Annotated in this window: 52 protein-coding genes (2 of these 52 only partly in view); 19 read left to right on the top strand and 33 right to left on the bottom strand. The window is 54.2% G+C overall.

The window, feature by feature from the left end; genetic code table 11:
- On the bottom strand, positions 1 to 423 hold the 5' portion of the coding sequence (gene kdgR / locus APU02_RS06535; protein WP_042287810.1) for a DNA-binding transcriptional regulator KdgR. 369 nt of this gene lie to the left of the window's left edge; only the first 423 of its 792 coding nucleotides appear in the window; it begins with the start codon at positions 421 to 423; its stop codon lies off the left edge, out of view.
- A gap of 176 nt (positions 424 to 599) precedes the next feature.
- On the opposite strand from kdgR, the gene APU02_RS06530 reads away from it, so the two are divergent.
- On the top strand, positions 600 to 1,973 hold the full coding sequence (locus APU02_RS06530; protein ID WP_060569598.1) for an MFS transporter: 1,374 nt from the start codon (positions 600 to 602) through the stop codon (positions 1,971 to 1,973).
- A 77-nt stretch (positions 1,974 to 2,050) separates the two neighbouring features.
- Here APU02_RS06530 and htpX read toward each other — a convergent pair whose 3' ends face one another.
- The 4 genes from htpX to APU02_RS06510 all read right to left on the bottom strand — a co-directional run bounded on the left by htpX (position 2,051) and on the right by APU02_RS06510 (position 6,474).
- Positions 2,051 to 2,932: a protease HtpX gene (htpX, locus tag APU02_RS06525; protein ID WP_042287815.1), complete on the bottom strand. Its 882-nt coding sequence runs from the start codon at positions 2,930 to 2,932 to the stop codon at positions 2,051 to 2,053.
- Between the two features lie 192 nt (positions 2,933 to 3,124).
- Positions 3,125 to 5,173 (bottom strand): carboxy terminal-processing peptidase, encoded by a 2,049-nt coding sequence (gene prc / locus APU02_RS06520; protein WP_060569597.1) that lies wholly within the window; start codon positions 5,171 to 5,173, stop codon positions 3,125 to 3,127.
- A gap of 19 nt (positions 5,174 to 5,192) precedes the next feature.
- Positions 5,193 to 5,879, bottom strand: coding sequence for an RNA chaperone ProQ (gene proQ / locus APU02_RS06515; protein WP_060569596.1), 687 nt, complete (start codon positions 5,877 to 5,879; stop codon positions 5,193 to 5,195).
- 97 nt (positions 5,880 to 5,976) lie between these two features.
- A complete protein-coding gene (locus tag APU02_RS06510; protein WP_060569595.1) occupies positions 5,977 to 6,474 on the bottom strand; it encodes a GAF domain-containing protein in 498 nt (165 codons plus the stop codon).
- Positions 6,475 to 6,602: 128 nt separating this feature from the next.
- Between APU02_RS06510 and yebS the strand changes: the two genes are divergently transcribed.
- From yebS to APU02_RS06485, 5 genes are all read left to right on the top strand, one after another.
- Positions 6,603 to 7,886: a membrane integrity lipid transport subunit YebS gene (gene yebS / locus APU02_RS06505; protein ID WP_042287824.1), complete on the top strand. Its 1,284-nt coding sequence runs from the start codon at positions 6,603 to 6,605 to the stop codon at positions 7,884 to 7,886.
- Positions 7,855 to 10,488, top strand: coding sequence for a PqiB family protein (locus APU02_RS06500; RefSeq protein WP_060569594.1), 2,634 nt, complete (start codon positions 7,855 to 7,857; stop codon positions 10,486 to 10,488). The genes yebS and APU02_RS06500 overlap by 32 nt, the downstream gene beginning before the upstream one ends.
- Before the next feature lie 78 nt (positions 10,489 to 10,566).
- Positions 10,567 to 12,015 (top strand): 16S rRNA (cytosine(1407)-C(5))-methyltransferase RsmF, encoded by a 1,449-nt coding sequence (gene rsmF / locus APU02_RS06495; RefSeq protein WP_060569593.1) that lies wholly within the window; start codon positions 10,567 to 10,569, stop codon positions 12,013 to 12,015.
- Between the two features lie 105 nt (positions 12,016 to 12,120).
- Positions 12,121 to 12,357: a YebV family protein gene (locus APU02_RS06490; RefSeq protein ID WP_167333858.1), complete on the top strand. Its 237-nt coding sequence runs from the start codon at positions 12,121 to 12,123 to the stop codon at positions 12,355 to 12,357.
- A 102-nt stretch (positions 12,358 to 12,459) separates the two neighbouring features.
- Entirely contained in the window at positions 12,460 to 12,651 is a 192-nt protein-coding gene (locus APU02_RS06485; protein ID WP_042287832.1) for a YebW family protein, read from the top strand.
- A 71-nt stretch (positions 12,652 to 12,722) separates the two neighbouring features.
- Here the strand turns inward: APU02_RS06485 and APU02_RS06480 are convergent, their stop codons facing one another.
- The 4 genes from APU02_RS06480 to APU02_RS06465 form a co-directional block, all read right to left on the bottom strand.
- Complete coding sequence (locus APU02_RS06480; RefSeq protein WP_060569592.1) at positions 12,723 to 13,991, bottom strand: fimbrial protein; 1,269 nt, start codon at positions 13,989 to 13,991, stop codon at positions 12,723 to 12,725.
- 37 nt (positions 13,992 to 14,028) lie between these two features.
- Positions 14,029 to 16,578, bottom strand: a complete 2,550-nt coding sequence (locus APU02_RS06475) for a fimbria/pilus outer membrane usher protein (protein WP_060569591.1) — start codon at positions 16,576 to 16,578, stop codon at positions 14,029 to 14,031.
- A gap of 42 nt (positions 16,579 to 16,620) precedes the next feature.
- The gene (locus APU02_RS06470) at positions 16,621 to 17,322 is read right to left on the bottom strand and encodes a molecular chaperone (RefSeq protein WP_229264050.1); all 702 of its coding nucleotides are present in this window, start codon (positions 17,320 to 17,322) and stop codon (positions 16,621 to 16,623) included.
- A 71-nt stretch (positions 17,323 to 17,393) separates the two neighbouring features.
- Positions 17,394 to 17,951, bottom strand: coding sequence for a fimbrial protein (locus APU02_RS06465; protein ID WP_082636783.1), 558 nt, complete (start codon positions 17,949 to 17,951; stop codon positions 17,394 to 17,396).
- Positions 17,952 to 18,952: 1,001 nt separating this feature from the next.
- Between APU02_RS06465 and APU02_RS06460 the strand changes: the two genes are divergently transcribed.
- Positions 18,953 to 19,606 (top strand): LuxR C-terminal-related transcriptional regulator, encoded by a 654-nt coding sequence (locus APU02_RS06460; protein WP_060569590.1) that lies wholly within the window; start codon positions 18,953 to 18,955, stop codon positions 19,604 to 19,606.
- 453 nt (positions 19,607 to 20,059) lie between these two features.
- Here APU02_RS06460 and APU02_RS06450 read toward each other — a convergent pair whose 3' ends face one another.
- From APU02_RS06450 to yobA, 3 genes are read right to left on the bottom strand one after another with little or no spacing between them, the layout of a single operon-like run.
- Positions 20,060 to 20,398, bottom strand: coding sequence for a YebY family protein (locus APU02_RS06450; protein ID WP_060569589.1), 339 nt, complete (start codon positions 20,396 to 20,398; stop codon positions 20,060 to 20,062).
- A gap of 16 nt (positions 20,399 to 20,414) precedes the next feature.
- The gene (copD, locus tag APU02_RS06445) at positions 20,415 to 21,287 is read right to left on the bottom strand and encodes a copper homeostasis membrane protein CopD (RefSeq protein ID WP_060569588.1); all 873 of its coding nucleotides are present in this window, start codon (positions 21,285 to 21,287) and stop codon (positions 20,415 to 20,417) included.
- A 2-nt stretch (positions 21,288 to 21,289) separates the two neighbouring features.
- A complete protein-coding gene (gene yobA / locus APU02_RS06440; RefSeq protein ID WP_042287846.1) occupies positions 21,290 to 21,652 on the bottom strand; it encodes a CopC domain-containing protein YobA in 363 nt (120 codons plus the stop codon).
- Positions 21,653 to 21,789: 137 nt separating this feature from the next.
- Between yobA and APU02_RS06435 the strand changes: the two genes are divergently transcribed.
- The 3 genes from APU02_RS06435 (at position 21,790) to exoX (ending at position 23,471) form a co-directional block, all read left to right on the top strand.
- Positions 21,790 to 22,020: a DNA polymerase III subunit theta gene (locus APU02_RS06435; protein WP_042287849.1), complete on the top strand. Its 231-nt coding sequence runs from the start codon at positions 21,790 to 21,792 to the stop codon at positions 22,018 to 22,020.
- A gap of 108 nt (positions 22,021 to 22,128) precedes the next feature.
- On the top strand, positions 22,129 to 22,785 hold the full coding sequence (locus APU02_RS06430; protein WP_042287851.1) for a carbon-nitrogen hydrolase family protein: 657 nt from the start codon (positions 22,129 to 22,131) through the stop codon (positions 22,783 to 22,785).
- A gap of 23 nt (positions 22,786 to 22,808) precedes the next feature.
- The gene (exoX, locus tag APU02_RS06425) at positions 22,809 to 23,471 is read left to right on the top strand and encodes an exodeoxyribonuclease X (protein WP_042287853.1); all 663 of its coding nucleotides are present in this window, start codon (positions 22,809 to 22,811) and stop codon (positions 23,469 to 23,471) included.
- On the opposite strand, the gene ptrB is transcribed toward exoX, so the two are convergent.
- The 4 genes from ptrB to yebG form a co-directional block, all read right to left on the bottom strand.
- On the bottom strand, positions 23,468 to 25,528 hold the full coding sequence (ptrB, locus tag APU02_RS06420; protein WP_060569587.1) for an oligopeptidase B: 2,061 nt from the start codon (positions 25,526 to 25,528) through the stop codon (positions 23,468 to 23,470). The genes exoX and ptrB overlap by 4 nt on opposite strands.
- Positions 25,529 to 25,611: 83 nt before the next feature.
- Positions 25,612 to 26,277, bottom strand: a complete 666-nt coding sequence (locus APU02_RS06415) for a tellurite resistance TerB family protein (protein ID WP_042287858.1) — start codon at positions 26,275 to 26,277, stop codon at positions 25,612 to 25,614.
- A gap of 95 nt (positions 26,278 to 26,372) precedes the next feature.
- Positions 26,373 to 26,723, bottom strand: coding sequence for a protein YebF (gene yebF, locus APU02_RS06410; RefSeq protein WP_042287860.1), 351 nt, complete (start codon positions 26,721 to 26,723; stop codon positions 26,373 to 26,375).
- A 71-nt stretch (positions 26,724 to 26,794) separates the two neighbouring features.
- Positions 26,795 to 27,076, bottom strand: coding sequence for a DNA damage-inducible protein YebG (yebG, locus tag APU02_RS06405; RefSeq protein WP_060569586.1), 282 nt, complete (start codon positions 27,074 to 27,076; stop codon positions 26,795 to 26,797).
- A gap of 131 nt (positions 27,077 to 27,207) precedes the next feature.
- On the opposite strand from yebG, the gene purT reads away from it, so the two are divergent.
- Entirely contained in the window at positions 27,208 to 28,386 is a 1,179-nt protein-coding gene (gene purT / locus APU02_RS06400; protein ID WP_060569585.1) for a formate-dependent phosphoribosylglycinamide formyltransferase, read from the top strand.
- A 54-nt stretch (positions 28,387 to 28,440) separates the two neighbouring features.
- Here purT and kdgA read toward each other — a convergent pair whose 3' ends face one another.
- The 3 genes from kdgA to zwf form a co-directional block, all read right to left on the bottom strand.
- Positions 28,441 to 29,082 carry a bifunctional 4-hydroxy-2-oxoglutarate aldolase/2-dehydro-3-deoxy-phosphogluconate aldolase gene (gene kdgA, locus APU02_RS06395; RefSeq protein ID WP_042287867.1) on the bottom strand — a complete coding sequence of 214 codons (642 nt, stop codon included), beginning with the start codon at positions 29,080 to 29,082 and terminating at the stop codon, positions 28,441 to 28,443.
- Positions 29,083 to 29,117: 35 nt separating this feature from the next.
- Positions 29,118 to 30,929 carry a phosphogluconate dehydratase gene (gene edd, locus APU02_RS06390; RefSeq protein WP_042287869.1) on the bottom strand — a complete coding sequence of 604 codons (1,812 nt, stop codon included), beginning with the start codon at positions 30,927 to 30,929 and terminating at the stop codon, positions 29,118 to 29,120.
- 234 nt (positions 30,930 to 31,163) lie between these two features.
- Positions 31,164 to 32,639 carry a glucose-6-phosphate dehydrogenase gene (zwf, locus tag APU02_RS06385; protein ID WP_060569584.1) on the bottom strand — a complete coding sequence of 492 codons (1,476 nt, stop codon included), beginning with the start codon at positions 32,637 to 32,639 and terminating at the stop codon, positions 31,164 to 31,166.
- 350 nt (positions 32,640 to 32,989) lie between these two features.
- Here zwf and APU02_RS06380 point away from each other — a divergent pair, with 350 nt between their 5' ends.
- Positions 32,990 to 33,859 carry a MurR/RpiR family transcriptional regulator gene (locus APU02_RS06380; RefSeq protein ID WP_042287873.1) on the top strand — a complete coding sequence of 290 codons (870 nt, stop codon included), beginning with the start codon at positions 32,990 to 32,992 and terminating at the stop codon, positions 33,857 to 33,859.
- A gap of 124 nt (positions 33,860 to 33,983) precedes the next feature.
- Positions 33,984 to 35,426, top strand: a complete 1,443-nt coding sequence (gene pyk, locus APU02_RS06375) for a pyruvate kinase (protein WP_042287875.1) — start codon at positions 33,984 to 33,986, stop codon at positions 35,424 to 35,426.
- 107 nt (positions 35,427 to 35,533) lie between these two features.
- Here pyk and lpxM read toward each other — a convergent pair whose 3' ends face one another.
- The 3 genes from lpxM to znuA form a co-directional block, all read right to left on the bottom strand.
- A complete protein-coding gene (lpxM, locus tag APU02_RS06370) occupies positions 35,534 to 36,505 on the bottom strand; it encodes a lauroyl-Kdo(2)-lipid IV(A) myristoyltransferase (RefSeq protein ID WP_060569583.1) in 972 nt (323 codons plus the stop codon).
- Between the two features lie 120 nt (positions 36,506 to 36,625).
- Positions 36,626 to 37,948 carry a murein DD-endopeptidase MepM gene (gene mepM / locus APU02_RS06365; RefSeq protein WP_042287880.1) on the bottom strand — a complete coding sequence of 441 codons (1,323 nt, stop codon included), beginning with the start codon at positions 37,946 to 37,948 and terminating at the stop codon, positions 36,626 to 36,628.
- Between the two features lie 15 nt (positions 37,949 to 37,963).
- Entirely contained in the window at positions 37,964 to 38,908 is a 945-nt protein-coding gene (gene znuA / locus APU02_RS06360) for a zinc ABC transporter substrate-binding protein ZnuA (protein ID WP_060569795.1), read from the bottom strand.
- A 78-nt stretch (positions 38,909 to 38,986) separates the two neighbouring features.
- On the opposite strand from znuA, the gene znuC reads away from it, so the two are divergent.
- Positions 38,987 to 39,742: a zinc ABC transporter ATP-binding protein ZnuC gene (gene znuC, locus APU02_RS06355; protein WP_042287883.1), complete on the top strand. Its 756-nt coding sequence runs from the start codon at positions 38,987 to 38,989 to the stop codon at positions 39,740 to 39,742.
- Positions 39,739 to 40,524, top strand: a complete 786-nt coding sequence (gene znuB / locus APU02_RS06350; RefSeq protein WP_042287886.1) for a zinc ABC transporter permease subunit ZnuB — start codon at positions 39,739 to 39,741, stop codon at positions 40,522 to 40,524. The genes znuC and znuB overlap by 4 nt, the downstream gene beginning before the upstream one ends.
- A gap of 68 nt (positions 40,525 to 40,592) precedes the next feature.
- On the opposite strand, the gene phoH is transcribed toward znuB, so the two are convergent.
- The 5 genes from phoH to putP form a co-directional block, all read right to left on the bottom strand.
- A complete protein-coding gene (gene phoH / locus APU02_RS06345; RefSeq protein ID WP_042287889.1) occupies positions 40,593 to 41,381 on the bottom strand; it encodes a phosphate starvation-inducible protein PhoH in 789 nt (262 codons plus the stop codon).
- Between the two features lie 513 nt (positions 41,382 to 41,894).
- The gene (efeB, locus tag APU02_RS06340; RefSeq protein ID WP_060569582.1) at positions 41,895 to 43,178 is read right to left on the bottom strand and encodes an iron uptake transporter deferrochelatase/peroxidase subunit; all 1,284 of its coding nucleotides are present in this window, start codon (positions 43,176 to 43,178) and stop codon (positions 41,895 to 41,897) included.
- Between the two features lie 5 nt (positions 43,179 to 43,183).
- Entirely contained in the window at positions 43,184 to 44,311 is a 1,128-nt protein-coding gene (efeO, locus tag APU02_RS06335; RefSeq protein WP_060569581.1) for an iron uptake system protein EfeO, read from the bottom strand.
- Positions 44,312 to 44,364: 53 nt separating this feature from the next.
- Complete coding sequence (gene efeU, locus APU02_RS06330) at positions 44,365 to 45,198, bottom strand: iron uptake transporter permease EfeU (RefSeq protein ID WP_060569580.1); 834 nt, start codon at positions 45,196 to 45,198, stop codon at positions 44,365 to 44,367.
- A 254-nt stretch (positions 45,199 to 45,452) separates the two neighbouring features.
- A complete protein-coding gene (gene putP / locus APU02_RS06325) occupies positions 45,453 to 46,961 on the bottom strand; it encodes a sodium/proline symporter PutP (protein ID WP_042287900.1) in 1,509 nt (502 codons plus the stop codon).
- A 397-nt stretch (positions 46,962 to 47,358) separates the two neighbouring features.
- Between putP and putA the strand changes: the two genes are divergently transcribed.
- Positions 47,359 to 51,321 (top strand): trifunctional transcriptional regulator/proline dehydrogenase/L-glutamate gamma-semialdehyde dehydrogenase, encoded by a 3,963-nt coding sequence (gene putA / locus APU02_RS06320; protein ID WP_060569579.1) that lies wholly within the window; start codon positions 47,359 to 47,361, stop codon positions 51,319 to 51,321.
- Positions 51,322 to 51,422: 101 nt separating this feature from the next.
- A complete protein-coding gene (locus APU02_RS06315; RefSeq protein WP_060569578.1) occupies positions 51,423 to 51,818 on the top strand; it encodes a lysozyme inhibitor LprI family protein in 396 nt (131 codons plus the stop codon).
- Here the strand turns inward: APU02_RS06315 and rutR are convergent.
- A complete protein-coding gene (rutR, locus tag APU02_RS06310) occupies positions 51,815 to 52,453 on the bottom strand; it encodes an HTH-type transcriptional regulator RutR (protein WP_042287908.1) in 639 nt (212 codons plus the stop codon). The two genes, APU02_RS06315 and rutR, sit on opposite strands and share 4 nt — an antisense overlap.
- Positions 52,454 to 52,655: 202 nt before the next feature.
- Positions 52,656 to 52,829, bottom strand: coding sequence for a general stress protein (locus tag APU02_RS06305; RefSeq protein WP_042287910.1), 174 nt, complete (start codon positions 52,827 to 52,829; stop codon positions 52,656 to 52,658).
- A 382-nt stretch (positions 52,830 to 53,211) separates the two neighbouring features.
- Here APU02_RS06305 and wrbA point away from each other — a divergent pair, with 382 nt between their 5' ends.
- Both wrbA and APU02_RS06295 read left to right on the top strand, forming a co-directional pair.
- A complete protein-coding gene (gene wrbA, locus APU02_RS06300) occupies positions 53,212 to 53,808 on the top strand; it encodes an NAD(P)H:quinone oxidoreductase (protein WP_042287913.1) in 597 nt (198 codons plus the stop codon).
- Positions 53,809 to 53,828: 20 nt separating this feature from the next.
- Entirely contained in the window at positions 53,829 to 54,056 is a 228-nt protein-coding gene (locus APU02_RS06295) for a YccJ family protein (RefSeq protein ID WP_042287915.1), read from the top strand.
- Positions 54,057 to 54,090: 34 nt separating this feature from the next.
- Here the strand turns inward: APU02_RS06295 and agp are convergent, their stop codons facing one another.
- From agp to APU02_RS06275, 4 genes are all read right to left on the bottom strand, one after another.
- Positions 54,091 to 55,332 (bottom strand): bifunctional glucose-1-phosphatase/inositol phosphatase, encoded by a 1,242-nt coding sequence (agp, locus tag APU02_RS06290; protein WP_060569577.1) that lies wholly within the window; start codon positions 55,330 to 55,332, stop codon positions 54,091 to 54,093.
- Between the two features lie 326 nt (positions 55,333 to 55,658).
- Positions 55,659 to 56,168, bottom strand: a complete 510-nt coding sequence (locus tag APU02_RS06285) for a protein disulfide oxidoreductase (protein ID WP_060569576.1) — start codon at positions 56,166 to 56,168, stop codon at positions 55,659 to 55,661.
- A complete protein-coding gene (locus APU02_RS06280) occupies positions 56,158 to 56,781 on the bottom strand; it encodes a DsbA family protein (RefSeq protein ID WP_060569575.1) in 624 nt (207 codons plus the stop codon). Before APU02_RS06280 ends, APU02_RS06285 begins: the two co-directional genes overlap by 11 nt.
- Positions 56,778 to 57,509, bottom strand: partial view of a protein-disulfide reductase DsbD domain-containing protein gene (locus tag APU02_RS06275; protein ID WP_060569574.1) — the final stretch only. 1,149 nt of this gene lie beyond the right edge of the window; 732 of the gene's 1,881 nt are visible here — the last part of the coding sequence; its start codon lies off the right edge, out of view; the stop codon is at positions 56,778 to 56,780. Before APU02_RS06275 ends, APU02_RS06280 begins: the two co-directional genes overlap by 4 nt.

The following is a 57,509-nucleotide window of genomic DNA, read 5'->3' as shown; positions in this document are numbered from 1 at the left end:
CGGGTTACGGCGGCCAATTCGGGAGTACATGCGCAGATTGTACATGGAGTCGATTTTATGGATGTAAACGATGCTGTCTTCATCCAGCGCCCCCAGGTGCACCGTCTCTTTGGTCAGACGGGAAAGTTCTCGCATCTGGATATCGGCGCTGCGGATAAGATCGACGTTTTGCAACGCACGCGCGCCCAGTTCAAACAGTTTGAGCGTCAGAGAATACTTCTCTGATTCGCCTTCCTGCGCCACATAGCCCAGGGTTTTCATGGTCTGCAAAAAGCGATAAACGGTGCTCTTTGACATCATGACGCGCTGAGACAGCTCGGTAATCCCTATTTCACGCTCTTCTCCCAGCGCCTGCAAAATGCCAAAAACCTTTAGCACGGAAGATACAGAATCGGGCTGTTTATCCAGATCTGCGTTAGCCATTTATCACCTCATTACGAGTGTTTTATAAAAATCAGAACGAGTTTTTATTATAATTTCAGCGCCAGGCGGCCGCAATCCATCTTTGCTTACTTCGTTACAAATCTGCGACATAAGGCCTGAATATCAGTGCTAAAATCGCTACCCTGATCATACTCCTCGCAAAAACTATCAACCATATGAATAAATCACAGGCCGACGGTCTGCCGCTTCCGCAGCGCTACGGTGCTATTTTTACCATCGTCATCGGGATCTCAATGGCCGTGCTTGATGGCGCGATCGCTAATGTGGCGTTGCCCACCATCGCCACCGATCTCCAGGCTTCTGCCGCCAGCTCTATCTGGGTGGTTAACGCTTACCAAATCGCGATTGTCGTTTCGTTACTGTCACTGTCTTTTCTTGGCGATATGTTTGGCTATCGCCGTATTTACAAATGCGGACTGGTGGTCTTTCTGCTGGCTTCGCTTTTCTGCGCGCTTTCCGACTCGTTACAGATGCTCACCGTGGCGCGTGTGGCGCAGGGTTTCGGTGGCGCGGCGTTAATGAGCGTCAATACGGCGCTCATCCGTCTGATCTACCCCCAGCGCCATCTGGGACGCGGAATGGGGATTAACTCGTTTATTGTCGCCGTCTCGTCTGCCGCTGGCCCCACCATTGCCGCCGCCATCCTCTCCATCTCATCATGGAAGTGGCTGTTTTTAATTAATGTCCCGCTGGGCATTATCGCCCTGCTGCTGGCAATCCGCTATCTGCCGCCCAACGCGCCGCGGGAGAATAAACCACGCTTCGATCTCCCGAGCGCGATCATGAATGCCTTGACGTTTGGACTGTTAATCACGGCCCTCAGTGGTTTTGCACAAGGACAATCGCTGACGTTAATTACCGCGGAGCTGGTGGCGCTGATGATGGTAGGTTACTTATTTATCCGCCGACAGTTGGCCCTTCCTGTGCCGCTGTTGCCGGTCGATCTGCTGCGTATTCCGCTTTTTTCCCTGTCGATTGGCACATCCATCTGCTCTTTCTGCGCTCAAATGCTGGCAATGGTCTCCCTGCCTTTTTATCTGCAAACGGTTCTGGGACGTAGTGAAGTGGAAACCGGCTTGCTGTTGACCCCCTGGCCGCTGGCCACAATGGTGATGGCCCCGCTGGCGGGGTATCTGATCGAGCGTGTTCACGCCGGATTACTTGGCGCGATGGGCATGGTGGTGATGGCATGCGGCCTGTTCGCGCTGGTGTTGCTGCCTTCTGCGCCGTCCGACTTTAATATCATCTGGCCGATGATTTTATGCGGGGCGGGTTTTGGACTGTTCCAGTCGCCAAACAATCACACCATTATCACGTCAGCCCCGCGCGAACGCAGCGGCGGCGCGAGCGGTATGCTGGGAACAGCACGTCTGCTGGGACAAAGTACGGGCGCGGCATTGGTTGCCCTTATGCTCAACCATTTCGGTGATAACGGCACGCACGTTTCCCTGCTGGCAGCCGGTATTCTGGCGTCGGTGGCGGCCGTGGTGAGTGGATTACGCATCACTCAACCTCGTTCGCAGGCGTAAAAAATGCGCGTCAAAAGACGCGCATTCAGATTCAACCATGATGTCCGGGAAGCGTCAGCGCCACCGGACATCATGTCTTACTTCAGGTATGCGCCACTGCGCAGCGCTTCGATACGTTTATCCAGCGGCGGGTGCGTCATAAACAGTTCGCTCAGGGACTTGCCCTTACCGTTAATGCAAAACGCCATCATGCTGGATGCTTCCTGCGGTTCATAGCTGGTTTTCAGACGCTGTAATGCGGCAATCATTTTTTCACGCCCGACCAGCTTCGCAGAGCCCGCGTCGGCATGGAATTCACGGTGACGGGAGAACCACATGGTGATAATGCTTGCCAGAATGCCGAAGACCAGCTCCAGAACCATCGCCACCACGAAGTAGATCATCGGGTTGCCGTTGCTGCCCTCACCCTCGTCGCGGTTGCCGCCAAGAAAACCTGCGGCGATCTGCGCCAGAATACGCGAAATAAAGATAACAAAGGTGTTCACGACCCCCTGAATCAGGGTCATTGTCACCATGTCACCATTGGCGATATGGCTAATTTCGTGCGCAATGACCGCTTCGGCTTCGTCCGGACTCATGTTTTGCAGCAGGCCAGTACTGACCGCCACCAGCGACGCGTCACGGCGCGCACCGGTCGCAAAGGCGTTAATATCCGGCGCATGGTAAATAGCCACCTGCGGCATAGCGATACCCGCCTGACGCGCCTGCGTTTCGACGGTATTTAACAGCCAGCGTTCTCTTTCATTGCGCGGTTGCTCAATCACTTCTCCGCCCACGGAACGCAACGCCATCCATTTGGACATCAGCAGAGAGATGAAGGAACCACCAAAACCGAACAGCAGCGCCATGATCATCAGGCCCTGTACGCTGCTCGACTGAATTCCTGTCAGACTTAACACCAGACCGAACACAACCATGACGGCCAGGTTCGTTAACAGGAAGAGCGCGATTCGCATCATAATTTTCTTTTAACCTCAACTTAACAAAACGCACTATGCGATTACCCACATCGTATGGGTCGTATGGTTATTTTCAAGCATCAGCGGGCGGTAAGTCACCAGAAAGACACAACTTTACATTTTGTTGCCGTTGGCTGACGTCCTGCTGCGAGTGTTAAAAAAACAGGCACAATTTCTTGTGCCTGTGTGGGGTTATTTGGCGGGAGCGGGCTGTTCTGCGGGCTTCTCTTTTTCGAGCCGCGCCAGATCCAGCGCGATTTTCACGGTTTCATCAAGATACGGATCCGGCTCCTGGTAATCTTTCGGCAGATCGTCCAGTTTCTTCAACACCGGTTTGCCTTCACGCGTAAACCGATCGTTGATCCGCGCCAGACGCAACGCATCATCTTCATTATTCTCTTTTTCACGCTGAGCATAATTAAGAGAAACGATGTTGCGTTTATCCTTCATAGCATTGAAACGGGCAATGTCCTTCATGATGTACTGGAACTCAGGATCGCTGGCGATACGGGCATTGTGCGCTTTCAGCAACGCGGGTCCGAACGGTTTGAGATCGCCTGACTTCACATAAGTTGCCGCATCAATGCTATCCCACGGCAGTGCGTTATCTTCGAATTTCTCACCGGTTTCCGTCTCTTCATTACCTGTCGGCATGATGATATCCGGCGTTACCCCTTTGCGCTGGGTACTGCCGCCGTTCACGCGGTAGAATTTCTGGATCGTATACTGCACCGAGCCCAGCGCGGGCCATTCCGGACGCAGCATTTGATCGTAAATACGGTTCAGGGAACGATATTGCTGAACGGTACCTTTGCCGAAGGTCGGTTCGCCAACGATTAACGCACGACCGTAGTCCTGCATCGCCGCGGCGAAGATTTCCGACGCCGATGCGCTAAAGCGATCGACCATTACCACCAGCGGCCCTTTATAGTACACAACGCCATCGGTGTCGCTGTCTTCACGGACTTTACCGTTATTGTCGCGCACCTGGACCACCGGACCAGAAGGGATAAACAGACCAGAGAGCGAAACAGCCTCGGTCAATGCCCCGCCGCCGTTGGTACGCAGATCGATAATGACGCTGCTGACGTTCTGTTTTTCCAGCTTCTGCAACTGGACTTTCACATCGTCAGTCAGACCGACGTAGAAGCCCGGAATGTCCAACACGCCGACCTTCTCTTTGCCGACGGTTTTAACGGTCATTTTAACCGCGCGATCTTCAAGACGAATACGTTCACGGGTCAGCGTCACAATGCGGGTTTTTGTCCCCTTACCGGCAGGCAAAATTTCCAGGCGAACCTTACTGCCCTTTGGACCTTTGATAAGCGCAACCACGTCATCAAGACGCCAGCCAATCACATCCACCATGCTCTTGCCGGTCTGTCCTACGCCGACAATGCGATCGCCAACGCTAATCGCTTTACTTTTCGCCGCCGGACCGCCCGCGACCATGGAGTTAATAACCGTATAGTCGTCATCCATCTGCAACACCGCGCCAATGCCTTCCAGAGACAGGCTCATTTCAGTATTAAACTGCTCGGTGTTGCGCGGCGAGAGGTAGTTGGTATGGGGGTCGATTTCGCGGGCGAATGCCGTCATCGCCAGGGAAAAAACGTCTTCACTGTTGGTCTGAGTCAAACGGCGAATCGCTGATTTATAGCGGCGCGTCAGCGTTTCGCGAATTTCTTTGTCGGTTTTGCCGGTCAGCTTGAGGCTAAGCTCATCAAATTTCACTTTGCTGTCCCACAGCACATTCAGCTCAGCCTCATTTTTCGGCCAGGGCGCTTTGCTGCGGTCCAGGTTGAAATTATCGTTGCCGGTAAAATCCATCGGACGTTCCAGCACCGTTAACGCGTACTGATACCGTTCGAAGCGGCGCTTTTGCGCCAGATTGTAGAGGTCGTAGAAAACGTCAAGCTTTCCCGAACGTAGCTCGTCACCTATTTGGCCTTTCTTCTTCGCGTACTGTTCTACGTCGCCAGCCAGCAATACGTTATGGCTATAGTCGAGAAGATTTAAATAACGGTCGAAAATTTTGGCGGAAAAAGCCTCGTCAAGATCGAACTGACGATAATGCGAACGCGTGAAGCGCGACGTAACGCGCTCACTGACGGTCGCATGTTGCGTTTCTTCCTTAAGGACGGGAATTTGATCGGCACGCGTAATGTCGTCTACAGCGAAGGTCTGGCCTGCTAGTGCAAGCAGGCCAGCTAACGCGGTAAGCCTAAAAAATCTGTTCATGCCAGGCCTGGCCTCCGTTTCAGAACACCAGGTGTTCTGCGCGTACAATCAAAGACATACCCGAATTCAGCTGTACACGGACACCATCTTTGGTGATTTCTAATACCGTGGCATCCATCGCATCGTTACCCGCTTTCACCTTCAGAGACTGGCCTACGCTCAGGACGGAAATATCCGAAACCGGAGTCAGCTTCTCTTCACGAGGGGCGCGCGGCGCTTTTGCAGCCGGTTTTTCTCCACGCGGTTTACGTTCGGTCGCGTCTTTACGGCGCGGCGCTGGACGCGGCTTGCGCTCGCGGCGTGGCGCGTCGGAGGTTTCCCCTGCGGCAGCGGCAGCTTCACGTTTTTTCGCTTGCTGTTCCGCACGCTGCGCCTGAACGCGTGCTTTCGCTTCTTCAAGCTGCTTACGCGCGTGTTCAACATGCTGCTCATCCAGCTCACCGCACGGGTTGCCGTCGAGATCAACACGCGTCGCGCCCGGCTTCACGCCGTACAGGTAACGCCAGCTGGAAGTATAAAGACGTAAAGCGGAACGAAGTTGCGTTTTGCTGAGGTTCATTTCACCCTCAATACGCTCCACCAGATCCTGAAAAATACCAATTTTCAGCGGGCGCGCTTCGCCTTCCGCACTAAAGCACTGCGGAAAACGCTCGGCCAAAAACGCGATAACTTCTTTACTGCTATTCAACTTAGGTTGATTTTCCATGAAATTTCCTGATTACAACGGACGTAGCCAACAAGCCGCAGGCATGAACAGGCGTCATTATAATGACGCCATCAGTAATTGCTACGTTATCCGTTGATTATCCTGCGACGCTCGCAAAGAATTTTTTGTAATCCGACGTTGCAAGCACGGTCTGAAGCTGTTCTACCAGCTCACGAAGTCCGGCTTCGTCCTCTTCAGTGAAACGTCCGAACACCGTACTGTCGATATCCAGCACGCCGATTTGCTGCGCGTTTACCGTAACCGGCAGCACGATTTCCGCATTGCTCGCGGCATCGCAGGCTATGTGTCCATCAAACGCGTGAACGTCTTCAATACGCTGAACCTGATTTTGCGCGATGGCGGTACCGCATACGCCGCGCCCCACCGGGATCCGCACGCAGGCGATTTTGCCCTGAAACGGGCCCAGCACCAACGTGTCGTTTTCCAGCAGGTAAAAACCCGCCCAGTTCACGTCCGCCAGACGTTCGTACAGCAGCGCGCTGGTGTTCGACAGCGTTGCCAAAAAACTGGTCTCCCCTGCCATCAATGCCTGAAAATCGCGGTTCAGATCCGCATACAGCTCGGTCTTGTTCATTATTTAATCACTTGGTTGTCTTACGCTTACTGCCGGACTATTAAAATAAGCATTAAATGCGTTATTGCTCAAGATCATTCCCGTCATGAGTTAATATTACATTAATCTAACACTTTGAATCGCGATACATGGCTCTCAAGACTCAACACATTACGCCAACCAAAAAAATAGCGATCTGGTCCATCAGCGAAGCTCTTCCCCGTGCACACTATCAGCGCTGCCCTCAGTGCGACCTGCTGTTTAGTCTGCCGAAAATGCGTTCTCACCAGAGCGCCTATTGCCCCCGCTGCCAGGCGAAAATACGCGACGGTCGCGACTGGTCGTTAACCCGTCTCGCGGCGATGGCGGTTACCATGATGCTGCTGATGCCCTTTGCCTGGGGCGAGCCGCTGCTGCACATCTATCTGCTCGGCATCCGCATTGACGCCAACGTTATGCAGGGGATCTGGCAGATGACCAAACAGGGCGATCCTGTCACCGCCGCGATGGTGTTCTTTTGCGTCGCCGGCGCGCCGCTGATCCTTGTCACCGCAATAGCCTATCTGTGGTTTGGCAATATCCTCGGCATGAATCTGCGCCCAGTCCTGCTGATGCTGGAAAGACTGAAAGAGTGGGTGATGCTGGACATTTACCTGGTCGGCATTGGCGTTGCGTCAATTAAGGTTCAGGATTACGCCTTCTTACAGCCGGGCGTCGGCCTTTTCGCTTTCGTGGCGTTAGTCATCCTGAGCATCCTGACGCTCTCGCACCTCAACGTCGAGCAGCTGTGGGAGCGTTTTTATCCGCAGCGGCCAGCAAATCGACCGGACGAAAAGCTCCGCGTCTGCCTCGGCTGCCATTTTACCGGCTACCCGGATCGCCGGGGACGCTGCCCGCGCTGTCACATTCCGCTGCGCGAACGTCGAAACCAGAGCATACAAAAATGTTGGGCGGCGCTGCTGGCGTCAATTGTCTTTCTGCTGCCCGCAAACCTGTTGCCTATCTCGGTGATCTACGTCAACGGCGGGCGTCAGGAAGACACCATCATGTCCGGTATTATGTCGCTCGCCAGCAGCAATATCGCCGTTGCCGCCGTGGTCTTTATCGCCAGTATTCTGGTGCCCTTTACCAAAGTGATCGTCATGTTTACCCTGCTGCTCAGCATTCATTTCAAATGTGAGCAGGGGCTGCGGACGCGCATCCAATTGCTGCGGATGGTGACCTGGATCGGCCGTTGGTCGATGCTGGATCTGTTTGTTATTTCGTTAACCATGTCGCTCATTAACCGCGACCAGATTCTTGCTTTTACTATGGGACCGGCTGCGTTTTATTTCGGCGCAGCGGTAATTTTGACTATTCTTGCTGTTGAATGGCTGGACAGCCGCTTACTTTGGGATGCACATGAGTCAGGAAACGCCCGCTTCGCAGACTGAAGCGCAAATTAAAACAAAACGCCGTATCTCGCCTTTCTGGCTATTGCCGCTCATTGCTTTAATGATTGCGGGCTGGCTGATATGGAACAGCTACGAGGATCGTGGAAACACCGTTACCATCGACTTTCAGTCGGCGGACGGTATTGTGCCGGGGCGAACGCCCGTCCGTTATCAGGGCGTCGAAGTCGGTACTGTCCAGGATATCAGCCTGAGTAAAGACCTGCGCAAAATTGAAGTGCGGGTCAGCATTAAATCAGACATGAAGGATGCCCTGCGCGAAGAAACCCAGTTCTGGCTGGTCACGCCTAAAGCCTCGCTTGCTGGCGTCTCCGGGCTTGACGCGCTGGTCGGCGGCAACTATATCGGCATGATGCCCGGCAAAGGCGCCGAGAAGGATCACTTTGTCGCTCTCGACACCCAGCCGAAATATCGTCTTGATAATGGCGATTTAATGATTCATCTGCATGCCCCGGATCTCGGTTCGCTGAACAGCGGCTCACTGGTCTATTTCCGTAAGATCCCGGTCGGCAAAGTGTATGACTACAGCATCAATCCTAATAAACAGGGCGTCACTATCGACGTGCTGATCGAACGCCGATTCACCAACCTGGTGAAAAAAGGCAGTCGCTTCTGGAACGTGTCGGGCATCGACGCAGACGTCAGCCTGAGCGGGGCGAAAGTGAAGCTCGAAAGCCTGGCCGCACTGGTTAACGGCGCTATCGCCTTTGACTCGCCGGAGTCGTCAAAACCGGCGGAGCAAGAAGATTCGTTCGGGCTGTATGAAGATCTGGCCCACAGCCAGCGTGGCGTTATTGTGAAGCTGCAACTGCCGAGCGGCGAAGGGCTGAAGGCGGACTCCACCCCGCTGATGTATCAGGGGCTTGAGGTTGGCGAACTCACCAAACTGGTATTACAACCGGGTGGTAAAGTCACCGGCGAAATGACCGTCGATCCCAGCGTGGTCACGTTATTGCGTGAGAATACCCGCATTGAACTGCGCAGTCCTAAACTCTCGCTTAGCGACGCCAATATTAGCTCGCTGCTGACGGGCAAAACCTTTGAGCTGGTACCCGGCGACGGCGAACCGCGTAACGAGTTTGTGGTCGTTCCCGGCGAAGAAGCGCTTTTGCACGAGCCTGACGTTCTGACCCTGACTCTCACCGCGCCGGAAAGCTACGGCATTGACGCGGGGCAGCCGCTGATCCTGCATGGCGTTCAGGTCGGCCAGGTTATCGACCGCAAACTGACCCCCAAAGGCGTGACTTTTACCGTCGCCATCGATCCGCAACATCGCGATCTGGTGAAAGGCGACAGCAAATTTGTCGTCAATAGTCGGGTCGACGTCAAAGTCGGACTGGACGGCGTGGAGTTTCTCGGCGCCAGCGCCAGCGAATGGATCAATGGCGGTATTCGCATTCTGCCCGGTAATAAAGGCGAAATGAAATCCAGCTATCCGCTGTATGCCAATCTGGAAAAAGCGGTGGAAAATAGCCTCAGCGATCTGCCTACGACCACCCTGACGCTCAGCGCGGAAACGCTGCCTGACGTGCAGGCGGGTTCGGTCGTGCTGTATCGCAAATTTGAGGTGGGTGAAGTGATCACGGTGCGTCCGCGCGCCAACGCGTTTGATATCGACCTGCATATCAAACCGGAATACCGTAACCTGCTGACCAGCAACAGCGTGTTCTGGGCGGAAGGCGGCGCGAAAGTACAGCTCAACGGCAGCGGGTTGACCGTTCAGGCCTCTCCCCTGTCGCGGGCGCTGAAAGGCGCGATCAGCTTCGATAACCTGAGCGGCGCGAGCGCCAGCCAGCGTAAAGGCGACAAACGCATTCTGTACGCCTCGGAAACCGCCGCCCGCGCCGTTGGCGGCCAGATTACCCTTCACGCTTTTGATGCCGGGAAGCTGGCTGCCGGCATGCCGATCCGCTACCTCGGGATTGATATCGGGCAGATCCAGACCCTGGAACTGATCACCGCCCGCAACGAAGTTCAGGCGAAAGCGGTGTTATACCCGGAATACGTGCAGACCTTTGCCCGCGCGGGCACCCGTTTCTCGGTGATCACCCCGCAAATCTCGGCGGCAGGCGTGGAGCATCTGGATACCATCCTGCAACCTTATATCAACGTGGAGCCGGGGCGCGGGAATCCTCGTCGCAACTTTGAACTTCAGGAAGCCACCATCACCGACTCTCGCTATCTCGACGGTTTAAGTATTGTGGTGGAAGCGCCGGAGGCCGGTTCGCTGGCTATCGGTACGCCGGTCCTGTTCCGCGGGATAGAGGTCGGAACGGTGACCGGCATGACGCTGGGTTCGCTGTCGGACCGCGTGATGATTGCCCTGCGCATCAGCCAACGTTATCAGCATCTGGTGCGCAATAATTCGGTCTTCTGGCTGGCCTCCGGCTACAGTCTGGACTTCGGCCTGACGGGCGGCGTCGTGAAAACCGGCACCTTTAATCAGTTCATTCGCGGCGGCATTGCCTTTGCTACCCCGCCAGGCATACCGCTGGCGCCGAAAGCGCAGGCAGGCAAACACTTCCTGTTGCAGGAAAGCGAACCGAAAGAGTGGCGCGAATGGGGAACGGCTCTGCCGCGCTAATACCATTGCTCCGGCGTGCTCGCGCCGGAGCCTTTATGCTACACTGCGCGCCTGTTTTACTGCCGCTGGTGCCGCTCCGTGACTCAAAACGCTGTTTATTTTCCTGAAGCCTTTCTCACGCAAATGCGCGAGGCGATGCCCGCCTCCCTCTCTTTCGACGATTTTCTCGCCGCCTGCCAGCGTCCGCTGCGTCGCAGCATTCGCGTCAACACCCTGAAAATCACGGTCGCCGACTTCCTTACCCTGACCGCGCCTTACGGCTGGTCGCTTACGCCGGTGCCGTGGTGCGAGGAAGGATTCTGGATCGCGCGGGATGATGAAGACTCACTGCCGCTGGGCAGTACCGCAGAGCATCTGAGCGGGCTGTTTTACATTCAGGAAGCCAGTTCGATGCTGCCGGTCGCCGCGCTGTTTGCCGACGGGAATATGCCGGAACGCGTTATGGACGTTGCCGCCGCGCCAGGTTCAAAGACGACGCAAATCGCTGCGCGGATGGGGAACCGGGGAGCGATTCTGGCGAACGAATACGCCGCCAGCCGGGTAAAAGTGCTTCACGCTAACATCAGCCGCTGCGGGATCGGTAACGTGGCGCTCACCCACTTTGATGGCCGCGTATTCGGCGCGGCGCTGCCGGAAATGTTCGACGCCATTCTGCTTGATGCGCCCTGCTCAGGCGAAGGCGTCGTGCGTAAAGATCCCGATGCGCTGAAAAACTGGTCCGTTGAGAGCAATCATGCGATCGCCGCAACACAACGTGAACTGATCGACAGCGCGTTCCATGCGCTGCGCCCTGGCGGCACGCTGGTCTATTCAACCTGTACGCTGAACCGTGAAGAAAATGAAGCCGTCGTACACTGGCTGAAAGGACAGTATGGCGATGCCGTCGAATTTCTGCCGCTCGCCGACCTCTTTCCACAAGCAAAACAAGCGCTCACGGCAGAGGGTTTCCTGCATGTTTTCCCGCAGATTTATGATTGCGAAGGCTTCTTTGTGGCGCGTCTGCGCAAAACGGCGTCGATCCCGCCTTTGCCGGCCCCAACATACAAGGTAGGCAATTTTCCTTTTGCACCGGTAAAAGACCGCGACGCGACAAAGATTGTCCAGGCCGCGAACGCCCTCGGTCTGAAATGGGACAACGGTATGCGTCTGTGGCAACGCGATAAAGAGCTATGGCTTTTCCCGGCGGAGATCGAACCCGTGATCGGAAAAGTCCGTTTCTCACGTCTGGGCATTAAGCTCGCTGAGACCCATAACAAGGGTTTCCGCTGGCAGCACGAAGCGGTGATTGCGCTTGCCGATGTCACCCATCGTACGGCCTTTGAACTTACCCCAGAGGAAGCCGAAGCGTGGTATCGCGGGCGTGATGTCTACCCACAGCACACGCCTGATACGGATGACGTTCTGGTCACTTTTCAGCATCAGCCGATTGGTCTGGCGAAACGCATCGGTTCGCGTTTGAAAAACAGCTATCCGCGCGAGCTGGTTCGCGACGGCAAATTGTTTACCGGTAACGCGCAAAAGAACTAATTTTGCGCATTTTTTGACTGGCGCTTTTGCCTGCGTTGACTACGCTGAAAAATGGACGGCTAAACTGGTCGTACCACAAACAGTGAACCAACGGAGAGCACGATGATGAAAACCAGTGTGCGCATTGGCGCCTTTGAAATCGACGATGCCGAATTACACGGCGAGTCGCCAGGAGACCGAACGTTAACCATTCCGTGTAAATCCGACCCGGATTTATGTATGCAACTGGATGCCTGGGACGACGAAACCAGCATCCCTGCCATCCTCAACGGGGAACATTCGGTGCTGTTCCGCAACCATTACGATCAACAGTCTGATGCCTGGATCATGCGCCTTGCCTGATTCAAAAAGAACCCGTCGGCCTGGCGGGTTATTTACTTCCCCTTTCCCGCTTCCGTAAATTCCTCCTACACTATTGATACGGCTGTACAAATAGAGGATGGAATGTTCGCACTGGTTCTGTTTGTGTGTTATCTGGATGGCGGTTGTGACGATATCGTGGTGGATGTATACGATACTGAGCAACAATGCCTGTATTCGATGGACGATCAGCGGATTCGCCACGGCGGCTGCTTTCCGGTCGAAGATTTTATTGATGGATTCTGGATGCCCGCGCAGCAGTACAGCGACTTTTAGCCATGACAGCACTTGCCTGGCGGGAAGAAAGCTACGCAGCCGCCAGGAGCTGCGTATTAATGAACGATTGTTTACTCGTAGAAGATGGTAAATTCCACGGCTGCATTGGCCGTGCCGGCTTTTACTGGAAGCACGGTGCCGCCGGTAGCTTCGCGAAGGCGGGAATAGCGCGCACGCAGCGGAATTGTATAACTTGTCGCGTTACTGCCCAGGTAATACTGATTCAAAAAAGCCTTACCTCGCCAATCGAAACTGCTGGATGCTAACGCGCTTTTATTATTTGGCAGTATCGGATCCTCGATCTCAATACAGAGCCCCTCTGAACCATTCGGCTCAGGATCGGTTTTAACACAGGGTTGACCAATGTAGGTTACCCCCACTTCGTTAATCGGATCGAGGCGATAGGCGATGACGCTGGGATACCAGGGGTCCTCAACAAAGGTATTGCTGCTGCCTTCACCAGCCCAACTGCTGCCGGGACTCGAATAATTAAAAGCATTCTCATAGCGTCCGGCCATCACCGGGCAATTGATCAATTGAATGTTGAAATCTTTCCACGGCGAATACCAGTTAGATCGGTTCATCGCATCAGTTATCTCATACTCCCCTAACTGCACATGCACATCCGGTGTCTGACAACTGCCAGCAACGACATTAAGGTTACCGCTAATACGAATACGTTGACCCTTTACCTGAAAGTCCGCCGCCATATTTTGGCCGGGAAAAGCGTAAGTAATAATAGGGGGAATAGTGACAGGCAGCGTCCATGTCCCTGCAGGAATATCCCCCGTTTTGACCAGCACAAACATGATATAACCGGAACCTGGCGCGACAGAGTTGGCGAAGGGCATGTCTAACGAGTTCGGCGACGAGATTTTTTCGACAGGAAGAGAACGGTTGACGGTATTGTCGCGCCAGACCAGTGAAAAACCGACACCAGGTGTTCCCGTTTCATAAATGTCAAACCCCTGATACTGACCGACGGTCGCCGGTCCGCCATTTTCAAATTCCAGTCTACCGTTTACGTAAAAAGTTTCATTGCTACCCGTACTTGATGTGCAATCACTGTATCCTAAGCTCACAGCGCCCGTGTTTATTATCCGCTGCGAAAATAACTCAGAGCCAAAAGGGAGATCGCGAAGGGCGCTTACCGTGACGCGATCGGAAAGAATAGGAACGTTGAGTTCGACGTAATCCTGAGGAATGATTTCACTGTCGACATTATTTATTCTTGTCCCTGAACAGGTCACCAGGGCGTTTGCCGGATGGCTATACAGCATGGCGCAGCACAGAAAACCAGTAGCGCCAACATAGCGCCAAAAGGCGGGTTTGATTTGCATGACGTTTTTCCTTAAATCACATGGCCGGTTCGCGGGGTCACTGCGACACACAGCGACCATTGATGGTCAGCATGCCGCGGCTGTCCGTTTTATCGCGAGACGGTAATTGATAGTTGAGCAGGCACTGTTGATGCGCCGACTCTCCCCAGCGCACGTTCAGTTGACCACTCTGCTCTGCCAGGCGAGCAAAAATACGTCTTCCCTGACCCACAACGCCGACAGAATTTTGACTGCTGTCATAGACGTCCGCGCCGAACGGTACTTTGCTGTTTTCGTCCAGGACAATCAGCACCGGTGTTCCCACTGTGGTGCCATACTGAAGCTTAACGACCGCGCCGCTGTATGGCGCCACTTTCTGGCTGGTCAGGTTTAACTCAATGTCGTCGGGTAAGCCTTTCGGATCGAGGCTGACTTCGTTCATTTGCCAGGCGTTCAGATAAGGCACGACGGCATAGCCAAAACGATCGATGCTGACTCCCGGATAGCTGCTGACAGCCGCCCCTTTCGCCCCCTTCGCTTCGACCAGCGCCACGGTATCGGCGGTGTATGGCGACAGGGTAAGACCGCCGCTGTGCAGGACAGCCGTACCGTTCACGCCCAGTGAATAGTTGTGGTAGTTTTTGCCTGCCCCTGCTGCGGTCTGTAGCGTGGTGTACGGGGTGCGCAACGAACTGTTAAAGGCCGCGCTGCGGGTTCCGCCTTTATTGGCGTTGGCGGCGCTGACGCTGTAGCTGAAGGCATTGTTGTCCAGCGCCGTCCCGCTTATCCCAATCTGTTCGCGCATGCGCCCATCGTTGTCGCGGTTGAGGTTGACGGACATCTGGCTAAACGGACTACCGCTTGAGAAAGGAATACTCAGGCTAAGCATATAACGGGTCTCATAGTCACCCTCGCCATTGCGGTTACGGCTGGCGCTCAGGCTATAGTTAACCCGGCCGATGTGATTGTTATAGCCAAGCTGATACTGGCGATCCTGCCCATGCTGTTTCCAGTAATTCTGTTGGTAAATACTGGCATAAAAATTCCCCCAACCATCAGGAAGCCGCTGGTTAGCCGTGATCCCCAGACGGCTCTTGGGACGATAAACCTCGAGCCGGCTATCATAATGATTCAGCGCCTCTCGCAGTTGCATCGCCGTCATAAAGTCCATGTAGCCTTCGGTAGAAAACCGGTAGGCCGCCACGCTGATATTGCTGCCGGTTTGTACAATAGAATGGCTGTATTTCAGCTGATAGCTTTCCCCGGACATCGTTTTGCCAAAGCGGTCATACTCTTTCGGTAATGTGCTCCTGGCATGGGTCACATCGAATGAAAAGGCGCCAACATGGGTCCCCATGGCCAACCCCACTTGCCCGGCTTTGTAGTCCTCGTTTCCCTGAATACCGGTATACGCGGTGAATCGATTGGACAGCCCCCGACGCCAGGTGAACTCGGCGAGAAAAGGTTCATCCTCGACCCAGCCTTTACGCAACGTACCGAGGGTAGCGCTGTAGTGCGTGATGCCAGGGCGCAAGAGATTACTGGTGGAGGCAAACGGCACGAGCTGACGCTGTACTGAACCGTCGGCTTCTTCCACAATGACTTCAAGTTCACCACCGTAACCCGTGGAAAAGAGATCGTTAATTTCGAACGCGCCAGGCGCAACCGTCGTCTCGTACAACAAACGGTTCTGCTGCATCACTTTTACCCTGGCGTTGGTTCTGGCGATACCGGTAATTAACGGCGCATAGCCACGCTGGGAATTAGGCAGCATCTGCTCCGCGTTCGCGAGTTGAATACCGCGAAACGCCAGGGTATCAAACTGTTCGCCCGTGGTGTGGGCATCGCCCAGCGTTAATTTACTGCTTATCTCTGGAATATGACGCTGCACGTAGGTATCCAGGGCCTGGTAATGACGGCCAAAGTCTTCCTGCCAGCTCAGACTGCCGTTATGGCGAAAATGCCAGCCTAACAGGTTAAAACCGCTGTTAATCCCGGCATAAATCGCATCGCTTTCGTTATGCGAGGTTACGTTGCGGTAAAAGTTCGCATTGTAGTTCAGAATACCGGCGGTGATCCCCTGATCCCATAATGCCGGGTTAACGTAACCACGCGGGCGCTTAATTAAGTAGATATCGGCAATCGCGAGACTAAGCGTTTGTTCACCGGTATCCAGCTCGAACGATGCTTCGGGCAGGATCTGATTTATCGGCAAACAGTCATTATCCTCCGCGCGGTTGAGGAGCGTGAGCGATTCCCTTGAGAGTTTCTCGGTATTAAATTCAAGATTGATAAATGTTTTTTTCGACAGACATATGTCACCGTCGACATTCTGACCTGATCCATTTGATACCTGCAGGTCATACTGCCCCATGGTAACGTCGTTGATAATCACTTCAACGTTATATTTCCCGGGGATCGGGACACCTTTCTGAAAACGAGCGATATCAATACGGTTTTTGCTATCAGGACTAATAAAATTGGTATTGAATTCAACGAAAGAAGTATCAGCCGCACAGGCAACAGAAAAACAGGCGGTAGCAATGGCAATCGCAAGAGGACAAAGCGTCATTGTGCCGGTGATGGTTAAATTAAGGTTCCGTTCCATGATATCTTCCTGTAACTGCACTTTATAATTTTGTATTCGGCATTACTTTTTTTCAGTTTCAATAAGACGCATAGCGCCATAGTCGTTAATGATGAAGGGATAGTAATTACCCGCAGCACGGCTGAGCTGAAAGGTTTTTACCTCGCCTGGCGCCAGCATCCCGCCGTTGCCAATACTGACTTTCCCGTCACGATCCTCAGAAAAGTAAGCGACATTAATAAAATATGGGGTGGGATTATTGGCGGTTACCGTCGTGCCCTGACGCGTCCATTTCACCTGCTGCTGGGCATCACTGGCGGTCATCGCCAGCCCGGACGGTCGATAAAAAAGCTTCAGACGAGAACGAAAAGCCATTTGCAGCATGCTTTTATCCTCGGCGTTTTTCACCTTTGCCGGGATTTCCAGTACATTGAGATAGAAGATAGACTCTTTATCTTTTGGCAAGGTCTCGCCGGTATAACGTATCCGCAATGACTGCCCTTTTCCGGGATCGACGCGGTTAATAGGAGGCGTCAACGTAAAGGGAGCCCTGGCATTATCCGGACGGGAATGACGATCGCCGGAATCTATCCACGACTGGATTAATACCGGTGATTTGCCATTATTGGTCATCTTGATGGAAACTTCTTTATCCTTTTCTGGATACACGACGCGAGTGCCAGCAATAATAACCGCACTGTTTGCGGAAAAGACCACAAGCGTGGAAAACAAGGCAAAGATAAGGGGCAGTAATTTCATTTTCATCGCTCAAGTCCTTTTTTCAGGCGAGCATTACGCTCGCCTGCTGTCATAATGAAAATATCTTTCCGTTATGATTATTCGTAATCGATACTGAAGTTAACCTGGCTTTTCACTGTTCCAGGCGTTGTCGCGCCCATTGCGTAATAACGCACGGTGTAAGGCAGGCTGGCTGCGCCGCTGCTCATATCAATGCGTGAAGTAGTAGTTGTCTGGTTAGTGTGGCCCACCTGCAGCGGCAGGTCTGTCAGTTTGTCAACCAACTGCAGCTGAACATTGGTCGCGCCATCAGGCACACTTTCGTCAGTGTTCAGCAAGTTAAAGGTAGTCGTGTCAACCGTAGAACCGTTTTCGAAGAATGCCGCCGCCGTTGATGTGCTGGTGACGCCCGTGCAGTTAGCAAGCTGGATATTAAAACCGGTATCCGCCGTTGTCTGACCTTCAGTCTGCAGCAGAGAGGTGCTGACTTCCGGCAGAACGACTGTTGCAGGTGAAGCCTGGCCGTCAACGGTGATATCACAGGTAGTGCCGGTCAGTTTACCTTCAAAATAAATCGTACCATCAGCGGCCTGTGCCTGCGTGCCAAATCCTCCAGCAATTAAAGCGGCAGCCAGAAACGTTTTTTTGATGCTCATTGTACAAACTCCATGTATATTAAAATATTCACGCGGAATAAATTGCAGTAGCACGAGTATTAAACCACTTCTATTAATACCCTTTTCTTTGCGAAGGATGATATAAGCCCAGACCACATATCACAGCGGCTGAACGTAGATGTACCCTAAGTTTTGTTAGGCCTTCGACAAATAAATACTAAAGCAGCGAATTATCTCAGTAAAGGTCGATTAAGACTTTAGCTTAAAAATAGGACAAAATTCTTTATTTTGAATTTAAATAAAAATGCAGATTAAGAAATTAGTCTGACAATCAATTTCGAACGCGTTGAACGATAAATCATTGAAAATGATTTATCTGCACACATTCTAATTGCCAGACAGAACACAACACCGCAAAAAAATTTAGAAAAAAATCCTAATATGCCTATTGATGACATGGTCAAGGCGCATTTCTACGTACGAGGAATTTGACCAGGCAAGTTTCCGTTTACTGTCAATAAAAAAGAAACCTATCCCACCCGACAATGTTAACAAAATGATATCAAAAAGTAATGTATTAGATAATTTTTCACAAATAATGCTTTCAAAAGAAAGTAAATCCACCGTATTGGTGTTTTTGCATACAATTTTAACCCGTTTATGGCACATACAGGCATGAAAAACGCGCATAAAATAAGAGTTTTCTTAATGCAGACACAGTCAGTAGATTCAGTGATAGTTAATAAAAGATAATTAATCTACGTAATAGTAATAGACTTGTTAAAAGACGAACATAAAATTCCCATTGAATTCATATAATTATACGTAATAGAAATTGGCAGTGTAAATATTTTTCTTTTCGCGTAAAAGTCGAAAAGCTAGTCGCCGCATTGCATTAAACTGTAAATACCCAGAAATCGTTATCTTTTTATGCCAGGATTTTTCCCGCAAAAACAAACATTGATTCTCTATACGTGGTGATTAATCATGCGAATGGAGAAAAGGTAATAAAAGGATATGGCCCCGTTATGGAGAGTAAAATGGGTAAGAAATTGAGCCCTGTCGCTGAACGCTTATGTCATGAGTCAACAATTACTGTTATTACGACTGACCGCTACTTCTTTATGGCGATAAAGCATATCATCCATTCAATGCTGCCAGAGATCCTGAGCGAAAAAGGAGTGCTTTATAACGTCGTACATTGTGAGAGTGTATTTCACATGAACTTTCAGGATATGATTCAAAATGAAGACAGACTGCTTATCGCAGATTACGATGTGCGGCTGATCGGCAATTCCCAGGTGCTTAACTTAATTCAGGGAATGAAAATTTTCGGTTCGATGATGCTTGTTATCCATAAGGAATTGCCTATTGCCGAGGTTGACTGTTGCTTAGCTAAAGGCGCGCCAGTGGCAGAGATCAAAAAAAATTTGCGAGACTTTATTTTGCAAAAACGCGCGCCACAAAATATCAACATCACCAGCAATCAGCTATTGTCGCGTTTCACCCGACGCGAGCATCAGATCATTCGTATGATTCTGAAAGGTAAACGGGTTGAGAGCATCGCGAAAGCCCTTAACGTAAGCCCTAAAACCATATATGCGCATCGATCGCGCATCTATCAGAAAGTCGGCGTTCGTAACCTGCAGGGACTTTTTCACAATGGAGGCTTGCTCACTTCGCAACACAAGTGAGTTCGGCCGTTGACGCTCCACTCCACGACGACAACTCTGCTTCCAGCGTCGCCGACTGGACGTGATAGAGGCACTGATTTTTCGTAAAAGAAATGTTAAACCGTTTTTTGCTGTGGTATAACAAAACTGACCGTAACGCCAGCTTACTGGTGATGACGGGCCTGCCTTTCACGCGATATCGCCTACAGGCAGATAAAAAGAGACCGAATACGATTCCTGTATTCGGTCCAGGGAAATGGCTCTTGGGAGAGAGCCGTGCGCTAAAAGTTGGCATTAATGCAGGCTAAGTCGCCTTGCCTTATAAGAATAGATGACGACGCCAGGTTTTCCAGTCCATGGCGAAAGTGGTTGGAAAAAACAGGCATCCGTCATGTGCTAAAAAGCAAAAACCGCAAGCGCGTTTCGACGATACTTGCGGTTTTTTATTGGAAATCAGAAAGATATTTTTGGTAATTAGCAGAGTTTTTCGGCGCGTTCGATAAAGGGCGCAAGACTCATTTTTTCCCCTGGCTTTGCCGGATCGTCTATTTGAATAACGTGAATAGGCTGAGCGTTGGTTTTTCCGCTGGCCACCTGCTGCTGCGCCACGTCATTAAGCGGATACTGGACCAGCGTACTCGGGTTGATCACATACAGCGCGTTTCCCGGTCGGCATGTCAGCATCACTTCTTCCCGATTGAACGCCCACTTATCTTTACCCACTTCAAAACGGCTAACGGTAATGACCTGCGGTGCCGCCAGCGCCGCGCCGGAGCTGACCAACAGCAGCAAAGAAAGAATCATTTTTTTCATGAATTTTGCCTGTCCTTCAGAACGGTTCCAGAGTCGCGAACAGACTGACAATCGCCAGAACCGCCGCTCCCATACCCCATTCAACTTTTGTCATCCAGATAAAATACTGATTGATACGGCAATGTCCCAGCCGCATCCGTGGTACGAGAACATACCGATTCAGCAACGCAATTGCCACCATTAGCACCACAAGTGCACATTTTAACAAAAGCAACTGGCCCCAGCCGCTTCGCCAGGGGAGGGAGAATCCCTGAATAAATACGACATTCGCGATCCCGGTGATCAACACGCCCGCCACGGCGAGATGACCATATTGCGAGAAACGCATCATGGCGGCGATGGCCTGCTGACGCCAACGGCCTTTTGCCAGGCGCATACAGTAGAGGACTGGCATCAGACCGCCAAACCAGGCCGCAGCACAGAGCAAATGCAGCGCGTGATTGCTCCGCTGTAGCGCGCCTGAAATGCCTGTATGCAGCGTGGCATGGCCGACGCCCGCCAGCAATGCAAACTGGGCAAACGCTAAAATCAGCAGCAGTCGCGGTAAATTTCGCGGAACGAGAAGCACTGCCACCAGCGTCACAAGGGCGAGAATAATTTGCCATAGCCAGACGCCGCCGAACTGGGTTTGCAGAACCGCGCGCCAGATTGACACAGAGAATACATCCTGCCACCCGGAGCCCATCAAACCGCCCTGCACTGCCAGCATCAGCGCCGCAGTCAGAAAACTCGCGCCAGCAGCGTACTGTTGCAGACGTAAAAACCGGCAATTCATCAGACGACGAAGCGCCACCGGCGCCAGCCACGCACCGTAAAGCGCGCTGCCAAATATCAGCATCAGCGCGGTAAAATGAATGAAACGAAGCGTGACCCAGGTGAGCGACAGCATACTTATTTCACGCTAAACGTGTACTGCCCTTTGGTTTTATGGCCATCAACGGACACAACGTGCCAGTTAACCGTATACGTCCCCGGCGGCAGTGCGTCATCAAGGGGCACAATCAGTTGCGTTTTATCCTGTTCGTTGCGCCTGGCGGGCCGTGTTTTGATAGCCTCCTGCTTTGGACCGGTAATTGTCACACCGCTGAAACCTTGCTCAATCCCTTCAGAAAAGTTAAGGGTGAGCGCCTGCGGCGCGGCGGTTACATTGGCATTGGCAGCCGGATACTGATGCGTCAGATGCGCATGCGACCAGACTACGGGCGTCGTCAGCATGGCGGTCAGAAACAGGAGCGTACGTGCAGGAGTGACCATATCAACTATTCCTTTTTGTTATGTCTTATCTTCAGAGGATAACCCTCTATAATGTTTGAGTCGAGACGCATCAATTGCGACTTGCCATCGCGGCGGTCTCTTAGTAACTTTTGCGCGCAATACCTAAGGAGAAGACCATGCAAAAAAATCTCGCTCAGCTTGAACAAGCTGAAATGGATAAAGTGAATGTCGATCTGGCGGCCGCTGGCGTGGCGTTTAAAGAACGCTATAACATGCCCGTCGTCGCCGAGGTTGTGGAGCGCGAACAGCCAGAGCATCTGCGCGACTGGTTCCGCGAGCGTCTTATCGCCCACCGCCTGACGTCTGTGACGTTGTCACGTTTACCGTATGAGCCAAAAGTAAAATAACGTTTTGCTTTAAAGTTACATATCCTTACATATTGCCTGCTACAGTATAAGTCTATTCTTAATCTATCATTTAAGAACGATTGTAGACACTATGAAAAGGAAGTCATTATGTCGAACTGGAAAATCGCTGCCGCGCAGTATGAACCCCTAAAAACACCTGTCCGCGAACGCGTTGCTCAGCATCTCGCCTTTATCGAAGCGGCGGCCCAACAACATTGCAATTTGCTGGTCTTTCCATCCCTTTCATTGTCCGGCTGCGCTGACGACCGAAAGGCGTTACCTGCGCCGCCGGATGCCAGTCTGCTCCAACCGCTGTCCTGGGCTGCAGCGCATCATCGTATGACAATCATTGCCGGCCTGCCCGTGGAGCATAATGAGCGCTTTGTCAAAGGCATGGCCGTTTTTGCGCCGTGGATGACCGCGCCGCGTACCTATCATCACAGTCTTGGCGCTTGCCTTGGCAACGATCTTAAAACGATACGCGTGGTGGATGATCAACCGGAAGGCATGGATCTGGACCCGGCGTTTTCACTGTTCACCACCAGCCAGAGCGTCGGCGAGCCAGAATTACTCTCCTCAACGTCACGGTTGCAAAACTTTTCTCATAAATTTTCGATTGCCGTACTGATGGCCAATGCGCGTGGCAACAGCGCATTATGGGATGAAAGTGGTCGACTTATCGTTCGCGCTGACCGCGGTCCGCTGTTATTAACGGGACAGCGCACCCCACGGGGTTGGCAAGGTGATATCATTCCATTACGCTAGTCGTTTTCGGTCAGGAGTGTTACATGCTACGCATCATCGATACAGAAACCTGTGGCTTACAGGGCGGGATTGTCGAGATCGCCTCTGTCGACGTAATCGATGGTCAGATCGTCAACCCGATGAGCCACCTGGTGCGTCCTGACCGCCCTATTTCCCCTCAGGCGATGGCGATCCACCGTATTACCGAAGCGATGGTGGCCGATAAACCCTGGATTGAAGAGATTATTCCGCATTATTACGGAAGCGAGTGGTACGTTGCGCATAACGCCAGCTTCGACCGCCGCGTGCTCCCGGATATGCCGGGTGAGTGGATTTGCACCATGAAGCTGTCGCGTCGGCTGTGGCCCGGCATCAAATACAGCAATATGGCGCTGTATAAATCCCGTAAGCTGAACGTGCAAACCCCGGCCGGCCTGCACCACCACCGCGCATTATATGATTGCTATATTACGGCGGCCTTGCTGATCGATATCATGAACAGTTCAGGCTGGACGCCAGAGCAGATGGTCGAGATTACCGGACGTCCGGCGCTGCTCACCACCTTCACCTTTGGCAAATACCGCGGTAAACCGGTGTCTGAGATCGCAGAGCGCGATCCGGGCTATCTGCGCTGGCTGTTTAATAATCTCGACAGCATGAGCCCGGAGCTGCGCTTAACATTAAAGCACTATCTGGAAAACGCTTAATGCTCGCCTTGCCCCGGTAACGTCCCCTGGGCCAGGCCAATCAGAAAAGCGAATTCCAGCGCCACGCCTTCATACGATTTAAAGCGACCTGACTTCCCGCCGTGTCCCGAATCCATGTCAGTGCAAAGCAGCAACAAGCGATCGTCGGTTTTCAACTCGCGCAGTTTTGCCACCCATTTCGCCGGCTCCCAGTATTGCACCTGCGAGTCATGTAACCCGGTCGTGACCAGCATGTGAGGGTAAGCCTGTGCGGTGACGTTATCGTAAGGGCTGTAGCTTTTCATATACGCGTAATACTGAGGATCTTTCGGGTTTCCCCACTCCTCAAATTCCCCGGTCGTCAGCGGGATCGACTCATCCAGCATCGTCGTGACCACGTCAACAAAAGGCACCTGGGCAATCACACCATGAAAAAGCTCGGGACGTTCGTTAATGGCAACCCCCATCAACATACCACCGGCGCTGCCACCCATAGCGTAACAGTGCGAAGGCGAGCCAAAACCCAACGCGAGCAGCGCGTCGCACGCATCTAGATAATCATTGAACGTATTGCGCTTCTTAAGAAATTTACCGTCTTCGTACCACTGCTGTCCCAACTCACCGCCGCCTCGCACATGGACAATGGCATAGACGAAGCCGCGATCCAGCAGGCTTAAGCGGCTACTGCTGAAATCGGCATCCATACAGGAGCCATACGACCCGTAGCCGTAGACCAGCAGCGGATTTTGCCCCTTACGAAAATACTTTTGGTTGTAGACCAACGATACCGGCACTTCGACGCCGTCGCGCGCGGTTATCCACACGTGCTCGCTTCGGTAGTTTGCGGCGTCGAAACCGGGCACTTCCGTTTGCTTAATCACCCGACGCTCACCGGTATCCATGTCCAGTTCAAACAGCGTGTCGGGCGTGGTCATGGAAGAGTAGCCGTAACGCAGCCGTGAGGTTTCCGGCTCCGGATTATAAGCAAGCCAGGTGACATAAGCCGGATCATCAAAGGCGATGCCTATAACTTCTCGCGTTTTACGGTTAATTTGCCGCAGGCTGGTCAGTCCGCGCTGCCGCTCTTCCACAACCAGCCAGTCAGTAAACAGGGTAAAGCCTTCCAGCATGATAGCGTCCCGCGGCGGGATCAGCGTTTCCCATTTTTTTTCGTCACGGACACGAGTGCGATACAGACCGAAGTTTTTGCCGTCACGGTTCGAACGCAGGTAGAACTTGTGCTGGTAATGATCAAGGCTGTACTCGTGATCTTTACGACGCGGCAAAAAGACGAACGGTTCAGCGTCGGCCAACTCGGCATCCAGCAGCCGCACTTCGCTGGTCGTCGCGCTACCAAGATGGATCACAATGTAATGCTGCGAGGTTGTTTTATGCAGGCTGACGTAAAACGTATCGTCTTTTTCTTCGTAGATCAGTTCGTCGTAATTCGACGGCGTGCCAACGGTATGGCGCCAGACCTGGTAAGGCAACAGCGTTGTGGCATGCTTGCGCACATAATAGAAGGTCAGAGAATCATTCGCCCAGACAAACTCGGGGGCGACGTTATCGAGCATTTCCGGATACCAGTTGCCGCTGTCAAGATTACGGAAACGAATCCCGTACTGTCGGCGGGACAGGTAATCTTCCGCTATCGCCATAATCGAGTTGTCAGGAGTAATAGCCAGCCCGCCAAGGGTGTAAAACTCGCTATGCGCCGCCCGTTTGTTGCCGTCAAGTAGCGTGACCCATTCATCCCATTCTTCACTGAGCGCCGACTGACGCTGATAAATGGCGTACTCGCAGCCCGGTTCGTAAATATGGCGATAGCGATAACCGTTCTTCACATAAGGCGCGGAGACTTCGCGCGGGGGAATGCGATCGATAATTTCCTTCAGTACGCGGTCCTGCAATGCCTGCTGGGTGGACATGACCTGATGCCCGTAGGCGTTTTCCTGGCGCAGGTAGTCAAGGACTTCCGGCTGCGAGCGGCTATCGTCCCGCAGCCAGTAATAATTATCGATGCGTGTATCGCCATGGACCGTCATGGCGTAGGGAATACGATTGGCTTTCGGCAGCATGTCACTGTTCTTTCGTGATTATACATCCTCTAAGGGTGGCAAAACTCACGAATGATGCAAGCGAAACATGCTGCATTCAGCGGTTAGCCGGGTAACGCCAGCTTTTGCTGTTTGAGATCCTGTTCAATACCTTCGCGGACATCCTGCGGGATTTTCAACGCATCGCCCAGCGCGTTAAGGTAGCTGCGCTCCATAAAGTGATCAATATCAATGGCCGCACAGCTCAGGAAGTAAACCTCAAGCGCTTCTTCTTCGTTGCGAACGCCCTCGGCCAGACGCTGCGGATCGAGCGGTTGCTCAATAGCCTTCTCGATGAACACGCGCCCCTGCTCTTCCACGCCCGCTTCACGCAACTGCTGCTCGATAGCGGCGCGCTCTTTCGCATCAATATGACCATCGCTTTTTGCAGCGAAAACCAGCGCCAGGATCAAACGCTCGGTGCGCACATCCAGCGGCGAACTCTGCGCGCCAAATTGCGGCTCGTCCTGATGGGCGGCACGCACTCTGTCTTTGTACTTGTTCCATAATACTGTGCCAGCAATCGCGCCACCGCCCGCGAGCAGCGCGCCAGTGCCATATTTGCTGAGTAATTTACGGGAAGATTTATTTGCGACCAGTAAACCTGCCAGGCCACCCAGCGCGCCGGGAACCAACAGTTTACTTAATCCTTGCTGACCGGAAGAGGAAGACGACGAAGACGCTCCGCTCTGTCCGAGCAAAGATTGTAATTGATTTAGCCAGTTAGCCATTTTTGCCCCTCAAGTACTGACAATGAATCTTCAAATCGTACCCGAGGGGATGTCAGGAAATGTATTTTCCTGCAAAAGATGCGCAAATTATGACGTTACTGCGGCTGATACTCCGCCTTGCCGGCTTTGCAATCGACGCTGACGTTATAGTGTATATCCGCGCTTTTGCCGCGTACGGTCAGCGGCACCTGCCATTTTCCATCCTGGCCGGTAATTTCTTTCGGGTTAACCCAGGCAACAGGATCGGCCTGACCAACATGCTTTTGATCGTCAGGCCAGCGCGCAATACGATTTTGTTGATAATCGCGCTTAACGCTCGCCGCAATGCCCGCGGCATCCAGCCCTTCACACTGAGGAAATTTGACCGTTTTGCTGTCTGTACTGGCTGCATACGCCGTTGCGCTGGCAACCAGCAGCAGGCTCAGCAGCGCGCCCGTTTTGTTCATGTTTTTCTCCGTAGCCCATTGCGTTGACTCAGAAAAAGCATGGTACAAAACGGCAGGAGCGCAAGTCAGACTCAGGCGGCCTGGGTGTCGTCTTCCGAGGACTCAACCACCTGCGGCGATGGCAATTTGCCGGTTCTGAGAATAGTGCTCAGGACATCTTTCTGTTCTGCCAGCCACAGGGAAAGCGCTTCACGCTGTTCGTCTTCCAGCGCTAACGGCGACTGTTCAAGCCAGGTGTCAAGCAGATCCGCCGTGTCCAGCATCTTGTCATACGCATCGGCTTCCTTTTTGCTGGTAAATGACATTTTTTCCTCACCTTCACGAATGACTACGTATTTAACTTCAACCGCCATTTTGCAGCCTCTCAATATTACTGTATTTATATACAGTATATTCCATTTACGGTCTGAAATCAACCTGGTAATAAAGACAGACGCAAACGTTTTCGTATATACTGCGGCCAATTTTATCGGGGGATATTTGTATGACGTTATTAGGTACAGCGCTGCGTCCGGCAGCCACTCGGGTGATGTTGTTAGGTTCCGGCGAGCTGGGTAAAGAAGTGGCGATAGAGTGCCAGCGCCTCGGCATTGAGGTTATCGCGATCGATCGTTATGCCGACGCGCCAGCGATGCATGTCGCGCACCGTTCTCACGTCATCAATATGCTGGACGGGAACGCCCTGCGACGTGTGGTTGAACAGGAGAAACCGCATTTTATCGTACCGGAAATCGAAGCTATCGCCACTGACATGCTGGTACAACTGGAGCAGGAGGGTCTGAACGTTGTCCCCTGCGCCCGCGCGACACAACTGACGATGAACCGTGAAGGTATTCGTCGCCTGGCGGCGGAGGCGCTGGCGCTGCCCACGTCCCCTTTCCGTTTTGCCGACAGCGAAGCCAGCTTTCGTGAGGCCGTAAGCGAAATTGGCTATCCCTGCATTGTGAAACCGGTAATGAGCTCCTCCGGCAAAGGACAAAGTTTTATCCGTTCAGAAGAACAACTGGCCCAGGCCTGGGCGTATGCGCAGCAAGGCGGTCGCGCGGGGGCCGGGCGAGTGATAGTGGAAGGCGTGGTGAATTTCGACTTCGAAATTACCCTGTTGACCGTTAGCGCCGTCGACGGCGTGCATTTCTGCGCGCCGGTGGGCCATCGTCAGGAAGATGGCGACTACCGTGAATCCTGGCAGCCGCAGCAGATGAGCGCGCTGGCCCTCGAACGCGCCCAGGAGATTGCACGTAAAGTGGTGCTGGCATTAGGCGGCCACGGGCTGTTTGGCGTTGAGCTGTTTGTCTGCGGCGATGAGGTCATTTTTAGCGAAGTGTCCCCTCGTCCACACGACACCGGAATGGTGACACTGATTTCGCAGGATCTGTCCGAGTTTGCCCTTCACGTACGCGCCTTTCTCGGTCTGCCGGTGGGCGCTATCCGCCAGTACGGGCCGTCAGCTTCAGCGGTGATTTTACCGTCATTGTCCAGCCAGAACGTCACGTTTGACCAGGTGCAGAATGCGGTTGGCGCAGGCTTGCAGATACGCTTATTCGGTAAGCCGGAAATCGATGGGACCCGTCGTCTGGGGGTCGTCCTGGCGACAGGAGAAAACGTTGACGCGGCAGTGATGAGCGCAAAAGACGCGGCCCGTCAGGTGATTGTCAAAGGTTGAATCGCCATCAGGCCTACAGCCGAGCGTAGGCCTGATAAACGACATAACCGCTAATTACTGCTTCGCGCCTTCTACTGCTTCGCGCGCCAGGCGGGTAATACGGTCGTAGTCACCCGCTTCCAGCGCATCGTTCGGCACCAGCCAGGAACCGCCGATACACAGCACGCTTTTCAGCGCCAGGTAATCACGGTAGTTGGCCGGAGAAATGCCGCCGGTCGGGCAGAAACGTACCTGTGAGAACGGACCCGCAATCGCCTGCAGCGCTTTGGTGCCGCCGTTGGCTTCCGCCGGGAAGAATTTAAACTCTTTCAGGCCGTAGTCCATTCCCAGCATCAGTTCAGAAACCGTGCTGATCCCCGGAATAAGCGGGATCGTACCTTCCGTTGCCGCTTTCAGTAACGGCTCGGTCAGACCCGGGCTGATGGCGAACTGCGCGCCGGCAGCAGTGACGTCCGCCAGTTGCTGCGGGTTGAGTACGGTCCCCGCGCCGACAATGGCTTCCGGCACCTCTTTGGCGATAGCGCGGATAGCATCCATCGCACAGGCGGTACGTAACGTGACTTCCAGTACGCGCACACCACCGGCAACTAACGCTTTTGCCATCGGCACAGCGTGTTCCAGTTTATTCACCACGATCACCGGGACAACCGGGCCGGTGGTCAGGATTGCTTCTGCACTTGTTTTCCAGTTTTTCATCAGAGTTTTTCTCTCGCCTGATTACAAAATGAGTCTTAAAAAGTGATACAGGTTGCGCCCTGCTCCGCGCCGGAAAGTTTTTCACGCAGCGCGCTAAACATCTCACGACCGGTACCGATACGCGAAGCGCTCAGATCCGGAATGTGAGGCTGGCGGGCGGCAAGTTCCGCGTCATCAACCAGCAGCGTTAATTCCCCTGTCTGTCCGTTCACCCGAATAAGGTCGCCATCGCGCACTTTCGCCAGCAGGCCGCCGTCGTAGGCTTCCGGGGTGACATGGATGGCTGAAGGCACTTTACCTGAAGCACCCGAAAGCCGTCCATCGGTAACTAACGCAATTTTGAAACAGCGGTCCAATAATACACCAAGTGGCGGCATGAGTTTATGTAATTCTGGCATTCCGTTCGCCTTTGGTCCCTGATGACGGACAACCACGACGCAATCTTTGTCCAGCAGACCTGCTTCAAAGGCCGGTAAAACGTCATGTTGGCTTTCGAAGACCACGGCGGGGGCTTCGATAATCTGATTCTCAACCGGCACCGCAGACGTTTTCATGACTGCGCGACCCAAATTCCCGCTCAGTACCTTCGTTCCACCATGATGGGAAAACGGTTGATCAAAAGCGGCAATGACATTGTTGTCCAGTGATTTCTGTGCACCATCACGCCAGTCAAGCTCGCCGTTATTCAGCCACGGTTCCAGGGTGTAGCGCTTCAGACCGAAGCCCGCCACGGTATTGACGTCTTCGTGCAGCAGGCCCGCATTCAGCAGTTCGCGCATCAGCACCGGTACGCCACCCGCCGCCTGGAAGTGGTTAATGTCTGCCGGACCGTTCGGGTACAGGCGCGCCATCAGCGGCACGACGTCCGACAGATCCGAGAAGTCATCCCAGTTAATCTGAATGCCCGCCGCACGCGCCATTGCCACCAGGTGCATTGTGTGGTTGGTGGAACCTCCGGTTGCCAGCAGCGCGACAATCCCGTTGACCACCACTTTTTCATCGATCATTTTACCGATCGGCATCCAGTCGTTGCCGTTGCCGGTCAGACGCGTCACCTGACGCGCCGCCGCCACGGTCAGCGCTTCACGCAGCGGCGCATCCGGATGCACAAAAGAGGATCCCGGCAGCTGCATGCCCATAAATTCCACCACCATCTGGTTGGTGTTGGCCGTTCCGTAGAAGGTACAGGTGCCTGGCGCATGGTAAGAGGCCGCTTCCGACTCCAGCAGCGCCATCCGATCCACTTTCCCTTCAGCGTACAGCTGACGAATACGCACCTTTTCTTTATTCGCTAAACCACTGGCCATCGGGCCTGATGGGATAAAGATTGACGGCAGGTGACCAAACGACAGCGCAGCCATCACCAGACCCGGCACAATTTTGTCGCACACGCCGAGGAACAGCGCACCGTCAAACATGTTGTGCGACAGTCCAACCGCCGCCGACATCGCGATCACTTCACGGCTCAGCAGGGAAAGTTCCATACCGTCCTGCCCCTGCGTTACGCCATCACACATTGCCGGAACGCCGCCCGCCACCTGTCCGACCGCATTCGCCGAGTGCAGCGCTTTACGAATAATATCCGGATAGTGTTCATAAGGCTGATGCGCCGAGAGCATGTCGTTGTAGGAGGTGATGATCGCGATATTGTTACGCAACATGCTTTTCAGGGAGGCTTTATCTTCCGGCTGGCAGGCGGCAAAGCCATGCGCCAGGTTGCCGCACGCCAGCTGCGAGCGGTGAACGGTTGAAGATTTGGCCTGCTCAATACGAGCAAGGTAGGCAGAACGGGTCTCGCGAGAACGTTCAATAATGCGCTGTGTTACGCGTAACAAATTCGGATTCATAACGGCTCCTGAAATTTATTTGTCAGAGCGACCGGTTTAGCAACATTCATCAATGGGTCCCGGGACCCGGAAAACGCTGGCAAGCAGTAGCTCAGGGGCAAAATCGTTTCAGGCAGTGTAATAAAAAAAGCCCCGCGGGTGAATCCACGCGAGGCTTAAAAGTGCAAAAATTGTTCTACAATCTGTGTTAGATCATGTTACCGGTAAAATAACACCTTAGTAGCAGGGACGCTTTTACTCGAATTCATTCCAGGAACGCCCGTCGCGGGTGATCATCGCCACCGAGGCGACAGGTCCCCAGGTCCCGGCCTGATACGGTTTCGGCGCGTCATTGTCCATTGCCCATGCTTCGGTAATTGAGTCCACCCACTTCCATGCTTCTTCCACTTCGTCGCGACGCACGAACAGCGCCTGAATGCCGCGCATGGTTTCCAGCAGCAACCGCTCGTAAGCGTCCGCCAGATGCGTCTGATTGAAGGTTTCGGAGTAGCTCAGATCGAGCTTGGTAATTTGCAGGTTGTGCTTGTGATCGAGGCCCGGCACCTTGTTCAATACCTGAATATCCACCCCTTCATCCGGCTGCAGACGGATGGTCAGTTTGTTCTGCGGCAGATCCTGCCATGACTCTTTGAACAGGTTGAGTTCAGGCGTCTTGAAGTACACCACCACCTCGGAGCATTTGGTCGGCAAACGCTTGCCGGTACGCAAGTAGAACGGCACGCCCGCCCAGCGCCAGTTGTCGATGTCCACGCGAATCGCCACAAACGTTTCAGTGTTACTGCTCTTGTTCGCGCCTTCTTCTTCCAGATAACCCGGTACTTTTTTACCCTGGGCAAAGCCGGTGGTGTACTGGCCGCGGACCGTTTTTTCACGCACGTTGGAACGATCAATGCGACGCAGCGACTTTAACACCTTCACTTTTTCGTCACGAATACTGTCTGCGGTGAGATCCGACGGCGGAGACATCGCAATCATGCACAGGATCTGCAACAGATGGTTCTGGATCATATCGCGCATCTGGCCTGCCTGGTCAAAGTAGCCCCAGCGGCCTTCGATCCCCACTTCCTCGGCAACGGTAATTTCCACATGATCAATCGTGCGGTTATCCCAGTTGTTGACGAACAGCGAGTTGGCAAAACGCAACGCCAGCAGGTTTAAAACCGTCTCTTTCCCCAGATAGTGGTCAATACGGTAAACCTGGCACTCTTCAAAATACTCGCCAACCTGATCGTTGATCTCGCGCGATGTCGCCAGCGATGTTCCCAGCGGTTTTTCCATCACCACGCGCGCCGGTTTGGCATTCAGTTTGGCTTCGCCCAGACCTTTGCAAATCGCGCCAAAGGTGCTTGGCGGCATAGCGAAGTAGTTAATGGTGGTACGGTTTTTCTGGTCCAGCATGTCGCCCAGACGGGTAAACGCCGCGGTGTCATTGACGTCCAGATTGCAAAAATCCAGACGACCGCTCAGGGTATCCCATAAACTTTCGTCGATCTTCTCTTTCATGAAGGTTTCAAGGGCTTCACGAACAACCCGGGTATAGGCTTCTTTATCCCAGTCCGCGCGCCCTACCCCGATAATGCGGGTCTCCGGGTTGATCTGACCGGCTTTTTCCAACTGATACAGGGAAGGCAGCAATTTACGACGCGCAAGGTCGCCTTTCGCGCCGAAAATGACCAGGTCACAGGCCTGGGCTGTTTGCGTTACCGCCATGTCATTCTCCTTAGTTAGCTATCCTGGTGCGTTGCCAGGCATTACTTGTAATTTTATTACAGTGCACTGTACTGCTTTTACGTGAATCCTGAAACCGTAAACGGTTAACCACCCGTGCGGTTGGCGATCGTCGCGCCGTTTTGTTGTTGAGTGGCGCGATCGTGTAAAAAGGGGTGTCGTTTTTGTAAGCATGACATCAGGACAAAATAAGATGCTGATCATGTTATGAAAAAAAACAACAACTATACTGACCATTTTCCCCCCTTCATGGGCCAGCAGGGGTACTATCTACCAAAATCGCCGCTCGATTTCCTGTATTACTGAAATCGTCATATCCTTGAGTTTACATCATGAATATGCTGGAAAAAATCCAGTCTCAACTGGAACATTTAAGCAAATCTGAACGCAAAGTCGCCGATGTTATTCTTGCCTCGCCAGAACGGGCGATTCACTGCAGTATCGCGACCCTTGCTCAGGAAGCCAACGTCAGCGAACCTACCGTCAACCGCTTCTGCCGCAGTATGGAGACCCGGGGGTTTCCGGATTTTAAACTGCATCTGGCGCAAAGTCTGGCAAATGGTACCCCGTATGTAAATCGCAATGTCGATGAAGATGACAGCGTAGAGTCATATACGGGAAAAATTTTTGAATCCGCGATGGCAAGCCTCGATCACGTTCGCCAGTCACTGGACAAGTCGGCGGTTAACCGCGCGGTAGATCTCCTCACTCAGGCGAAAAAAATCGCATTTTTCGGCCTCGGTTCCTCTGCCGCCGTCGCTCATGACGCGATGAATAAGTTTTTCCGCTTCAACGTCCCGGTGATCTATTCGGACGATATCGTGCTGCAACGGATGAGCTGTATGAATTGTAGCGACGATGATGTGGTCGTGCTGATCTCACACACCGGACGAACCAAAAGTCTGGTTGAGCTGGCGCAACTGGCGCGCGAAAACGATGCGATGGTCATTGCTCTCACCTCCGCCGGTACGCCGCTGGCCCGAGAAGCCACGCTGGCGATTACCCTGGATGTACCGGAAGATACTGACATTTATATGCCCATGGTCTCTCGACTTGCGCAGTTGACCGTGATAGATGTGCTGGCAACAGGATTTACTTTGCGTCGTGGGGCAAAATTCAGAGATAACTTGAAGCGTGTCAAGGAAGCGCTTAAGGAATCGCGTTTTGATAAAGAATTACTCATCAAGAGTGATAACCGCTAACAGCAATAATAAGTACGACCTTTTTTCGTCATCCGGTTTTGTTCGCTATGCTATGTAAAGGTTTTCAGAACCGCCGGATCAATATTCACGCAACACCAAGTTGTTTTAGTTAACGGAGTATTACATGTCCAGAAGGCTTCGCAGAACCAAGATCGTCACCACCTTAGGCCCGGCTACTGACCGCGATAACAATCTTGAGAAGATTATCGCCGCGGGCGCCAACGTGGTGCGCATGAATTTCTCTCACGGCTCGCCAGAAGATCATAAAATGCGCGCGGATAAAGTTCGTGAGATTGCCGCCAAACTGGGACGCCACGTGGCGATTCTGGGAGACCTCCAGGGGCCAAAAATTCGTGTTTCAACCTTCAAAGAAGGCAAGGTTTTCCTCAACATCGGCGATAAATTCCTGTTAGACGCCAACCTCGGCAAAGGCGAAGGCGACAAAGAGAAAGTCGGCATCGATTATAAAGGACTGCCGGCGGACGTCGTGCCTGGCGACATTCTGCTGCTCGACGACGGACGCGTTCAGTTGAAAGTGCTGGAAGTTCAGGGCATGAAAGTGTTCACCGAGGTAACCGTCGGTGGACCGCTTTCCAATAATAAAGGCATTAACAAGCTGGGCGGCGGTCTGTCTGCGGAAGCGCTGACCGAAAAAGACAAAGCGGATATCGTTACTGCCGCGCTGATCGGCGTTGATTATCTCGCCGTCTCCTTCCCGCGCTGCGGCGAAGATCTGAACTACGCGCGTCGCCTGGCGCGTGACGCGGGCTGTGATGCGAAAATCGTTGCCAAAGTGGAACGTGCTGAAGCGGTGTGCGATCAGAACGCGATGGATGACATCATTCTGGCCTCCGATGTGGTGATGGTTGCCCGTGGCGACCTCGGCGTTGAGATTGGCGACCCGGAGCTGGTCGGTATTCAGAAAGCACTGATTCGTCGCGCGCGTCAGCTGAACCGCGCGGTGATTACCGCCACCCAGATGATGGAGTCGATGATCACCAACCCTATGCCTACCCGCGCGGAAGTTATGGACGTGGCTAACGCCGTGCTGGATGGGACCGATGCGGTCATGCTGTCAGCAGAAACAGCCGCAGGCCAGTACCCGGCGGAAACCGTCGCCGCAATGGCGCGCGTATGCCTCGGCGCGGAAAAAATCCCGAGCATCAACGTCTCAAAACACCGTCTGGACGTTCAGTTCGACAACGTGGAAGAGGCCATTGCAATGTCCGCCATGTACGCCGCGAACCATCTGAAGGGCGTGACTGCGATCATCACCATGACCGAGTCTGGTCGTACCGCGCTGATGACCTCTCGCATCAGTTCCGGTCTGCCGATCTTCGCCATGTCCCGCCATGAGCGCACGCTGAACCTGACGTCTCTGTATCGTGGCGTTACGCCGGTACATTTTGACAGCGCGGCTGACGGTGTGGTGGCTGCAAGCGAAGCGGTAAACCTGCTGCGCGACAAAGGCTATCTGGTCTCCGGCGATCTGGTGATCGTGACCCAGGGTGATGTGATGAGCACCATCGGATCTACCAATACCACACGCATTCTGACCGTAGAGTAAACGAGATGTTTGCCCGGTTTCTCCGGCCCATGCCCGTACAGGCATGGGCAGATGAAGCCGCCGTCCTCTGCTGTGAGTAAAAAAACCTCTCTGACGAGAGGTTTTTTTTATTTGATGGGATACAACTCTTTGCGCTTGTATGGCTGGATTTCACCCGGCTTACGTGTTTTCAGCAGCTTCAGGATCCAGGTATATTGCTCAGGGTGCGGGCCGACAAAGATTTCCACTTCCTCGTTCATCCGACGGGCAATGGTGTTGTCGTCAGCGGTCAACAGATCGTCCATCGGCGGGCGAACCTGAATGGTCAGGCGATGGGTTTTACCGTCATAGACCGGGAACAGGGGGATGACGCGCGCGCGGCACACTTTCATCAGGCGACCAATCGCTGGCAGCGTCGCTTTGTACGTTGCAAAGAAATCGACAAACTCGCTGTGTTCCGGACCGTGATCCTGATCGGGAAGGTAGTAGCCCCAGTAACCCTGGCGCACCGACTGTATAAACGGCTTGATGCCGTCGTTACGCGCATGGAGACGACCGCCGAAACGACGACGCACCGTGTTCCAGACATAATCAAACACCGGATTTCCCTGGTTATGGAACATCGCCGCCATTTTCTGCCCCTGCGAAGCCATCAGCATCGCCGGAATATCCACACCCCAGCCGTGCGGCACCAGAAATATCACCTTTTCGTCATTACGACGCATCTCGCCGATGATCTCCAGCCCTTCCCAGTCAACACGTGACTGTATTTTTTCAGGGCCGCGTATCGCCAGCTCCGCCATCATTGCCATCGCCTGCGGCGCGGTGGCGAACATCTCATCAACAATGGCCTCGCGTTGCGCTTCGCTTCGTTCGGGAAAGCACAACGATAAATTGATCAGCGCACGACGACGCGAGCTTTTGCCCATGCGTCCGGCAAAACGCCCCAGCTTTGCGAGCAGCGGGTCGCGAAAAGAGGCTGGCGTTAAGGCGATGCCCGCCATTGCCGCGACGCCCAACCAGGCGCCCCAGTAACGGGGATGGCGAAAGGATTTTTCAAATTCAGGGATGTACTCAATATTATTTTTTTTTGTTTCCATGCTCGTCCAGTGCCTGATGACGCAAACAATAAATCTGATGATAGTGTAGCGGCGCACCCTGCCGCGCACAAAATAAAAAAGCCGGCACACCATTGCGTACCGGCTTTCTGCGCGTAAGGGTTAATCGAAACGTAACTGTGGCAGAACTTCTTTCACCTGCGCCAGGTAATCCGTACGATCTTTACCGGTCAGCCCTTCCGTACGCGGCAGTTTCGCCGTCAGAGGGTTCACCGCCTGCTGGTTAATCCACACTTCATAGTGCAGATGCGGCCCCGTAGAGCGTCCGGTATTACCGGAAAGCGCGATACGATCGCCACGTTTCACTTTCTGCCCAGGTTTAACCAGCAGTTTACGCAGGTGCATATAGCGAGTGGTATAGGTACGACCATGACGCACCGCCACGTAGTAACCCGCCGCGCCGCTGCGCTTCGCCACGACCACTTCGCCGTCACCGACGGAAAGTACTGGCGTACCCTGCGGCATAGCGAAATCAACGCCACGGTGCGGCGCAACGCGTCCCGTAACCGGGTTAGTACGACGCGGATTAAAGTTAGAGGAGACGCGGAACTGTTTGGCCGTCGGGAAACGCAGGAAGCCTTTCGCCAGGCCGGTACCGTTGCGGTCGTAGAACTTCCCGTCTTCAGCGCGGATCGCATAATAATCCTTGCCCGCAGAACGCAGACGCACGCCCAGCAGTTGGCTCTGTTCACGCTTGCCGTCAAGCATTTCACGCGACATCAGCACCGCAAACTCATCGCCTTTCTTTAGCTTGCGGAAGTCCATCTGCCACTGCATAGCTTTAATAACCGCGCTGATTTCTGAACTGGTCAAGCCGGCGTTTCTGGCGCTGGCGACAAAGCTGCCGCCGACGGTGCCTTTCAGCAGGCTGTTGACCCAGTCGCCCTGTTGCGTTTCCGCCGTCATTTTAAAACCGTTTGCCGCCGTCCGATCGTAGGTACGGGTTTCACGACGCGACATTTCCCAGGTCAGGCGCTGTAAATCGCCATCGGCTGTCAGCGTCCACGAAAGCTGCTGACCGATTTTCAGGTTACGCAGTTCTTTATCCGACGCGGCAAGCTGAGTGATATCGCTCATATCAATGCCGTACTGATTCAGGATACTGCTCAGCGTATCGCCAGTGGAGACAACATATTCATGAACGCCCGCTTCGCTCGAAATTTTATCGTCCAGCTCATCCTGCGGAATGGCTTCATCTTCCTGCGCAGCCTGATCGATAGGCTCGCTGGCCTCAGGAAGCAGAGAACGAATTTCGCTTTTTTCCAGTTCGATGGTTTTAACGATGGGGGCGGAATCGGGGTGGTAAACATAGGGCCGCCATACAGCGACGGCCAACGTAAGAACGGTAAGGGACCCCAGCATAACGCGATGGGGTCTTGGCAGATTATTAAATGCCAGAGCGACAGAGCGGGCTATCTGTTGCACGTATTCACTTCCTCATTAATCTCCTTTCAGGCAGCTCGCATACTGGTTCGCTAATTGGCTTAAGAACGCGGAATAGCTCGTTTTACCCAGTTTGATATTCGTCCCGAGTGGATCCAGCGTTCCCATTCGAACGGATGTCCCTCTCGCAACGGCTTCGACGACCGCTGGCCTGAACTGTGGCTCAGCAAAAACGCAGGTTGCTTTTTGCTCAACCAACTGTGTTCGTATTTCATGTAAACGCTGCGCACCAGGTTGTATCTCAGGGTTTACGGTAAAGTGACCCAGCGGAGTCAGCCCGTAGTGTTTTTCGTAATAGCCATAGGCGTCATGAAAAACAAAATAACCTTTACCCTTGAGCGGTGCCAGCTCGTTACCGACCTGCTTATCGGTTGCGGCTAATTGTGCCTCAAAATCTTTCAGGTTGGCGTCAAGTTTGGCTCGACTTTGCGGCATAAGTTCCACTAATTTTTCATGGATTGCAACCGCTGTAGACCGCGCTATCTCTGGGGAAAGCCAAAGATGCATGTTGTACTCGCCATGATGGTGATGCGCATCACCTTTTTCACCGTGCGCAGCGTCATGATCGTGTTCATCCTCGTCGTCATCCGCGCCTTTCATGAGCAACGGTTTCACGTCATTCAGGTGCGCAATCGTTACCTGTTTCGCCTGCGGGATTTTACTCACCGGTTTTTCCATGAACGCTTCCATTTCCGGACCAATCCAGACGACTAAGTCCGCGCCCTGTATGCGTTTTACATCCGATGGACGCAGTGAATAATCATGCTCGGATGCCCCGTCCGGAAGTAATACCTCCGTCTCCGTTACGCCGTCGGCAATCGCCGACGCGATAAAACCTACTGGCTTAAGCGAGGCAACAACGGCGGCGTTTGCAGCCTGGGTTGCACCACCCCAAAGAGCGGCGGATAATGCAGCGAAAAGAAGCGTATTTTTATGTAACATAATGCGACCAATCATCGTAACGTTTGTGTGAATTGTGATATTATAACATTCCACGACATCTGCAAGACTAAAATTGACATGACGACTTTGGTATCACTGGAAAATGTCTCGGTCTCTTTCGGGCAGCGCCGCGTGCTCTCTGACGTGTCGCTCGAGCTCAGACCCGGCAAAATTTTAACGCTTCTTGGGCCTAACGGCGCTGGTAAATCGACCCTGGTCCGGGTTGTGCTCGGTCTGGTAGCGCCGGACGAAGGGGTGATCAAGCGCAACGGAAAATTGCGTATCGGTTACGTCCCACAAAAATTATATCTCGACACCACCTTGCCGCTCACGGTCAATCGTTTTTTACGCCTGCGTCCCGCGACCCGCAAAGAAGATATCCTGCCAGCGCTGAAGCGCGTGCAGGCAGGCCATCTTATCGACGCGCCGATGCAAAAGCTGTCCGGCGGCGAAACCCAGCGCGTTCTGCTGGCCCGCGCGTTGCTGAACCAGCCGCAGCTTTTGGTGCTGGACGAGCCGACACAAGGCGTGGACGTCAATGGTCAGGTCGCGCTGTACGATCTTATCGACCAATTGCGTCGTGAATTGGATTGCGCAGTGCTGATGGTCTCCCATGACCTGCATCTGGTGATGGCGAAAACCGACGAAGTGCTGTGCCTTAACCACCACATCTGCTGTTCAGGAACGCCTGAAATCGTTTCCATGCACCCGGAATTTATCTCGATGTTTGGCCCACGTGGCGCTGAACAGTTAGGGATTTACCGTCATCACCATAATCATCGCCACGACTTACAGGGTCGTATTGTGCTGCGCCGGGGAAATGGTCACTCATGATTGAATTGTTATTGCCCGGCTGGCTGGCCGGGATCATGCTGGCTTGTGCGGCTGGCCCGTTAGGTTCGTTTGTTGTCTGGCGCCGGATGTCCTATTTCGGCGATACGCTGGCCCACGCGTCGCTGTTGGGCGTGGCCTTCGGGCTTCTGCTGAATGTTAATCCGTTCTACGCGGTTATTGTTGTAACCCTGATGCTGGCGGCAGGCCTGGTGTGGCTGGAAAAACGCCCTCACCTCGCCATCGACACACTGCTTGGCATTATGGCCCACAGCGCGTTGTCGCTTGGTCTGGTGGTGGTCAGTCTGATGTCAAATATTCGCGTTGACCTGATGGCTTATCTGTTTGGCGACCTGCTGGCCGTGACGCCGGAGGATTTGCTTTCCATCGCCATTGGCGTGGTGATTGTGTTGGGGATCCTCGGCTGGCAGTGGCGGAATTTATTGTCTATGACCATCAGTCCCGACCTGGCGTTCGTCGATGGCGTGAAGTTGCAGCGCGTGAAGCTGCTGCTGATGCTGGTCACCGCGCTAACCATCGGCGTGGCGATGAAGTTCGTGGGTGCGCTGATTATTACGTCCTTGTTGATTATTCCCGCCGCCACCGCGCGACGGTTTGCCCGCACGCCGGAACAAATGGCCGCGGTAGCAGTGGTAGCAGGCATGATCGCGGTGACAGGCGGCCTGACCTTCTCCGCGCTCTACGATACTCCCGCCGGTCCGTCAGTGGTGTTATGCGCCGCGCTGCTTTTTATCCTCAGCATGATGAAAAAGCAGGCGAACTGATATGCGCACGTCGCATGCGATGAAAAACAAAGCCCGGTTTCCCCGGGCTCTGAACACAACGTACTTTTTCAACTGTAAGCATTGAGTGTTCGCTGGCACAGCGCCGAGCGCACACAATCCTCTTTGCCAAAGCGGACAATGCCGACCATTTCATCTTCACTGAAGCGCGCCAGCGCATCGCTTAATCCAGACTGAACGTGCGCGGGTAAATCGCATTGGGTGATATCCCCATTCACAATGACCGTCACGTTCTCCCCGAGGCGTGTTAAAAACATTTTCATTTGCGCAGCAGTGACATTCTGAGCCTCGTCGAGAATGACCACCGCATTTTCAAATGTACGTCCGCGCATATAGGCGAACGGCGCGATTTCTACCTTACCGATTTCAGGTCGCAGGCAATATTGCATAAAGGATGCCCCGAGCCGTTTAACCAGCACGTCGTAAACAGGCCGGAAATACGGGGCAAACTTTTCCGCTACATCCCCAGGTAAGAAGCCGAGATCTTCGTCGGCCTGCAGAACTGGACGGGTTACGATGATCCTGTCAACATCCTTATGTATCAGGGCCTCTGCTGCTTTTGCCGCGCTGATCCAGGTTTTACCGCACCCGGCTTCGCCCGTGGCGAAAATCAGTTGTTTACTCTCGATAGCATTCAGGTACTGCGACTGAGCGTCATTACGCGCCTTGATTGGCGTGGTGTCGCGACTGTCGCGCGCCATGCCGATCGCTTCTACGCCACTCATCTGCACAAGCGAGGTGACCGATTCTTCTTCACGCTGTTTATGACTGCGCGAGTCCCGTCTCAGCACACGTTTTGCCTCACGACGAGCTTTGATCACTGCTTTTTGTCTTCCCATGGATAGCACCTTGAGTTGTTGGTATTCATCACACGCGCCGTTGGCAGCGCGATTATGCGCACAAACATCTGAGGGTTGGCTTCCTTGTAAGCCATGACTTGCCTTTCGAAAAGACGCCACGCACGGCTACGCGCACCGACAATGGCGTCCGTATGACATCGTAAAAGGAGGGGGGAGAGAAATTTAGCGGTGACGAGGGGGCAACCGGATGAAAGACGTCCGCGAAAGAGAGTGCATTGATGTTCAACAAGCTGTCCAGTACAGGACCTTACCATCCGCGATCTCCATAGTGAATGTTCATCACCGCCGGGAACTACCGCTCTTACTTTTAAGTACATCAGAATTTAGTAATATTGCAACAATATATTTACACAATATTAACTGAATTCACTTTTGATGTTGGCAACAGTCTCTTACAAGCATATTACAAAATTATTTCAAAAATCGGATCATACAAAAAAACTATTTTTTTAAGCCGCGCCGTCAGCCCTGTCCGTGGACAGGGTGACAGTATCAGGCTTCAAGGAGCGACTGGCCAAGATAATGATCCGGATCCTTCACGCCAGGAAAAACAAAGAAGTAGCCTCCACCAATCGGCTTTATGTACTCCTCCAGCGCTTCCCCATTCAGACGCTTTTGCACTGCCAGAAAACCTTTTTCGAGATCGTGCTGATAGCAGACAAACAAGAGCCCCATATCAAGTTGACCGGAAGGCGTCACCCCGAGGGAATAGCTGTAGCCACGGCGCAACATCAGACTGGACTGGGTTTCCGGCGTGCGTGGATTGGCAAGACGTATATGGCTGTCCAGCGCAATCACATTCCCGTCCGGATCGCTGGCATAGTCGGGCACGTCATGCTCGTGCCGCATTCCCAGCGGCGCTCCCGTCTGCTTGTCGCGACCAAAAATTGTCTGCTGCTCTTTAAGCGGCGTCCGGTCCCAGAACTCTACGCGGAACTGAATCAGACGCACCGCCTGATAAGTGCCGCCAGTCGCCCACGCAGGTTCATTTTGATCTGAGGTAATCCATACCACCGCCTGCATAAGTTTGCCATCGCGGCTGTCCGGGTTTGCCGTACCGTCCTTGAAACCCAGTAAATTGACAGGCGTCTCTTTCCCTTTGCTCCGCGCTGCGTGGTCGGATATAAACCCTTCCCGCTTCCAGCGAATGCTCAGCAGATCCGGCGTGTGCTTAATGATATCGCGCAGGGCATGTATCACCGTATCCTGAGTATTGGCGCAAATCTGCAACAGCAAATCGCCATGACACAGCGCGGCGTCCAGCGAGTCATTGGGGAAACGGGTCATCTTTTGTAGCGATGTCGGCATGTGTGGCTGCAAGCCGAAACGCGCATCAAACAGCGAATAACCCGCCGACAAGGTCATGGTGAGGTTATCCGGAGCAATGTAGGCTCCAAGAATGCCCGAGTCCATTGGCGGCAGACGGGGGTTAGGCGTATCCGGCGCAGGACCGCCGTGAGTCAGAAAGGCAATGCGCTTTGTCAGCAGACGGAACAAACGTTCGAGATCGGCCCTTTCACTCGCCAGGACGTCAAAAGCCACCAGCATCATCGACGCCTGCTGTGGCGTCAGGATCCCGGCCTGATGCGCACCATAAAACGGCTGCCTCTCGTTGCGGGCATCCGGCGCTAACGTCCCCGGGGCGCTGCGCGTTATTTGCGCATGAGCGACCGGACATCCGCCGGCCAGCGCCAGTGTGCCGCCAAGAGCGCCCATCCCTTTCAGTAAACGTCGGCGTGACGGCTCGCTCACGCCGGTTTTGTCATCGTCCTGCATCGCGGTTAATCCAGTCCCAGTACGCCGCGTAGCAGCGCGAGATCTTCCGCGAGCGCGGTAATTGGTCCCTTCAGGGCGTTACGGTCAGCCCCGGTCAGCTTGTCGTAGGTTTCAAAGCCGTCCGGGGTGCGGTATTTCGCGAGGATGGTATCGACTTTTTTAAAGTTAGCATCCACCTTTGCCAGCAGTTCGGCGTTTGCATCCTGCAACTGCGGACGCAACAGGTTGACAATTTTCTGCGCGCCATCAACGTTGGCCTGGAAATCCCACAGATCGGTGCGGCTGTAGCGTTCTTCTTCGCCACTGATTTTGGTGGCGGCCACCTCTTCAATCAGCGCCGCAGCCCCACCCACCACTTTGGACGGCGGGAAAGCAAGTTCACTGATGCGTTTTTGCAGATCCTGCACGTCCGCATACAGCCCGTCGGCGTACTGCGCCATACCTTTATTGCTATTGTCGCTGAACAGTGCCTTTTCCAGACGGTGAAAACCGGTGAATTTCGGGTCAGCGGCTTTCTGTTCGTAGTCGTCTTCGCGGGCATCAATGCTGCCGTCGAGATCGGAGAACAGTTCGGCAATCGGTTCAATACGTTCATAATGTTGCCGCGTCGGCGCATACAGCGACTTCGCTTTATTCATGTCGTCTGCCTTCACCGCATCGGTAAAGGCTTTTGTCCCGGACACCAGTTGCGCGGTTTCGGCGGTGACATAGGCTTTGTATTCGCTAATGGCGTCGCTCAGACGTAACAGCGCGTCGCTTTGCGCCCCTTCAACGCTAGCGGCGCCTTTAACAGCCAGCTTCCCTTTGGGATTGGTCAGCAGGCCGCAGGTCATTTCATATTCGCCCGGCTGCAGATTGGCGGTCATTTTCTGGCTGAAACCGGGCGCGATATTTTCGCGCTCCTCAACCACCATCACCCCTTTAAGGATTTCCCATTCCAGCGCTTTCTGGCTGTGGTTTCGAATGATAAATTGTGTCTTACCGGCGTTCACCGTAAGCGTCATCGGCTCGCACCGTTTATCGGTTACCGTCACATTCATTTGCGGCACGTCGGCGGCATGCGCCGACAAGGCGGAAGCGAAAAGCGCGGCCATGCCAGGCAGCAGCGCACTCATGCGGAAGTTTTTCGTCATGACCATCCCTTTAAAGTATGTTGTAACTAATTAAAAATTTGCGTCGCACTGCCTTATGGCGTGATGCCTGACGCGGTTGCGCCTGTACGCGGCGGCAATACAAACAGCACCAGCGCCGGTATCAGGTAGATAAACCAGACCGCCACCTCGCTAACGCTTGGCGCTTCCTGGTAACCAAAAATGCCTTCCATCAGGGTGCCAAACAATGAATGTGTCGACAGAACGGTGCTCATATCAAACGCAACGTCCTGGAAGTGATTCCACAGCCCCGCCTCGTGGAAGGCGCGGATCGCGCCCGCCGCCAGACCTGCCGCCACCAGTAAAATGAACAGGCTGGTCCATTTAAAGAAGGCTGCCAAATTCAGACGAATGCCGCCCCAATAAAGTAAGAAGCCCAGGATCACGGCAGTGGCCAGCCCCAGCAGCGCCCCTACCGGCGGCCAGATACCCACGTCCTGTTGAAACGCGGCCAGCAGAAAAAAGACCGACTCCAGCCCTTCCCTCGCTACTGCAAAAAAGACCATCAGGATCAGCGCCCAGCCCTGGTGATTGCCGCGTTGCAGCGCATTGTCCACCGCCTGTTCAAGCGCCACCTTGACGTTGCGCGATACTCTCCGCATCCAGAACACCATCCAGGTGAGGATCGCGACCGCAATCACCGCCACTATCCCCTCGAACAGTTCCTGCTCTTTTTGTGGAAACTCGCCGGTCGTCTCGTTAATCACAACCCCAAGCCCAAGACAAAGCGCGGCTGCGAGAATAACGCCAACCCACATTGCACGGATCCAACGCCCCCGCTGGGTTCGCTTCAGGTAACTGGCTATGAGGCTGACAATCAGCGCGGCTTCCAGCCCTTCACGCAACATAATCAGAAACGGAACAAACATGCCGGTCACCCTTAACGTTATTGTCAGTCAATTAATGCAAAGAAAAGTAAATTAGAGTGATAGTGATTATCATTACGCAAAATAAAAATTCAAGCGGAATGTCATGAGAATGATGTCTGAATGTAAACACTTAGCGAGGTAAGAATACGTGCCGTTGGGTAAATGGACGGTGATAAAAAGGCCCGCTTTGAGCGGGCCTGGAAAGTTGTTGGGCGGAACCTGCAGAAGGTCTCGCGGCAAAGAATGTCTAACGATTAATTTTCCTGCAAACGCGACGGCGGCGCAGAGTGATAATGCGCATCCGCCTCAGCGAAGCGTTGTAGCATGGCAGACGACGGCGCTTTCCCCAGCAGACTGAAGATAACAATCCCGATACTGCCAAAGATAAAGCCAGGAATGATTTCGTACAGATCCAGCCAGCCAAAGTGTTTCCAGACAATAACGGTGGCTGCGCCGATAATCATCCCCGCCAGCGCGCCGTTGCGGGTCATTCGCGGCCACAAGACGGAGAACAGCACGACCGGACCAAACGCGGCGCCAAAACCGGCCCAGGCGTAGCTCACCAGACCCAACACGCGGTTGTCCGGATTGGCAGCCAGGGCGATCGCCACCAGCGCCACCACCAACACCATCACGCGCCCGACCCACACCAGTTCCTGCTGACTTGCCCCTTTGCGTAGAAACGCCTTGTACAAATCTTCCGTAATCGCGCTGGAACAGACCAACAGTTGGCAGCTGAGCGTGGACATCACCGCCGCCAGAATCGCGGACAGCAGAATACCGGCAATCCACGGATTAAACAGGATTTGCGCCAGCTCAATGAACACTCGCTCAGCATTTTGATCCACCGCACCCGCCAGCGCCGGATTGTTAGTAAAGTATGCGATGCCAAAGAAGCCGACCGCTACCGCTCCCGCCAGGCAGAGGATCATCCAGGCCATACTGATGCGCCGTGCGTGGACGATACTGTGGTGGGAATCCGCCGCCATAAAACGCGCCAGAATATGCGGCTGACCGAAGTAGCCCAGCCCCCAGCCCATCAGGGAAATAATGGCCACAACATTCAGTCCTTTAAGCATGTCGACATTTTCAATGCTCTTTTGCTTGATCACTTCCAGCGACTCGCCAAAGCCGCCAACGCCGATAATCACCATTACCGGGGTCAGGATCAGTGCGAAAATCATCAGGCTGGCCTGTACAGTGTCGGTCCAGCTTACTGCCAGGAATCCGCCAATAAAGGTGTACAGGATGGTCGCCGCCGCGCCTGCCCACAGAGCGGTTTCATAGCTCATGCCAAATGTGCTTTCAAACAGACGCGCGCCGGCCACAATCCCGGACGCGCAGTAAATCGTAAAGAACAGCAGGATCACCAGCGCGGAGATAATGCGCAGGATCCGGCTTTTATCTTCAAAGCGACCGGTGAAATAATCCGGCAGCGTCAGGGCGTTATTGTTGTATTCCGTGTGTACGCGCAGGCGTCCGGCAACCAGCTTCCAGTTAATCCATGCGCCTAATGTCAAACCGATAGCAATCCAGCTTTCCGAAATACCGGAAAGAAAAATCGCGCCAGGTAAGCCCATCAGCAGCCAGCCGCTCATATCCGAAGCGCCTGCGGATAACGCCGTGACGAAGGGGCCGAGGCTGCGACCACCCAAAATATAATCATCAAAGTTCTTGGTTGAACGCCAGGCGATAAAGCCAATCAATATCATGCCAAAAATATATACGCAGAATGTCACCAGCATCGGTGTGCTAATTGCCATAAATTCTCCAAACTTTACTGTTTTATTGCTCTGCCGGAACGTGACAGAGCATGTTGTATTTGCCAGGCGACCGTATCCTGCCGGAAGCGCGGGTTATTCACAATCGATTTAACACACCATTTACATCAATTTTTATTGCAGATGAATACTATTTTCTTGCAGGTTGCACTCTCTCACATTTTTTACGGTTGCACCTTTTAAAAGTGTTAAGTGCCGCAGAGAAAAAGATACCGTTATTCTTTTCGCTGCGGTCATAGCGCTTTCTTTTATTAACAATTCATTCATTTTTAAGCTTGTTATGCAGGTCACATTTAACGTGGTTGCACAAAGTTGCAACATAGTGGATATTTCTCGATAACTAATCGCAGGACATTACCGAATAACAGGAGCAGACGGCATGGGAACCACCACGATGGGGGTTAAACTGGACGACGCCACGCGTGAACGAATTAAGCTGGCGGCCACGCGCATTGATCGCACCCCGCACTGGCTGATCAAGCAGGCCATTTTTAATTATCTGGAAAAGCTGGAAAATGAAGACGCGTTACCGGAGCTTCCGGCGTTGCTGGCAGGCGCGGCAAACGAAGGCGATGAACCGTCTGCCGCGCAGGAAGACGTCCATCAGCCGTTCCTCGAATTTGCCGAGCAGATCCTGCCGCAGTCGGTTTCGCGCGCCGCCATTACCGCAGCGTACCGTCGTTCAGAAACCGACGCCGTTTCCATGCTGATGGAACAAGCGCGTTTGCCGCAGCCGGTCGCCGAACAAGCGCACAAGCTGGCATATCAGTTGGCGGATAAACTGCGCAACCAGAAAACCGCCAGCGGTCGCGCCGGGATGGTTCAGGGACTGTTGCAGGAATTTTCCCTCTCTTCGCAGGAAGGCGTGGCCCTGATGTGTCTGGCGGAAGCGCTACTGCGTATTCCGGACAAAGCAACGCGTGACGCCCTGATCCGTGACAAGATCAGCAACGGAAACTGGCATTCACACATTGGTCGTAGCCCGTCGCTGTTTGTCAACGCCGCCACCTGGGGGTTGCTGTTCACGGGCAAACTGGTTTCCACCCATAACGAAGCCAATCTTTCTCGCTCGCTGAACCGCATAATCGGCAAAAGCGGCGAACCGTTGATCCGCAAAGGCGTGGATATGGCGATGCGTCTGATGGGCGAGCAGTTCGTGACCGGTGAAACCATCGCCGAAGCCCTGGCGAACGCCCGCAAGCTGGAGGAGAAAGGTTTCCGCTACTCTTACGATATGCTCGGCGAAGCCGCGCTGACCGCTGCCGATGCGCAGGCTTATATGGTTTCTTACCAGCAGGCGATCCACGCGATTGGTAAAGCGTCCAATGGTCGCGGCATCTATGAAGGACCGGGGATCTCCATCAAGCTCTCCGCCCTGCACCCGCGCTACAGCCGCGCGCAATACGATCGGGTGATGGAAGAACTCTATCCGCGGCTGAAGTCCCTGACGCTGCTGGCGCGTCAGTACGATATTGGGATCAATATTGACGCAGAAGAAGCCGACCGTCTGGAAATCTCCTTAGACCTGCTGGAAAAACTGTGTTTTGAACCAGAGCTGGCGGGCTGGAACGGGATTGGCTTTGTGATTCAGGCTTACCAGAAGCGCTGTCCGTTTGTGATTGATTATCTGATCGATTTGGCCACCCGCAGCCGCCGTCGCCTGATGATCCGCCTGGTGAAAGGCGCTTACTGGGACAGCGAGATCAAGCGCGCGCAGATGGAAGGTCTGGAAGGCTATCCGGTCTATACCCGTAAGGTGTACACCGATGTTTCTTACCTGGCCTGCGCGAAAAAGCTGCTGGCGGTGCCTAATCTTATCTACCCGCAGTTTGCGACGCATAACGCCCACACGCTGGCGGCCATCTATCAGCTTGCGGGACAGAACTATTATCCGGGCCAGTATGAATTCCAGTGCCTGCATGGCATGGGCGAACCCCTGTATGAACAGGTCACCGGAAAAGTGGCCGACGGCAAATTGAATCGTCCTTGCCGCATTTATGCCCCGGTGGGCACCCATGAAACACTGCTGGCGTATCTGGTGCGTCGTCTGCTGGAAAACGGCGCGAATACGTCGTTTGTTAATCGCATTGCCGACACCACCTTGCCGCTGGATGAGCTGGTGGCCGATCCGGTAGAAGCCGTGGAGAAGCTGGCGCAGCAGGAAGGCCAAACCGGGTTGCCGCATCCGAAAATTCCGCTGCCGCGCGATCTCTACGGCAAAGGCCGCGACAACTCCGCCGGTCTGGATCTCGCCAATGAACACCGTCTGGCGTCCCTCTCCTCTGCCCTGCTCAACAGCGCGTTGCAGAAATGGCAGGCGAAGCCGATGCTTGAAGATGCGGTTGCTGAAGGGGAAATGCGCCCGGTAATTAACCCTGCCGAACCGAAGGACATCGTCGGCTATGTGCGTGAAGCGAATGAGGCGGAAGTGGAGCTGGCGTTGCAAAGCGCGGTTAACAACGCGCCCATTTGGTTCGCGACCCCGCCGGAAGAACGCGCGGCGATCCTGCATCGTGCCGCGGTGCTGATGGAAGGCCAGATGCAGCACTTAATTGGCATTCTGGTGCGCGAAGCCGGGAAAACGTTCAGCAATGCGATCGCTGAGGTCCGCGAAGCGGTGGACTTCCTGCATTACTATGCCGGTCAGGTACGCGATGATTTCGACAACGAAACGCACCGTCCGCTGGGTCCGGTGGTCTGTATTAGCCCGTGGAACTTCCCGTTGGCGATCTTCACCGGACAAATCGCCGCCGCGCTGGCCGCGGGCAACAGCGTGCTGGCGAAACCCGCCGAGCAGACCCCGCTGATTGCCGCCCAGGGCGTCGCAATTCTGTTGGAAGCGGGCGTACCGCCGGGCGTGGTACAACTGCTGCCAGGACGCGGGGAAACCGTGGGGGCGTCGCTGACCGCTGACAGCCGCGTGCGCGGCGTGATGTTTACCGGCTCAACGGAAGTGGCGACACTGCTGCAACGCACTCTCGCCACCCGACTGGACGCGCAGGGACGCCCGGTTCCGCTGATCGCCGAAACCGGCGGCATGAACGCGATGATCGTGGACTCCTCGGCGCTCACCGAACAGGTGGTTGTCGACGTGCTGGCCTCGGCGTTTGACAGCGCCGGTCAGCGCTGTTCTGCACTGCGTGTACTATGCCTGCAGGATGACATTGCTGACCATACGTTGAAAATGCTGCGCGGCGCGATGGCCGAATGCCGGATGGGCAACCCCGGTCGTCTGACCACGGACATCGGTCCGGTGATTGACGAAGAAGCAAAAAACAACATTGAACGTCACATCCAGACAATGCGTGCAAAAGGCCGTCCGGTGTTCCAGGCGGTGCGTGAAAACAGTGATGACGCCCGCGAGTGGCAGAGCGGTACTTTTGTGATGCCCACGCTTATCGAGCTTGAAAGTTTTGACGAACTGGAAAAAGAGGTCTTCGGCCCGGTACTGCACGTGGTGCGTTACAACCGCAATAACCTGGAGGCCTTGATTAAACAGATTAACGCTTCCGGCTATGGCCTGACACTGGGCGTCCATACTCGTATTGATGAAACTATCGCCCAGGTTACCGGCTCAGCGCATGTGGGCAACCTGTATGTCAACCGTAACATGGTGGGCGCGGTGGTCGGGGTTCAGCCGTTCGGCGGCGAAGGCTTGTCCGGCACCGGCCCCAAAGCGGGTGGACCGTTGTACCTGTATCGCCTGCTGGCCCACCGTCCGGAAAACGCGCTGTCGATCACCCTGGCGCGTCAGGATGCGGAGTACCCGGTTGACGCTCAGCTTAAGACCGTGCTAACGGAGCCGCTGACGGCGCTACGCGACTGGGCGCGCGATCGCCCCGAGTTGCATCAGCTTTGCCAGCAATTTGGCGAACTGGCGCAGGCGGGAACACAGCGTCTGCTGCCGGGTCCCACCGGCGAGCGCAATACCTGGACGCTGCTGCCGCGCGAACGGGTATTATGTATTGCCGATGAGGAACAGGACGCACTGGCGCAACTGGCGGCGGTCATCTCGGTTGGCAGTCTGATCCTGTGGCCAGACGATGCGTTCCACCGCGAGCTGGCAAAACGGCTTCCCGCAGCGGTTACCGCCCGCATTCAGTTTGCGAAAGCCGACAGCCTGACTTCGCAGCCATTTGACGCGGTGATCTTCCATGGCGATTCCGATCAGCTTCGCGCACTGTGTGAAGCGGTCGCCGCCCGCGAAGGCGCGATTATCTCCGTGCAGGGCTTTGCCCGTGGAGAAAGCAATATCCTGCTGGAACGGCTGTATATCGAACGGTCGCTAAGCGTGAATACCGCCGCCGCAGGCGGTAACGCCAGCCTGATGACAATCGGTTAATCGTGTAGAATCCCCCCGGTGGCGCTACGCTTACCGGGGCTATGTCTCAACCGTAGGCCGGATATGCACAGCGCATCCGGCTTTTTAATACGGAGGAAAGGATGAAAAGAATCGTTATCGCAGGCGCGACGCTGCTGCTGTGCGCAAACGCGCTGGCCGATGAGTGTGCGAACGCCACAACCCAGGCCGACATGAACGCCTGTGCTATTACGCAATATCAGACGGCGGATAAAAAGCTCAACGATACTTACCAGCACGCGCTTAAACGCGCGGCGCCCGCGCAACAAGCGCTGCTGAAAAAGGCGCAAACCGCGTGGATTGCGGTGCGGGACGCCGACTGCGCGCTGATCAGTTCCGGTACCGAAGGCGGCAGCGCCCAGGTGATGATCGCTAATCAGTGTCTGGCGGATAAAACCACCGAGCGCGAAGCGTTTCTCGCCTCGCTGCTGCAATGTGAAGAAGGTGACATGAGCTGCCCGTTGCCGCCAGCAGGCTAACGAACGCGGATCCCTTCGATGATCATGCGCTGGACGTTCGCCACCGTCCGATCAAAAAAGGCCTCATCACGCAGCGTTGCGCCCGTTACTGCTTCAACCTGCGGCGCGAAGTCGGCGTAATGCTGGGTCGAGGCCCAAATCATAAAGATCAGATGATGCGGATCGATCGGCGCCAGTTTGCCGCTGTTGACCCATCCGGCAATCAGCGCGGATTTGTCATCAATTAACGCTTTCAGATCCCCGGTCAGTTCGGCCATCAATAGCGGCGCGCCTGCCAGCATCTCCATACAGAATAACCGCGACGCCTGTGGGTAATCGCGGGAAACTTCCAGCTTCAGGCGAATGTATTCGCTTATGGCTTCCAGCGGTGCGAAATCCTCGCGAAACGCTTTGAGCGGCGCCAGCCAGATGTCGAGGATCTGCCGCAGCACGGCGACATAAAGCGCCTCTTTAGACGGGTAGTAATAAAGCAAATTGGTTTTCGATACCCGGGCCTGCTCGGCGATCTGCTCAAGGCGCGTGCCATGAAAACCATACTGGGAAAAGGTGTTTAACGCCGCCGTTAAAATAGCCTGACGTTTCGCGCTAACCGCCCGCGAGCGTTTACCACTTTTGTTTACAGCCCCCTGCGCCATGCCCCTCTCCTGTCCGTTCGTTCCGGGTGTTATTCACCTGCCGAATAAAAATAATGGCGCTTAGTCTGCGGGGGGTTAAGAGACAGTTCAACCGTACCGGCAAAAAAAACCGCCGGAAAATTCCGGCGGCGGTGGTTTCATCACCTCGGCGTTAGTCATGTTCATTAACGCGTTGCATGATGGTCTTCAGGGTGGGGTCACGCTAGCTTTTGCGGTTACCGCCGCTGCTCTTGCCCCCTTTCTTACCTGCTTCAGATGCACGTTGCGGGTCATTTTTAAAATTCCCCCCGCTGTGCTGGCCACCTTTACGACCTGCTTCTGATGCTCTTTCACGGTCTTCGGCAAAATTACCGGAACCGCCTCGATGGTTTGCCATTACTGACCTCCGTCATTGATTAGACATCATATTGCATAGGTTTTGAGGAGTGATTCCTCACGCAACGTATGACCGGTGACATCATTTTCGCTACGTGATACTAAGCTTAGGCAATACGGGCGGTTCAGCCCGCGTATCGTAATATCCTGCAACAGCTATCCGCCGTTATCGGCAATAATCGCCGCGAACAATCAATAAGCCATTCTTATGATTAAAAAAACTCACCGGCAGAAAATGTATCATTTTGCTACAAAAGCCATTTCAGTGAAAATTGTTATAAATCAAAGAAATGGTGGCGATATTTGCACTCTGGGCGTGACGGCATATCTTTATAAAGGGTAGCGAATCGCTACAGACACGGTTAACGCGAGGAGTAGGACAAATGGCTAAAGTTCTGGTGCTTTATTATTCCATGTACGGACACATCGAAACAATGGCGCACGCGGTTGCAGAAGGCGCAAACAAAGTCGACGGCGCTGAAGTGGTGGTTAAGCGTGTGCCAGAAACCATGCAACCTGAAATTTTCGCCAAAGCAGGCGGCAAAGCCCAAAACGCCCCCGTCGCCACGCCGCAGGAGCTGGCTGATTATGATGCCATTATTTTTGGTACCCCAACGCGCTTTGGCAATATGTCGGGACAAATGCGCACCTTCCTCGATCAGACGGGCGGCCTTTGGGCTTCTGGCGCGCTGTACGGCAAACTCGCCAGCGTGTTCAGCTCCACCGGTACCGGCGGTGGCCAGGAACAGACCATTACCTCCACATGGACTACACTTGCCCATCATGGGATGGTCATTGTGCCTATCGGCTATGCCGCCCAGGAACTGTTTGATGTTTCGCAGGTTCGTGGCGGAACGCCGTACGGCGCGACGACTATCGCCGGCGGTGACGGCTCTCGCCAGCCAAGCCAGGAAGAACTTTCAATCGCTCGCTATCAGGGTGAATACGTTGCCGGTCTGGCCGTTAAGCTCAACGGCTAGTCTTCAACAGGAGGATAAGCATGCCAACTCAAGAAGCAAAAGCGCACCGCGTCGGTGAATGGGCAAGTCTGCGCAATACGTCGCCGGAAATAGCCGAGGCCATCTTTGAAGTGGCCGGATACGATGAGAAACTGGCCGAGAAAATTTGGGAAGAAGGCAGTGATGAAGTCCTGATCAAAGCCTTTGATAAAACGGATAAAGATTCGCTCTTCTGGGGCGAGCAAACCATCGAACGCAAAAACGTCTGACCCCACTTCCCCCGCATTCGCGGGGGAACCTCTCTTATTTTGCTGCCGCATTCATAACCGCGTCGAATTTATCGATCGGGCAAAACCCGTTGGCGTCCACCGGACAGCCTTTCAGTTCCAGCGTCACACGCTGCGGTGGGGATTTCAGCGTCAGGACATCCGCGTTTCGCAGTTGCTCACTGCTTTGATAGACGTATTCGATTTTCATCAGATCGCGTCTGGCGCGGCTGTCATGCCAGCGCTGGAAGACAATTTTGCCGCCAATCGGCGTACGCTCGTACTGGTTATGCAACTGGTATGGCTTGAAGTCGAGCGCCGTCAATAGCGAAGCGATATTCGAGTCATGCCCTACCAACACGGTAATTTTCGGCGCGTTAACGCGATCGGTCACCAGCGTCTTGTCGATATAGTTCACCAGGGGCGCTGCCACGTTGCGCGCCACGTCCGCAGAGGTAAACAGGCTGTCCTGATAGCCATTTTTCAGTTTCGACAGCACCTTCCACTGCTGATCGGTTTTGATTTCGCCCCATGCGACCTGATCCATCGGAAAGCCTTCGTAGTACTGCAGGGTGAACGCGTCCACCAGCGAGTTACCGACCTTCAACGGCCCGGAAACGCCCGGCTCCTTCTGGTACGTCGCGCTGAACGTATCTTTTTCGTCCGTCAGTGAACAACGTTGTTTTTCTTTACATGACGGAGACGTATTGTAACGGGTGATCTGCTCAAGCAGTTTATAACTCTCGTCGAGATGCATGCCTGCGCGCTCTTTTTGCATCGCCTGGATGGCTTTCTCGCTGAACGCGGCGGCGTCGTCGGTGATCACCGGATTGAAGGTCGGGTCCATCGTGCCCATTTTTTCCTGATGATGTACCGGCACATCGCAGCCGGGGAATGCGCCGGTTATAAAGAATTGGGCAGTGGCGACGGTGCGTTGCAGACTGTTAGCATAGGCATAAACCGCGTCAGACGCCGGACATTCGCCGGACTTTACCATCCCCTGCGCGGCCAGCCATTCGCGCATATAGTGCCCCATATACACCTCGAGCACGCCGCCTTTCGTGGTGAGCTGTCCGCCCGGTACGTCCCATTCAGGCCACTTATTCGGCGTCGACTGTTCCAGTACGCTGCCGTTATTCGCCAGCGGCGCGCGCAGGTTGTGTCGGCTCATCATCAGCACTTGCTGTAGCTGATAACCTTCCGGTGTGGTTTGCGCCTGCGCGCCAACAGACACCAACATGCCCCCAGCCACTGCGGCGGCAATTAACGTTTTTTTCATCCCTATGCCTCTTGTTGTTATTTACGCGCCATCAGTGTGACAGAGTGTTGATAAATTTCCGGGAAGGTATCCGCAAAAACAGCGGAAAAAGATTGACTTCGACGCTGCCGCTTATTCTGGCAGAAACGCGTGAAGGCCGTATAAGGGCCTTCGCAGAAGGCTTCCGTTCGCCTCATGTTCTGTGCTTCTCCGGACGCCCGGATAGCAAGGGAGGCGGCGATCCTCCCTTGCGCGTTCACGGGTGCTGAACGTTCAGAGACGCACTGTCCGTAAGGTAAACGCAACCTGTTGTCGGTGTGACATATTTGCCCCTTCCCCGGGTACGTCTACGAATCCATTCCCGCCCACCACAGGCGTAATTTCATTCCCCAGTAGCTGGTCCAGCCGCTGGTGGTCGAAACAACCTGCCCTTTCGACAGCACCACCAGCGTCGGCGTCACGCTAACCGCCCAGCGGGTGGAAAGCGTGCCGTTAGCATCGTTGACGACCGGAAATGAGACCCCTTTGCGCGCCAGCCACCGGGCAACCAGCGGGTCGTCGCCAGAGCGGAGTGCCACCGTGAGCACATTCTTTCCTTCAGCCTGAAGCCGCGCGACATCGGGGGTTGTAAAACGACAAACGCCGCACCAGCTTGCCCAGAAATACACCAGCAGCGGCTGCTCCTCGCTCAGTGCGGCCAGGGTGACGCTTTCGCCATCCAGCGTCCTCAGCGGCATACTGTCAAAAGACGGCGGGGCCTGCGGAGCGCGCCAGGCGTCAAGCAGTAACGTGCCGCCAGCCAGCAGCACCAGCAGGATAATCCCCTCCCGCAACCAGCGTCGCAGTTTACTGACCATGCGCCACCGCCAGTTTCTCTTTGACCACCTCGTTCAGCACCTCCCAGGAGACCGCCCCTGGGATCAGCTCATCGCCAATGATTGTCGCTGGCGTCCCTTGTACGCCAATCAACCGCGCCAGTTGCAGGTTAGTGCTCAGCGTCTCCTGACTTTTCACCTCCAGCGTGACCGGACTCGCCCCCGACTTCGCTTGCGCCTGACGGATGCTGGCGTCGGTATGATACCCCCGCTTCTGCATCAACCTTTCATGCAACGCCGGAAACTGTTCCGGATGCTCACGCCACGTCGTCAGCGCAGTACGCGCCGCCAGCACCGAGCTTTCACCTTTAAACGGCAGCGGTTTCACGATCACCGCCACGTCGGGATAGGTCTTTACGATTTTTTCCAGCAACGGGTCAAGCTGTTTGCAGTAGGGACAGTTGTAGTCGGTAAAATTCACCAGCGTCAGCTTCGCCTGTTTTGCGCCAATGCGCGGACTGCCCGGATCGTTAAACAGCGCCTCATCAATCAACGCTTCAATTTGCCTTTCCTGTTCAGGCGTAAACGACGCCGCTTCTTTCGCCACACTGACAGCGCTGAATAGCGACAAAAAAAGTATTAACAGATAGTTCATGGCGTCTCTCCTTTCGCTTCTGCCAGCGTTTTCAGCAAGTTGTCGCGGGTTAAAAGGGTTGGCAGCGTCTGCCCTTGAGGCAGGCCGGGGCCATAGATTTGGTTATATGGCACGGCGACCTGACCGCGTGCGTTGAGAAAGGCGGTGATCTCATCAGACGGCAACGTCCAGTCTCCCCGCAGCGCAACCACATCCGGTTGCCCCAGCGCCTTCTGCACGGACGGCGTTGTGAGAACATTGTATTTATTGACCTTGCAGGTAATGCACCACTCGGCGGTGACGTCGATAAACACGCGCTTATGCTGCGCGAGCGCATTGGTAATGGCCTGCTCGCTCAGCGGTTGCCAGTTAACGCGCTCTTTTTCTGCGGGCGTCGATGAGAAGCCCAGATGCGGCAGCAGCAGCGTTGCCAGCCAGATTGCCGACCCCAGCATCATCAGACCGAGCAGTCGACGCAGTCCATTCATCCAGCGCCCCGGACGCGGCAGACGCTGCGCCAGACCGGGCCGCATCGCCACCAGCAGCCACGGCAGGCTCATCCCCACGCCAAGCGCGAGGAAAAGCCCCCACAGCGTCGGTAACGAGGCGGTCAGCGCCACCGCCACTGCGGTGCCGAGGAACGGCGCGCTGCAAGGCGTCGCCAACAGCGTGGCGAAAGCGCCTTGCCAGAAATGCCCGGCCAGGCCGTTGCCGCCGTGGGTCGCCAGTTTTGTCGTCAGGGAGGCAGG

It is taken from the genome of Citrobacter sp. 50677481, assembly GCF_001463265.1.
GTDB lineage: Bacteria > Pseudomonadota > Gammaproteobacteria > Enterobacterales > Enterobacteriaceae > Citrobacter_A > Citrobacter_A sedlakii.
This window is presented reverse-complemented; position numbering and strand designations above follow the sequence as displayed.

Excerpts from the sequence above, each read along its gene's own strand:
- APU02_RS06530 (WP_060569598.1), top strand. The coding sequence starts at position 600 with ATGAATAAATCACAGGCCGACGGTCTGCCGCTTCCGCAGCGCTACGGT.
- htpX (WP_042287815.1), bottom strand. The coding sequence starts at position 2,932 with ATGATGCGAATCGCGCTCTTCCTGTTAACGAACCTGGCCGTCATGGTT.
- prc (WP_060569597.1), bottom strand. The coding sequence starts at position 5,173 with ATGAACAGATTTTTTAGGCTTACCGCGTTAGCTGGCCTGCTTGCACTA.
- proQ (WP_060569596.1), bottom strand. The coding sequence starts at position 5,879 with ATGGAAAATCAACCTAAGTTGAATAGCAGTAAAGAAGTTATCGCGTTT.
- APU02_RS06510 (WP_060569595.1), bottom strand. The coding sequence starts at position 6,474 with ATGAACAAGACCGAGCTGTATGCGGATCTGAACCGCGATTTTCAGGCA.
- yebS (WP_042287824.1), top strand. The coding sequence starts at position 6,603 with ATGGCTCTCAAGACTCAACACATTACGCCAACCAAAAAAATAGCGATC.
- APU02_RS06500 (WP_060569594.1), top strand. The coding sequence starts at position 7,855 with ATGAGTCAGGAAACGCCCGCTTCGCAGACTGAAGCGCAAATTAAAACA.
- APU02_RS06490 (WP_167333858.1), top strand. The coding sequence starts at position 12,121 with ATGAAAACCAGTGTGCGCATTGGCGCCTTTGAAATCGACGATGCCGAA.
- APU02_RS06485 (WP_042287832.1), top strand. The coding sequence starts at position 12,460 with ATGTTCGCACTGGTTCTGTTTGTGTGTTATCTGGATGGCGGTTGTGAC.
- APU02_RS06480 (WP_060569592.1), bottom strand. The coding sequence starts at position 13,991 with ATGCAAATCAAACCCGCCTTTTGGCGCTATGTTGGCGCTACTGGTTTT.
- APU02_RS06475 (WP_060569591.1), bottom strand. The coding sequence starts at position 16,578 with ATGGAACGGAACCTTAATTTAACCATCACCGGCACAATGACGCTTTGT.
- APU02_RS06470 (WP_229264050.1), bottom strand. The coding sequence starts at position 17,322 with ATGAAAATGAAATTACTGCCCCTTATCTTTGCCTTGTTTTCCACGCTT.
- APU02_RS06465 (WP_082636783.1), bottom strand. The coding sequence starts at position 17,951 with ATGAGCATCAAAAAAACGTTTCTGGCTGCCGCTTTAATTGCTGGAGGA.
- APU02_RS06460 (WP_060569590.1), top strand. The coding sequence starts at position 18,953 with ATGGGTAAGAAATTGAGCCCTGTCGCTGAACGCTTATGTCATGAGTCA.
- APU02_RS06450 (WP_060569589.1), bottom strand. The coding sequence starts at position 20,398 with ATGAAAAAAATGATTCTTTCTTTGCTGCTGTTGGTCAGCTCCGGCGCG.
- copD (WP_060569588.1), bottom strand. The coding sequence starts at position 21,287 with ATGCTGTCGCTCACCTGGGTCACGCTTCGTTTCATTCATTTTACCGCG.
- yobA (WP_042287846.1), bottom strand. The coding sequence starts at position 21,652 with ATGGTCACTCCTGCACGTACGCTCCTGTTTCTGACCGCCATGCTGACG.
- APU02_RS06435 (WP_042287849.1), top strand. The coding sequence starts at position 21,790 with ATGCAAAAAAATCTCGCTCAGCTTGAACAAGCTGAAATGGATAAAGTG.
- APU02_RS06430 (WP_042287851.1), top strand. The coding sequence starts at position 22,129 with ATGTCGAACTGGAAAATCGCTGCCGCGCAGTATGAACCCCTAAAAACA.
- exoX (WP_042287853.1), top strand. The coding sequence starts at position 22,809 with ATGCTACGCATCATCGATACAGAAACCTGTGGCTTACAGGGCGGGATT.
- ptrB (WP_060569587.1), bottom strand. The coding sequence starts at position 25,528 with ATGCTGCCGAAAGCCAATCGTATTCCCTACGCCATGACGGTCCATGGC.
- APU02_RS06415 (WP_042287858.1), bottom strand. The coding sequence starts at position 26,277 with ATGGCTAACTGGCTAAATCAATTACAATCTTTGCTCGGACAGAGCGGA.
- yebF (WP_042287860.1), bottom strand. The coding sequence starts at position 26,723 with ATGAACAAAACGGGCGCGCTGCTGAGCCTGCTGCTGGTTGCCAGCGCA.
- yebG (WP_060569586.1), bottom strand. The coding sequence starts at position 27,076 with ATGGCGGTTGAAGTTAAATACGTAGTCATTCGTGAAGGTGAGGAAAAA.
- purT (WP_060569585.1), top strand. The coding sequence starts at position 27,208 with ATGACGTTATTAGGTACAGCGCTGCGTCCGGCAGCCACTCGGGTGATG.
- kdgA (WP_042287867.1), bottom strand. The coding sequence starts at position 29,082 with ATGAAAAACTGGAAAACAAGTGCAGAAGCAATCCTGACCACCGGCCCG.
- edd (WP_042287869.1), bottom strand. The coding sequence starts at position 30,929 with ATGAATCCGAATTTGTTACGCGTAACACAGCGCATTATTGAACGTTCT.
- zwf (WP_060569584.1), bottom strand. The coding sequence starts at position 32,639 with ATGGCGGTAACGCAAACAGCCCAGGCCTGTGACCTGGTCATTTTCGGC.
- APU02_RS06380 (WP_042287873.1), top strand. The coding sequence starts at position 32,990 with ATGAATATGCTGGAAAAAATCCAGTCTCAACTGGAACATTTAAGCAAA.
- pyk (WP_042287875.1), top strand. The coding sequence starts at position 33,984 with ATGTCCAGAAGGCTTCGCAGAACCAAGATCGTCACCACCTTAGGCCCG.
- lpxM (WP_060569583.1), bottom strand. The coding sequence starts at position 36,505 with ATGGAAACAAAAAAAAATAATATTGAGTACATCCCTGAATTTGAAAAA.
- znuA (WP_060569795.1), bottom strand. The coding sequence starts at position 38,908 with ATGTTACATAAAAATACGCTTCTTTTCGCTGCATTATCCGCCGCTCTT.
- znuC (WP_042287883.1), top strand. The coding sequence starts at position 38,987 with ATGACGACTTTGGTATCACTGGAAAATGTCTCGGTCTCTTTCGGGCAG.
- znuB (WP_042287886.1), top strand. The coding sequence starts at position 39,739 with ATGATTGAATTGTTATTGCCCGGCTGGCTGGCCGGGATCATGCTGGCT.
- phoH (WP_042287889.1), bottom strand. The coding sequence starts at position 41,381 with ATGGGAAGACAAAAAGCAGTGATCAAAGCTCGTCGTGAGGCAAAACGT.
- efeB (WP_060569582.1), bottom strand. The coding sequence starts at position 43,178 with ATGCAGGACGATGACAAAACCGGCGTGAGCGAGCCGTCACGCCGACGT.
- efeO (WP_060569581.1), bottom strand. The coding sequence starts at position 44,311 with ATGACGAAAAACTTCCGCATGAGTGCGCTGCTGCCTGGCATGGCCGCG.
- efeU (WP_060569580.1), bottom strand. The coding sequence starts at position 45,198 with ATGTTTGTTCCGTTTCTGATTATGTTGCGTGAAGGGCTGGAAGCCGCG.
- putP (WP_042287900.1), bottom strand. The coding sequence starts at position 46,961 with ATGGCAATTAGCACACCGATGCTGGTGACATTCTGCGTATATATTTTT.
- putA (WP_060569579.1), top strand. The coding sequence starts at position 47,359 with ATGGGAACCACCACGATGGGGGTTAAACTGGACGACGCCACGCGTGAA.
- APU02_RS06315 (WP_060569578.1), top strand. The coding sequence starts at position 51,423 with ATGAAAAGAATCGTTATCGCAGGCGCGACGCTGCTGCTGTGCGCAAAC.
- rutR (WP_042287908.1), bottom strand. The coding sequence starts at position 52,453 with ATGGCGCAGGGGGCTGTAAACAAAAGTGGTAAACGCTCGCGGGCGGTT.
- APU02_RS06305 (WP_042287910.1), bottom strand. The coding sequence starts at position 52,829 with ATGGCAAACCATCGAGGCGGTTCCGGTAATTTTGCCGAAGACCGTGAA.
- wrbA (WP_042287913.1), top strand. The coding sequence starts at position 53,212 with ATGGCTAAAGTTCTGGTGCTTTATTATTCCATGTACGGACACATCGAA.
- APU02_RS06295 (WP_042287915.1), top strand. The coding sequence starts at position 53,829 with ATGCCAACTCAAGAAGCAAAAGCGCACCGCGTCGGTGAATGGGCAAGT.
- agp (WP_060569577.1), bottom strand. The coding sequence starts at position 55,332 with ATGAAAAAAACGTTAATTGCCGCCGCAGTGGCTGGGGGCATGTTGGTG.
- APU02_RS06285 (WP_060569576.1), bottom strand. The coding sequence starts at position 56,168 with ATGGTCAGTAAACTGCGACGCTGGTTGCGGGAGGGGATTATCCTGCTG.
- APU02_RS06280 (WP_060569575.1), bottom strand. The coding sequence starts at position 56,781 with ATGAACTATCTGTTAATACTTTTTTTGTCGCTATTCAGCGCTGTCAGT.